The sequence below is a fragment of the Roseateles sp. P1_C6 genome (assembly GCF_056406315.1).
Map to the genome: position 1 here is coordinate 502,373 of NZ_JBFUAK010000004.1, position 55,315 is coordinate 557,687.

General features: G+C 69.5%; 55 protein-coding genes and 1 tRNA gene (2 of these 56 cut by a window edge). 39 read left to right on the forward strand and 17 right to left on the reverse strand.

The annotated features are described in order from the left end of the window. The 7 genes in view from AC1D29_RS11050 to AC1D29_RS11080 are tightly spaced (at most 9 nt apart) and all read left to right on the forward strand, a layout consistent with a single transcriptional unit that may run on beyond the window. Window positions 1-595, forward strand: partial view of a glucoamylase family protein gene (locus AC1D29_RS11050; protein ID WP_477897147.1) — the final stretch only. It extends 833 nt beyond the left edge of the window; only the last 595 of its 1,428 coding nucleotides appear in the window; its start codon lies off the left edge, out of view; it ends in the stop codon at window positions 593-595. Window positions 596-604: 9 nt separating this feature from the next. Beyond that, a complete protein-coding gene (locus tag AC1D29_RS11055; protein WP_477897149.1) occupies window positions 605-1,894 on the forward strand; it encodes an extracellular solute-binding protein in 1,290 nt (429 codons plus the stop codon). Next, window positions 1,891-2,787 (forward strand): carbohydrate ABC transporter permease, encoded by an 897-nt coding sequence (locus tag AC1D29_RS11060; RefSeq protein ID WP_477897151.1) that lies wholly within the window; start codon window positions 1,891-1,893, stop codon window positions 2,785-2,787. Before AC1D29_RS11055 ends, AC1D29_RS11060 begins: the two co-directional genes overlap by 4 nt. Then, entirely contained in the window at window positions 2,784-3,596 is an 813-nt protein-coding gene (locus tag AC1D29_RS11065) for a carbohydrate ABC transporter permease (RefSeq protein WP_477897153.1), read from the forward strand. The genes AC1D29_RS11060 and AC1D29_RS11065 overlap by 4 nt, the downstream gene beginning before the upstream one ends. Further along, window positions 3,593-6,556, forward strand: a complete 2,964-nt coding sequence (locus AC1D29_RS11070) for a glucosidase family protein (protein WP_477897155.1) — start codon at window positions 3,593-3,595, stop codon at window positions 6,554-6,556. The genes AC1D29_RS11065 and AC1D29_RS11070 overlap by 4 nt, the downstream gene beginning before the upstream one ends. Further along, window positions 6,553-7,287 (forward strand): carboxylesterase family protein, encoded by a 735-nt coding sequence (locus tag AC1D29_RS11075; protein WP_477897157.1) that lies wholly within the window; start codon window positions 6,553-6,555, stop codon window positions 7,285-7,287. The genes AC1D29_RS11070 and AC1D29_RS11075 overlap by 4 nt, the downstream gene beginning before the upstream one ends. Further along, window positions 7,284-10,568 (forward strand): GH36-type glycosyl hydrolase domain-containing protein, encoded by a 3,285-nt coding sequence (locus AC1D29_RS11080; RefSeq protein ID WP_477897159.1) that lies wholly within the window; start codon window positions 7,284-7,286, stop codon window positions 10,566-10,568. Before AC1D29_RS11075 ends, AC1D29_RS11080 begins: the two co-directional genes overlap by 4 nt. A gap of 3 nt (window positions 10,569-10,571) precedes the next feature. On the opposite strand, the gene AC1D29_RS11085 is transcribed toward AC1D29_RS11080, so the two are convergent. Genes AC1D29_RS11085 through AC1D29_RS11095 form a run of 3 tightly spaced genes read right to left on the reverse strand, consistent with a single transcriptional unit; the run spans window position 10,572 to window position 12,641 of the window. Continuing rightward, window positions 10,572-11,300, reverse strand: coding sequence for a hypothetical protein (locus tag AC1D29_RS11085; RefSeq protein WP_477897161.1), 729 nt, complete (start codon window positions 11,298-11,300; stop codon window positions 10,572-10,574). A gap of 10 nt (window positions 11,301-11,310) precedes the next feature. Beyond that, window positions 11,311-11,751 (reverse strand): D-aminoacyl-tRNA deacylase, encoded by a 441-nt coding sequence (gene dtd, locus AC1D29_RS11090; protein ID WP_477897163.1) that lies wholly within the window; start codon window positions 11,749-11,751, stop codon window positions 11,311-11,313. After that, on the reverse strand, window positions 11,748-12,641 hold the full coding sequence (locus tag AC1D29_RS11095; protein WP_477897165.1) for a cation diffusion facilitator family transporter: 894 nt from the start codon (window positions 12,639-12,641) through the stop codon (window positions 11,748-11,750). The genes dtd and AC1D29_RS11095 overlap by 4 nt, the downstream gene beginning before the upstream one ends. A 98-nt stretch (window positions 12,642-12,739) precedes the next feature. Here AC1D29_RS11095 and AC1D29_RS11100 point away from each other — a divergent pair, with 98 nt between their 5' ends. From AC1D29_RS11100 to tatC, 13 genes are all read left to right on the forward strand, one after another. Next, window positions 12,740-13,498 (forward strand): hypothetical protein, encoded by a 759-nt coding sequence (locus AC1D29_RS11100; RefSeq protein ID WP_477897167.1) that lies wholly within the window; start codon window positions 12,740-12,742, stop codon window positions 13,496-13,498. Window positions 13,499-13,572: 74 nt separating this feature from the next. Continuing rightward, window positions 13,573-14,478, forward strand: a complete 906-nt coding sequence (gene argB, locus AC1D29_RS11105; RefSeq protein ID WP_477897169.1) for an acetylglutamate kinase — start codon at window positions 13,573-13,575, stop codon at window positions 14,476-14,478. A 59-nt stretch (window positions 14,479-14,537) separates the two neighbouring features. Continuing rightward, a complete protein-coding gene (locus AC1D29_RS11110) occupies window positions 14,538-15,218 on the forward strand; it encodes a pyrimidine 5'-nucleotidase (RefSeq protein WP_477897171.1) in 681 nt (226 codons plus the stop codon). A 77-nt stretch (window positions 15,219-15,295) separates the two neighbouring features. Then, window positions 15,296-15,982: a response regulator gene (locus AC1D29_RS11115; protein ID WP_477897173.1), complete on the forward strand. Its 687-nt coding sequence runs from the start codon at window positions 15,296-15,298 to the stop codon at window positions 15,980-15,982. A gap of 9 nt (window positions 15,983-15,991) precedes the next feature. After that, on the forward strand, window positions 15,992-16,612 hold the full coding sequence (slmA, locus tag AC1D29_RS11120; protein ID WP_477897175.1) for a nucleoid occlusion factor SlmA: 621 nt from the start codon (window positions 15,992-15,994) through the stop codon (window positions 16,610-16,612). A 68-nt stretch (window positions 16,613-16,680) separates the two neighbouring features. Then, window positions 16,681-17,547: an ATP-binding protein gene (locus AC1D29_RS11125; RefSeq protein WP_477897177.1), complete on the forward strand. Its 867-nt coding sequence runs from the start codon at window positions 16,681-16,683 to the stop codon at window positions 17,545-17,547. Continuing rightward, window positions 17,544-17,969 carry an NUDIX domain-containing protein gene (locus AC1D29_RS11130; RefSeq protein WP_477897178.1) on the forward strand — a complete coding sequence of 142 codons (426 nt, stop codon included), beginning with the start codon at window positions 17,544-17,546 and terminating at the stop codon, window positions 17,967-17,969. Before AC1D29_RS11125 ends, AC1D29_RS11130 begins: the two co-directional genes overlap by 4 nt. A gap of 4 nt (window positions 17,970-17,973) precedes the next feature. Beyond that, window positions 17,974-18,369 (forward strand): phosphoribosyl-AMP cyclohydrolase, encoded by a 396-nt coding sequence (hisI, locus tag AC1D29_RS11135; protein ID WP_477897180.1) that lies wholly within the window; start codon window positions 17,974-17,976, stop codon window positions 18,367-18,369. Next, window positions 18,362-18,691, forward strand: a complete 330-nt coding sequence (locus AC1D29_RS11140; RefSeq protein WP_477897182.1) for a phosphoribosyl-ATP diphosphatase — start codon at window positions 18,362-18,364, stop codon at window positions 18,689-18,691. Before hisI ends, AC1D29_RS11140 begins: the two co-directional genes overlap by 8 nt. Beyond that, on the forward strand, window positions 18,688-19,038 hold the full coding sequence (locus tag AC1D29_RS11145; protein WP_477897184.1) for a histidine triad nucleotide-binding protein: 351 nt from the start codon (window positions 18,688-18,690) through the stop codon (window positions 19,036-19,038). Before AC1D29_RS11140 ends, AC1D29_RS11145 begins: the two co-directional genes overlap by 4 nt. 49 nt (window positions 19,039-19,087) lie before the next feature. Then, window positions 19,088-19,327 (forward strand): Sec-independent protein translocase subunit TatA, encoded by a 240-nt coding sequence (gene tatA, locus AC1D29_RS11150; protein WP_477897186.1) that lies wholly within the window; start codon window positions 19,088-19,090, stop codon window positions 19,325-19,327. A 9-nt stretch (window positions 19,328-19,336) separates the two neighbouring features. Further along, window positions 19,337-19,810 (forward strand): Sec-independent protein translocase protein TatB, encoded by a 474-nt coding sequence (gene tatB / locus AC1D29_RS11155; RefSeq protein ID WP_477897188.1) that lies wholly within the window; start codon window positions 19,337-19,339, stop codon window positions 19,808-19,810. After that, on the forward strand, window positions 19,810-20,595 hold the full coding sequence (tatC, locus tag AC1D29_RS11160; protein ID WP_477897190.1) for a twin-arginine translocase subunit TatC: 786 nt from the start codon (window positions 19,810-19,812) through the stop codon (window positions 20,593-20,595). The genes tatB and tatC overlap by 1 nt, the downstream gene beginning before the upstream one ends. Here the strand turns inward: tatC and AC1D29_RS11165 are convergent, their stop codons facing one another. Next, entirely contained in the window at window positions 20,596-21,774 is a 1,179-nt protein-coding gene (locus AC1D29_RS11165) for a S1C family serine protease (protein ID WP_477897192.1), read from the reverse strand. Between the two features lie 21 nt (window positions 21,775-21,795). On the opposite strand from AC1D29_RS11165, the gene AC1D29_RS11170 reads away from it, so the two are divergent. Continuing rightward, window positions 21,796-22,542 (forward strand): Nif3-like dinuclear metal center hexameric protein, encoded by a 747-nt coding sequence (locus tag AC1D29_RS11170; protein ID WP_477897194.1) that lies wholly within the window; start codon window positions 21,796-21,798, stop codon window positions 22,540-22,542. Here AC1D29_RS11170 and AC1D29_RS11175 read toward each other — a convergent pair. Both AC1D29_RS11175 and AC1D29_RS11180 read right to left on the reverse strand, forming a co-directional pair. Then, entirely contained in the window at window positions 22,539-23,453 is a 915-nt protein-coding gene (locus tag AC1D29_RS11175) for a M14 family metallopeptidase (RefSeq protein WP_477897196.1), read from the reverse strand. The two genes, AC1D29_RS11170 and AC1D29_RS11175, sit on opposite strands and share 4 nt — an antisense overlap. Window positions 23,454-23,475: 22 nt before the next feature. Further along, on the reverse strand, window positions 23,476-25,308 hold the full coding sequence (locus AC1D29_RS11180; protein ID WP_477897198.1) for a DUF885 domain-containing protein: 1,833 nt from the start codon (window positions 25,306-25,308) through the stop codon (window positions 23,476-23,478). Here AC1D29_RS11180 and pdxA point away from each other — a divergent pair. Continuing rightward, a complete protein-coding gene (gene pdxA, locus AC1D29_RS11185) occupies window positions 25,307-26,320 on the forward strand; it encodes a 4-hydroxythreonine-4-phosphate dehydrogenase PdxA (protein ID WP_477897200.1) in 1,014 nt (337 codons plus the stop codon). The genes AC1D29_RS11180 and pdxA overlap by 2 nt on opposite strands. Here the strand turns inward: pdxA and AC1D29_RS11190 are convergent. Next, the gene (locus AC1D29_RS11190) at window positions 26,317-28,713 is read right to left on the reverse strand and encodes a DUF1631 family protein (protein ID WP_477897202.1); all 2,397 of its coding nucleotides are present in this window, start codon (window positions 28,711-28,713) and stop codon (window positions 26,317-26,319) included. The two genes, pdxA and AC1D29_RS11190, sit on opposite strands and share 4 nt — an antisense overlap. A gap of 133 nt (window positions 28,714-28,846) precedes the next feature. Continuing rightward, window positions 28,847-29,266 (reverse strand): large conductance mechanosensitive channel protein MscL, encoded by a 420-nt coding sequence (mscL, locus tag AC1D29_RS11195; protein ID WP_477897204.1) that lies wholly within the window; start codon window positions 29,264-29,266, stop codon window positions 28,847-28,849. A gap of 175 nt (window positions 29,267-29,441) precedes the next feature. Between mscL and petA the strand changes: the two genes are divergently transcribed. The 6 genes from petA (at window position 29,442) to AC1D29_RS11225 (ending at window position 33,646) form a co-directional block, all read left to right on the forward strand. Further along, window positions 29,442-30,038: a ubiquinol-cytochrome c reductase iron-sulfur subunit gene (gene petA / locus AC1D29_RS11200; protein WP_477897206.1), complete on the forward strand. Its 597-nt coding sequence runs from the start codon at window positions 29,442-29,444 to the stop codon at window positions 30,036-30,038. 20 nt (window positions 30,039-30,058) lie between these two features. After that, window positions 30,059-31,465 carry a cytochrome b gene (locus AC1D29_RS11205; RefSeq protein WP_477897208.1) on the forward strand — a complete coding sequence of 469 codons (1,407 nt, stop codon included), beginning with the start codon at window positions 30,059-30,061 and terminating at the stop codon, window positions 31,463-31,465. A 20-nt stretch (window positions 31,466-31,485) separates the two neighbouring features. Continuing rightward, window positions 31,486-32,256, forward strand: a complete 771-nt coding sequence (locus tag AC1D29_RS11210; RefSeq protein ID WP_477897210.1) for a cytochrome c1 — start codon at window positions 31,486-31,488, stop codon at window positions 32,254-32,256. A gap of 139 nt (window positions 32,257-32,395) precedes the next feature. Continuing rightward, window positions 32,396-33,013 carry a glutathione S-transferase N-terminal domain-containing protein gene (locus AC1D29_RS11215; protein ID WP_056192820.1) on the forward strand — a complete coding sequence of 206 codons (618 nt, stop codon included), beginning with the start codon at window positions 32,396-32,398 and terminating at the stop codon, window positions 33,011-33,013. Further along, the gene (locus AC1D29_RS11220; protein WP_477897212.1) at window positions 33,013-33,531 is read left to right on the forward strand and encodes a ClpXP protease specificity-enhancing factor; all 519 of its coding nucleotides are present in this window, start codon (window positions 33,013-33,015) and stop codon (window positions 33,529-33,531) included. The genes AC1D29_RS11215 and AC1D29_RS11220 overlap by 1 nt, the downstream gene beginning before the upstream one ends. Before the next feature lie 39 nt (window positions 33,532-33,570). Next, a tRNA-Thr gene (locus tag AC1D29_RS11225) sits at window positions 33,571-33,646 on the forward strand. Window positions 33,647-33,683: 37 nt separating this feature from the next. Here AC1D29_RS11225 and AC1D29_RS11230 read toward each other — a convergent pair. Beyond that, entirely contained in the window at window positions 33,684-34,022 is a 339-nt protein-coding gene (locus AC1D29_RS11230) for a hypothetical protein (protein ID WP_477897214.1), read from the reverse strand. 174 nt (window positions 34,023-34,196) lie between these two features. On the opposite strand from AC1D29_RS11230, the gene secA reads away from it, so the two are divergent. From secA to AC1D29_RS11260, 6 genes are all read left to right on the forward strand, one after another. After that, window positions 34,197-36,941: a preprotein translocase subunit SecA gene (secA, locus tag AC1D29_RS11235; protein ID WP_477897216.1), complete on the forward strand. Its 2,745-nt coding sequence runs from the start codon at window positions 34,197-34,199 to the stop codon at window positions 36,939-36,941. 225 nt (window positions 36,942-37,166) lie between these two features. Continuing rightward, window positions 37,167-37,691, forward strand: coding sequence for a PEP-CTERM sorting domain-containing protein (locus AC1D29_RS11240; protein WP_477897218.1), 525 nt, complete (start codon window positions 37,167-37,169; stop codon window positions 37,689-37,691). A 34-nt stretch (window positions 37,692-37,725) separates the two neighbouring features. Further along, complete coding sequence (locus AC1D29_RS11245) at window positions 37,726-38,394, forward strand: hypothetical protein (protein ID WP_477897220.1); 669 nt, start codon at window positions 37,726-37,728, stop codon at window positions 38,392-38,394. 108 nt (window positions 38,395-38,502) lie between these two features. After that, window positions 38,503-39,732 carry a bifunctional glutamate N-acetyltransferase/amino-acid acetyltransferase ArgJ gene (gene argJ / locus AC1D29_RS11250; RefSeq protein WP_477897222.1) on the forward strand — a complete coding sequence of 410 codons (1,230 nt, stop codon included), beginning with the start codon at window positions 38,503-38,505 and terminating at the stop codon, window positions 39,730-39,732. Between the two features lie 117 nt (window positions 39,733-39,849). After that, a complete protein-coding gene (locus AC1D29_RS11255; RefSeq protein WP_477897224.1) occupies window positions 39,850-41,976 on the forward strand; it encodes a prolyl oligopeptidase family serine peptidase in 2,127 nt (708 codons plus the stop codon). Beyond that, window positions 41,973-42,419 (forward strand): GNAT family N-acetyltransferase, encoded by a 447-nt coding sequence (locus AC1D29_RS11260; RefSeq protein ID WP_477897226.1) that lies wholly within the window; start codon window positions 41,973-41,975, stop codon window positions 42,417-42,419. Before AC1D29_RS11255 ends, AC1D29_RS11260 begins: the two co-directional genes overlap by 4 nt. A gap of 4 nt (window positions 42,420-42,423) precedes the next feature. On the opposite strand, the gene AC1D29_RS11265 is transcribed toward AC1D29_RS11260, so the two are convergent. Continuing rightward, window positions 42,424-43,317 (reverse strand): MBL fold metallo-hydrolase, encoded by an 894-nt coding sequence (locus AC1D29_RS11265; protein WP_477897228.1) that lies wholly within the window; start codon window positions 43,315-43,317, stop codon window positions 42,424-42,426. A 103-nt stretch (window positions 43,318-43,420) separates the two neighbouring features. Between AC1D29_RS11265 and AC1D29_RS11270 the strand changes: the two genes are divergently transcribed. Next, complete coding sequence (locus tag AC1D29_RS11270) at window positions 43,421-44,308, forward strand: LysR family transcriptional regulator (RefSeq protein ID WP_477897230.1); 888 nt, start codon at window positions 43,421-43,423, stop codon at window positions 44,306-44,308. Here AC1D29_RS11270 and AC1D29_RS11275 read toward each other — a convergent pair. Genes AC1D29_RS11275 through AC1D29_RS11285 form a run of 3 tightly spaced genes read right to left on the reverse strand, consistent with a single transcriptional unit; the run spans window position 44,305 to window position 46,709 of the window. Then, window positions 44,305-45,540, reverse strand: a complete 1,236-nt coding sequence (locus AC1D29_RS11275; protein ID WP_477897232.1) for a hypothetical protein — start codon at window positions 45,538-45,540, stop codon at window positions 44,305-44,307. The two genes, AC1D29_RS11270 and AC1D29_RS11275, sit on opposite strands and share 4 nt — an antisense overlap. A gap of 58 nt (window positions 45,541-45,598) precedes the next feature. Further along, the gene (locus tag AC1D29_RS11280) at window positions 45,599-46,258 is read right to left on the reverse strand and encodes an alpha/beta hydrolase (protein WP_477897234.1); all 660 of its coding nucleotides are present in this window, start codon (window positions 46,256-46,258) and stop codon (window positions 45,599-45,601) included. Further along, window positions 46,251-46,709, reverse strand: a complete 459-nt coding sequence (locus tag AC1D29_RS11285) for a GNAT family N-acetyltransferase (RefSeq protein WP_477897236.1) — start codon at window positions 46,707-46,709, stop codon at window positions 46,251-46,253. Before AC1D29_RS11285 ends, AC1D29_RS11280 begins: the two co-directional genes overlap by 8 nt. Before the next feature lie 52 nt (window positions 46,710-46,761). On the opposite strand from AC1D29_RS11285, the gene AC1D29_RS11290 reads away from it, so the two are divergent. From AC1D29_RS11290 to AC1D29_RS11300, 3 genes are all read left to right on the forward strand, one after another. Then, window positions 46,762-47,433: a histidine phosphatase family protein gene (locus AC1D29_RS11290; RefSeq protein WP_477897238.1), complete on the forward strand. Its 672-nt coding sequence runs from the start codon at window positions 46,762-46,764 to the stop codon at window positions 47,431-47,433. Window positions 47,434-47,551: 118 nt separating this feature from the next. Beyond that, window positions 47,552-48,079: a PEP-CTERM sorting domain-containing protein gene (locus tag AC1D29_RS11295; protein ID WP_477897240.1), complete on the forward strand. Its 528-nt coding sequence runs from the start codon at window positions 47,552-47,554 to the stop codon at window positions 48,077-48,079. Window positions 48,080-48,113: 34 nt separating this feature from the next. Then, on the forward strand, window positions 48,114-49,346 hold the full coding sequence (locus AC1D29_RS11300) for a class I SAM-dependent methyltransferase (RefSeq protein WP_477897242.1): 1,233 nt from the start codon (window positions 48,114-48,116) through the stop codon (window positions 49,344-49,346). A gap of 272 nt (window positions 49,347-49,618) precedes the next feature. Here AC1D29_RS11300 and AC1D29_RS11305 read toward each other — a convergent pair whose 3' ends face one another. The 4 genes from AC1D29_RS11305 to AC1D29_RS11320 form a co-directional block, all read right to left on the reverse strand. Then, window positions 49,619-51,190: a cation:proton antiporter gene (locus AC1D29_RS11305; RefSeq protein WP_477897244.1), complete on the reverse strand. Its 1,572-nt coding sequence runs from the start codon at window positions 51,188-51,190 to the stop codon at window positions 49,619-49,621. Between the two features lie 52 nt (window positions 51,191-51,242). Continuing rightward, complete coding sequence (locus AC1D29_RS11310) at window positions 51,243-52,076, reverse strand: PEP-CTERM sorting domain-containing protein (RefSeq protein WP_477897246.1); 834 nt, start codon at window positions 52,074-52,076, stop codon at window positions 51,243-51,245. A gap of 98 nt (window positions 52,077-52,174) precedes the next feature. Further along, on the reverse strand, window positions 52,175-52,759 hold the full coding sequence (locus tag AC1D29_RS11315; RefSeq protein ID WP_477897248.1) for a DVUA0089 family protein: 585 nt from the start codon (window positions 52,757-52,759) through the stop codon (window positions 52,175-52,177). 23 nt (window positions 52,760-52,782) lie between these two features. After that, a complete protein-coding gene (locus AC1D29_RS11320; protein WP_477897249.1) occupies window positions 52,783-54,462 on the reverse strand; it encodes an alkaline phosphatase D family protein in 1,680 nt (559 codons plus the stop codon). 107 nt (window positions 54,463-54,569) lie between these two features. On the opposite strand from AC1D29_RS11320, the gene AC1D29_RS11325 reads away from it, so the two are divergent. Further along, on the forward strand, window positions 54,570-55,315 hold the start of the coding sequence (locus AC1D29_RS11325) for a winged helix-turn-helix domain-containing protein (RefSeq protein ID WP_477897251.1). The gene runs 1,891 nt beyond the window's last position; only the first 746 of its 2,637 coding nucleotides appear in the window; its start codon is at window positions 54,570-54,572; the stop codon falls past the right edge of the window.

Consider the following 55,315-nt stretch of genomic DNA (forward strand, 5'->3'; position numbering starts at 1 on the left):
CCACGACGCCTACATGCGCGACAAGGGCCTGGACTATTTCGAGAACTCGCGCCGCGCCACCTACGTTCAGCAGGCCTATGCCAAGGCCAACCCGCTGGGCTGGCAGGGCTACAGCGACGAGGTCTGGGGCGTCAGCGCCAGCGACGGGCCGGCCGACATCTCTCTGCAATACACCACCACCGCCGGCAAGACCGAGAAGCGCCGCTTCATCAGCTACGCCGGCCGTGGCATGGGGCTGTACGACGACGGCACGCTGGCGCCCTATGCGGCCGGCAGCTCCATCGCCTTCGCGCCCGAGATCGTCATCCCTGCGCTGATGGCCATCAAGGAGCGCTACCCGCACACCTGGGGCCGCTACGGCTTCTGGGACGCCTTCAACCCCAGTTTCAACTTCCCCGACGTGCGCCTCACGCATGGCCGCATCGAGCCCGGCAAGGGCTGGGTGGACACCGACATGCTGGGCATCGACCAGGGCCCGATGCTGGCCATGATGGGCAACCACCGCGGCGAGCTGGTGTGGCAGGTCATGCGCAAGAACGCCCACCTGGTGCGCGGCCTCAAGCGGGCCGGCTTCACCGGCGGCTGGCTGGGCTGATCGCTGCCGATGCGCCGTCGCCGCCTGCTCACCGCCGCCGCGGCCGCCGCCGTGGCCGGCTGCGCGCGCAACGACGGCACCACCACGCTGCGCTTCTGGGCCATGGGCCGCGAGAGCGAGGTCGCGGCCGAGCTGATCCAGGGCTTCGAGCGCGAGCACCCGGGCGTGCGCGTCAAGGTCGAGCAACTGCCCTGGACCGCCGCACACGAAAAGCTGCTGACGGCATTCGCCGGCGACGCGACGCCCGACCTGGCCCAGGTCGGCAACACCTGGCTGCCCGAGATGCAGGCGCTGGGCGCGCTGGAGCCGCTGGAGCCGTGGATCGCACGCACGCAGATGCTGCAGGCGGCCGACTACTTCGACGGCATCTGGGCCACCAACGCGCCGGCCGGCCAGCGCGTGGGCCTGCCCTGGTACGTGGACACGCGGCTGATGTTCGTGCGGCAGGACCTGCTGGCCCGCGCCGGCGTGGCGCAGATCCCGCAGGACTGGGCGCAGTGGCGCACGGCGCTGGCGCGGCTGCGCGAACACGGCATGGCCACGCCGCTGCTGCTGCCCACCAACGAGTTCGAGCCGCTGCTGGCATTGGCGCTGCAGCAACCCGGCGAGGTGCTGCGCGACGGCGGGCGCTTCGGCAACTTCTCTTCCGATGACTTCCGCCGCGCGCTGGGCTTCTACGCCGAGCGGTTCCAGCGCGGCGATGCGCCGGGACTGACCAACAACCAGGTTGCCAATGTCTGGCAGGAATTCGGCCGGGGGACGTTCGCGTTCTACATCTCCGGGCCGTGGAACATCGGCGAGTTCAAGCGCCGCCTGCCGGCCGAACTGGATGGTGCGTGGACCACCGCCGAGCTGCCGGGGCCCGTGCCCGGTCAGGGTCCGGGGGCGTCCATCGCCGGCGGCGCCAGCCTGGCGATGTTCAGGCGCTCGCGCCACAAGCCCCAGGCCTGGGCGCTGATCAGCTACCTCAGCCGGCCCGACGTGCAACTGCAGTTCTACCGCCTGACCGGCGACCTGCCACCGCGGCGCAGCGCCTGGGCCATGCCCCTGCCTGCAGCTGCGGGTGGCGCCACGCTGGCGCAGGACCGCCATGCCGCGGCCTTCCGCCGCCAGCTGGAGCACGTGCGCGCCACGCCGGCCGTGCCGGAGTGGGAGCGCATCATGCAGGAGATGCAGCTGGCGGCGGCCCGCGTCGTCGGTGGCCGCGAGAGCGTGGACGTGGCCGTGCGCGGCCTGGATGCTCGCGTCGACGGCATCCTCGAAAAGCGCCGCTGGATGCTGGAGAAGGCCAAGGCATGAGGACGACGGGCCGCGAATCCCTCGCCGCCTGGGCCTTTGCCGCCCCGGCACTGATCGTCATCGCGCTGTTCTTCGGCGTGCCCGTGTTCGCCGGCCTGGCGCTCAGCCTCACTGACTTCGACATCTACGCGCTCGCCGACCTGCGCAACCTGCGCTGGCAGGGCTGGGACAACTACGTCCATGTGCTGACGATGCCGCTGTTCTGGCAGGCGCTGGGCAACACCGCTTACTTCGTCGTGCTGGGCGTGCCGCTGTCCATCGGCCTGTCGCTGGCCGCGGCCGTGCTGCTGCAGAGCAAGCTGGTGCGCTTCAAGCCGGTGTTGCGCACGGCACTGTTCGCGCCCGTGGTGACGACGCTGGTGGCCGTGGCCGTCATCTGGCGCTACCTGTTCCACGTCAAGTACGGCCTGGTGAACTACACGCTGCAGTCGGTGGGCATCGACCCCATCGACTGGCTGGGTGACCCGCATTGGTCCATGCCCACCATCATCCTGTTCGCCGCGTGGAAGAACTTCGGCGGCAACATGATCATCTTCATCGCCGCGCTGCAAGCCGTGCCCCACGACCTCTACGAAGCCGCGCGGCTGGATGGCGCGCGCAGCTGGGCGCAGTTCCGCTACATCACGCTGGCCAGCATCGCGCCGACGATGCTGATGGTGGCCATCCTGACGACGGCGGGCTACTTCCAGCTGTTCGCCGAGCCCTATGTGATGACGCAGGGCGGCCCGCTGCAGAGCACCGTCAGCGTGCTGTACCTGATGTACGACGAAGGCTTCAAATGGTGGAACCTGGGCCTGGCCTCGGCCGTGGCCTTCGTGCTGTTCGTCGTCATCGTCGCGGTCAGCAAGGGGCTGATCCTGTTGCAGCGTCGGCTGACGGGGGTGGAGGCATGAAGCCCAGGACCCTGGTCGTCAACGGCCTGCTGTGGGCCTTCGCGGCGCTGGCCGTTTTCCCGCTGGTGTGGATGGTCTGTGTGTCGCTGATGCCGGCCGGCAGCGCGTCCAGCCTGCCGCCGCCGTTGCTCCCCAGGCACCCGACGCTGGTGCATTACCAGCAGCTGCTGGGCGACGGCGGCCTCAAGCGCGCCTTCGTCAACAGCCTGGGCCTGGCCATCGTCAGCACGCTGCTGTCGACCAGCTTCAACACGCTGGCGGGCTACGCGTTCGCCAAGCTGCGCTTTCGCCACCGCGAGCGCATCTTCGGCCTGCTCATCGCCGCGCTGGTCATCCCCGGCCAGGTGGCCATGCTGCCGCTGTTCCTGATGCTCAAGGGCATGGGGCTGGTGAACACCTGGATGGGCGTGCTCATCCCCAGCCTGGCCGGCATCTTCGGCATTTTCCTCGTGCGCCAGTACACGCGCGGCGTGCCCGACGAACTGCTGGAGGCCGCGCGGCTGGACGGCGCCGGGGAATGGCGCATCTTCTGGAACATCGTGCTGCCCACGCTCAAGCCCGTGCTGGTCACGCTGGCCGTGTTCGCCTTCCTGGGCAGCTGGAACGACTTCATGTGGCCGTTGATCGTGCTGACCGACGGCGAGATGCACACGCTGCCGGTCGCGCTGGCCGCGTTGTCGCGCGAGCATGTGCAGGACAGCGAGTTGATGATGGCCGGCGCGGTTATCACGGTGCTGCCGGTGCTGGTCTTGTTCGTCGCCTTGCAGCGCTACTACATGCAAGGGCTGCTGATGGGGAGCGTCAAGTGAAGGCGGTGCTGGCCTTGTTGCTGTTGCTGGCGGCCCAGATGGCCGGTGCGGCGGTGCTCGACGACATGAAGGATGCCAGCCTGTGGAAGGCCACCGCCTCCGACCAGGTCAAGGCCAGCCTGCGCCGCGACGCGAAGGACGACAGCCTCTGCCTGGACTACGACTTCGCCGGCGTCTCCGGCTATGCCGTGCTGCGCCGCGAACTGCCGCTGGACTGGCCTGCCGACTTTGCGCTGACCACCCAGCTCAAGGGTCACGGCGCCGCCAACGACGTGCAGATCAAGTTCGTCGATGCCAGCGGCGACAACGTCTGGTGGGTCAACCGCCCGGCGCTGGCGCTGCCTGCCACGTTGACGGACCTGAGCTTCAAGCGCCGCCACATCGGCTTCGCCTGGGGGCCGACCCAGGACCGCGCGCTGACCCGCAGCCAGTTCATCGAGTTCGTCGTCGTCGCCGGCCAGCAAGGCGGTGGCGGGGCAGGGGCCTTGTGCGTGGGCGCGCTGGGCCTGGAGCCGCGCGAGCCCGCGCCCGCCAGCTGGCCCGAGCCGCGCCGCAAGGTCGGCGGCGGCGAGCTGACGCTGGATTTGCAAACCCTGCGCGAGTTCAACGGTTTGTGGTTTCCCAGCGGCGGCGCCACGCGCATCGAGGCGTCGGACGACAACCGCCGCTGGAAGCTGCTCTCCGCCCGGCCCGGCCGCGCGCTGTTCCTCGGCGAACAGGAATGGCGCTGGCTACGCGTGCGCCATGACGGCGGCCGCAAGCCGCCCGAGGTGCAGCTGCGCGACGCGGCGCAATGGCCGGACCGCAACGCCGCCGTCGCCGAACTGGCCAAGGCCTTGCCGCGCGGCGACCTGCCACGTGCCTTCATTGGCGAGCAGAACTACTGGACCGTCGTCGGCGTGGACGGCGGCGCGCAGCGCTCCGGCCTGGTCAGCGAGGACGGCGCCATCGAGCTGACCCGCGGCGGCCCCAGCGTCGAGCCGGCCGTGCGGCTGGCCGACGGCCGCCTTGTCACCTGGGCGCAGGCGCGCACCGAGCACAGCCTGGTCGAGCAGGCGCTGCCGGTCGTGCAATGGCGGCACGCGGATGTGGAGCTGCGTGTCGAAGCCGGCGCCGACGGCCCGGCCAAGGATCCGCAGCTGCTGGCCCGCTACACGCTGCGCAACCCGACCAGCAAACCGCAGCGCTATGCGCTGCTGCTGACGCTGCGGCCTTGGCAGGTCAACCCGCCGCAGCAGTTCCTGTCGACGCCCGGCGGCATCAGCCCGCTGCCCTCGCTGGCCTGGAAGGACGGCCAGCTCACCGCGGCGGGGTTCAATCTCAAGCCACGCGAGGTGCCCGCAGAGGTGCGCGCCGCGCCCTGGCCCGCCGGCCCCGGCCTGGCTTCCCTGCTGCAAGCGCCGCCGCTGACCCAGCTGGCCAACACCGAAGGCCTGCCCTCTGCCTTGATGCGCTTCGACGTCGACCTCGCCCCCGGCGAGGCGCGCACCTTCGGCTGGGTGTCTGGCGGCGATGCCGGCGCCCTTGACACCCGCCTCGCCGTCGCCGCCGCGCGGTGGCGCGACCGGTTGGGCGTGCTGGAACTGCGCCTGCCGCCGCAGGCCCAGCCCATCGCCGACACCATGCGCAGCGCCCTCGCGCAGATGCTGATGTCGCGCGACGGCCCCGCGCTGCGGCCGGGCACCCGCTCCTACGCGCGTTCCTGGGTACGCGATGGCGCCATGATGGTGGCCGGCCTCGTGCGCATGGGCGAGGCGAAGGCCGCGCAGGCGTTCGTCGACTGGTTTGGCGGCTACATCTTCGAGTCCGGCAAGGTGCCCTGCTGCGTGGACCAGCGCGGCGCCGACCCCGTGGTCGAGAACGACAGCCATGGCCAGTACCTGTTCGCGGTGGCCGAGCTGTGGCGGCACACGCAGGACCGCGCGCTGCTGGCGCGCCACTGGCCCAAGGTGCAGCGTGTCGTCGCTTGGATGGAGAACCTGCGCCAGAGCGAACGCCAGCCTGGTGCCGATGCGCGGTTCAAGGGGCTGATGCCGCCGTCCATCAGCCACGAGGGCTACAGCGACAAGGCCGCCTACTCGTACTGGGACGACTTCTGGGCGCTGCGCGGCTACAAGGATGCCGTGCAAATCGCGCAGGCGCTGGGCGACGGCGCCCACGCCAGCCGCTGGGCCGCCTGGCGGGACGAGTTCGAGGCCGACCTCGGTGCGTCCATCGCCGCGACCGCCCGGCACTACAAGCTGGACCACATCGCCGGCGCCGCCGACCGCGGCGACTTCGACGCCACGTCCACCACGATGGCCCTGAACCCCGCCCAGGCCGACAAGCTGGATCCTGAGCTGCTGCGTGGCACCTTCGACCGCTACGTGGCCGAGGCCGATGTCCGCATCACCGGCAGCAAGCCCTGGAAGGACTACACGCCCTACGAGCTGCGCAACGTCAGCGCGCTGGTGCGGCTGGGCCGCGTGGACGACGCGCACCGGTTGCTGGCCTGGTTCTTCACGCACCAGCGCCCGGCGGGCTGGAACCAGTGGGCCGAGGTCGTGCTGCCCGACGCACGCACGGTGCAGTTCCTGGGCGACATGCCGCACGCGTGGATATCGTCGGACTACCTGCGCGCGGCGCTGGACCTGCTGGCCTACGAGCGTGAATCCGCAGGCAGCGTCGTGCTCGCTGCCGGCGTGCCCGCCGCCTGGCGCCTGGCCGGTGACATCGGTGTGGCCGGCCTGTCCACCGCCTGGGGACGCCTGGACTATCGCCTGCTGCGCCGCGCCGACGGCGGCTGGACGCTGCACATCGACCGCCGCCCCGAGCGCCTGCCAGGTGAATTGCGCCTGGCCTGGCCCGGTACGGCGCAGTTACCGCGCGCTAACGTCGAAACTCAAGGCCTCGCCTGGCAGGGCCGAGAACTGCCGCTGCCCGCCAACGCCACCACCATCCAACTGGAGCCCACGCCATGACCCTCAACCGCCGCCAGCTGTTGTTGACGATGCCCGTCGTCTCGTCGACGGTCTTGAGCGCCTGCGCCGCGCTGCCGCCCACGCCGCCCGAAGGCCTGGCCGCCGGCGAGCAGCGGCCCTGGCAGCTGGCGGGCGAGCGCATGTGGGTGTCGCTGCCGCGTGAGTACACGGCGCGCAGCGAGCGCTGGCCGCTGCTGGTCTTCCTGCACGGCTCCGGCGAGCGCGGTACGGACCTGGAGAAGGTCAAGATGCATGGCCCGCCGATGTGGGCCGCCCGCGGCACCGCCTTCCCGCTCATCCTGGTCAGCCCGCAGCTGGAAGAGGGCGCCCGCTGGGAGCCCGAGCGGCTGCACCGGCTGCTGCAGGCGCTGCAGGCGCGGCTGCACGTGGACCGCAAGCGCAGCCTGGCCACGGGCTTGAGCCTGGGTGGCCACGGCGTGTGGAACTGGGCCAGCGACTACCCGCGCGACCTGGCGGCCATCGCGCCGGTCTGCGGCTTCGGCGACCCGGTCTCCGTCGAGGCCATGCGCGAGGTGCCCGTGCGGGCCTACCACGGCGCGGTGGATGCCGTCGTGCCGTTGGCGCGCCAGCAGGCCTGCGTCGACGCGTTGCTGGCGGCCGGCGGCCGGGCCACGCTGACCGTCTACCCCGGCGTGGGCCACGACTCGTGGACGCCGGCCTACCAAGATCCCGAACTGCTGCCCTGGCTGTTGGCGCAGCGACAAACATGACCGCCCATTCCCTTCGCAACAAGGCCGGCCTCGAGGCCGAGCTGCTGTCCCATGGCGCGCTGCGCCGCCTGCTCGCGCCGGGGTTGATGCTCAACCTCTTCCCGGGCAACGAGCTGGAAGGCGGGCCCGCCAATGTCTGGCTGCGTCGCCGTGATGCCGGCGGCGACTGGCGCGTCGTGCCGCTGCTGGGGCCGCTGTCGCCGCTGCATGTCCATGCCACCGACGGCGCCTTCGAGATGCGCGGCGACTGGGACGGCCTGGCGCTGCGGCTGCAGCTGCGCCTGGCGGCCGACGAGCCGACGCTGTTCTGGCATCTGTCGGCCGAGAACCAGTCGGCGGCGCCCTGCGAGATCGCGCCCGTGCTGGTGCAGGACGTGGGCCTGGCCGACTACGCCGCCGTGCGCACCAACGAGTTCTACGTCAGCCACTACATCGACCTGCAGCCGCTGGCGCATGCGCAGCACGGCACGCTGCTGGCCGCCCGGCAGAACCAGGCCCAGCGCGGCCGTCACCCCTGGCTGCTGGCCGGCTCGCTGCGCCGTGCCGAACGGTTCGCGACCGATGCGCTGCAGGTCTGGGGCGTCGCGGCCCGCGAGGGGGCGCTGCCGCCCGGGCTGCTGGCGGGGCTGCCTGACCAGCGGCTGCAGCACGAACATGCCGTCGTCGCCCTGCAGGACGAGGCCCAGACCCTCGCGCCCTGGGGGCGGGCGACGGCCGGCTTCTTCCTGACACTGCAGGCCGACCATGCGGCCGCCAGCGGCGACGCCGATCTGGGCCGCCTGCCGGCGCTGCTCGCTTTACCCGAGGCGCAGCCCTCCGAGCCGCTGGACGTGCCTGGCCATGCGCCGGCGCCCAGCCTGTTCGCCAGCGCGCCGCTGCTCACCAGCCTGGACCTTGGCGCCGAGGCGCGCCACCAGCTGTTCGCCGGCGAACGGCGCCACGAGGAGTGGCAAGGTGGCCAGCTGCTGAGCTTCTTCACCGCTGACGCCAGCCACGTCGTGCTGCGCGCCAAGGAGCTGCTGGTGCAGCGCCCGCACGGCCACATCCTGCGCAGCGGCGAGCACCTGGTGCCCGACGAGGGCGCGCTGACGTCCACCTGCTGGATGGGCGGCGTCTTCCATTCCATGCTGACGCAAGGCCACGTCAGCATCAACCGCCTGTTGTCCACGCAGCGCAGCTTGCTCGGGCTGTTCCGCACGGCCGGGCTGCGGCTGTTCGTGCGGGCTGAGGGCGGGGACTGGGCGCTGCTGGGCCTGCCGTCGGCCTTCGAGATGCGGCCGCAGCGCTGCCGCTGGCTGTACGCCCATGCCGGCGGCCTCGTCGAGGTGGTGGCCGAGGCCGGTGCGGTGCCCGACGCGATGAGCCTCGTGCTGCGCGTGCTGCAGGGCGACGCGGTGCATGTCCGCGCCAGCCTCAACCTTGCCCTGGCCGGCGACGACGGTGCCGTGGCGCTGCGCCCGGGCTGGGCCCACAGTGGCGACCGGCTGCGCCTGACGGCGCCCGACGGCAGCGAGCTGGCCGCCCGCTTCCCTGGCGGTGGCTTCGACATCGACGCGCCGGGCCTGGCCATCGTCGGCGACGACGGGCGCCTGTTCGACGACGGCGTCAGCCGCGGCGAGCCGCTGTTGTGCCTGGATTTCCTCCCCGCCACCACCGTCTCGCTGACGCTGCGCGGCGCGCTGATCGAGGCCACGTCCCCCGCGCCGCAGGTGCTGGTGCTGCCGCAATGGCAGCTGGCGCATCCGGCGCTGGCGCAACTGCGCGACATCCTGCCCTGGTACGCCCACAACGCCCTCGTGCACTACCTGTCGCCGCGTGGCCTGGAGCAGTACTCGGGCGGCGGCTGGGGCACGCGCGACGTCTGCCAGGGGCCGCTGGAGATGCTGTTGGCGCTGGGCCAGACCGCGCCCGTGCGCGACCTGCTGCTGCGCGTCTTCACCGCGCAGAACCCCGACGGCGACTGGCCGCAGTGGTTCATGTTCTTCGAGCGCGAGAGCGCCATCCGCGCCGGCGACTCGCACGGCGACATCGTCTTCTGGCCGCTGCTGGGCCTGGCGCAATACCTGATCGCCAGCGGCGACGCGACGCTGCTGGATGAGGTGCTGCCCTTCCACGGGGGCGAGGCCGCGACGCTGTCGGCCCACGTGGCGCGCGCGCTGGCCTTGATCCGCCAACGCGTGGTGCACGGCACGGGCCTGGCGGCCTACTGGCATGGCGACTGGAACGACTCGCTGCAGCCCGGCGACCCGGCGCTGCGCGAACGCCTGTGCAGCGCCTGGACCGTCACGCTGCACCACCAGATGCTGCACACGCTGGCGACGGCCCTGGGCCACATCGGCCGCGCCGACGAGGCCGCGGCGCTGGTGGCCGAGGCCGTGGGCGTGCGCGCCGAGTTCCAGCGCCTGCTGGTGCAGGACGACGTCGTCGCCGGCTATGCGCTCTTCCCCGAGCAGGGCGAGCGCGAGCTGTGGATACACCCGCGCGACACGCGCACCGGCCTGCGCTACAGCCTGCTGCCGATGATGCATGCCGTCATCGACGACCTCTTCACGCCCGAGCAGGCGCACCTGCAGGCGGCGCTGATCGAGCAGCACCTGAAGGGCCCCGACGGCGCGCGCCTGTTCGACGCACCGCTGCCCTACCGCGGCGGGCCGTCGCAGCTGTTCCAGCGCGCCGAGACCAGCACCTTCTTCGGTCGCGAGATCGGCATCATGTACATGCACGCCCACCTGCGCTATGCGCAGATGCTGGCCCACCTGGGCCGCGCCGAGGCCTTCCTGCAGGCGCTGACGCTTGCCCACCCGATCGCGCTGACCGAGCGTGTGCCCAGCGCCAGCCGGCGCCAGGCCAACTGCTACTACTCCAGCTCCGACGCGGCCTTTGCCGACCGCTACGAGGCGCAAGCCCACTACGGCCGTGCGCTGGCCGGCGAGGTCGCGCTGGACGGTGGCTGGCGCATCTATTCCAGCGGCCCCGGTATCGCGCTGGGCCTGGTCGTCACGTCGCTGCTGGGTCTGCGGCTGGAGCAGGGCGTGCTGGTCGTCGACCCCGTCATGCCGCCCGTGCTGGATGGCCTGACGGTGCAGCTGACGCTGGCCGACCTGCGCCTGGAGCTGACCTACCGGGTCGGGCCGCGCGGCCATGGCGTCGAGCGCGTGCGCGACGAGGCGGGGCAGGAGCTGGCCGCACAGCGGCGACCGCATGCCTATCGCATGGGTGCGCTGGCGCTGGCGCGGCCTGCGCCAGGCAGCGTGTGCCGTTGGCTCATCGAACTGGGCTGATGGCTACTGCTTCGTGTCCAGGTCGATGGTCCTGGCCGGCTGGCCCTGGTCGTCCAGCAATTGGATGCTGGGTTTGCCGTCCGGTGTCACCATCAACGTCAGGCGCGGCCGGCCCTGCGCGTCGCTGAGCGTCAGCGCGGCGGCTTTGCCTTTCGTGGTGCCCAGGCGCACCCGGTTCGCCGAGTGCAGGCCTTCATCCCGCAGCTGCTGCATCGCAGCCTGGCGATCGGCCGGCGGCAGTCGCCGGATCGCCGTCAAGCGCTCCATGCGCTGCAACACGTCCGACCGCATGCCGTCGGGCTCGTCGTTGATCGCCAGCGTGCTTGTGGCATGGCCGCCTTGCTCGTCATGCAGCAGCTGGATCACCTGGTCCTGCCGGAAACGGTCGAACGTCAGGCTGAGGCCTGCGTTGGGCTTGCCATCGCTGCCGACCTGGCCGTTCTGGATGAAACCGCCGTTCTCGGTGCCCTCGTCGTTGACGAAGATCATGCCGGCGTAGGCCGTGCGGTCGGGGCGGGCCAGCTCGCTGCCCTTCCAGGGCAGACCAGGAAACTGCGCCCGGTTGGAGATCACCAGGCGCAGGGTGCCGTCCGGTTCGCGCACGTTGATGCGGCCCACGTCGATCTCGTCAAAGCGGGTCGGCGGCGCCTTCGCGCCCGTCAGCAGCGAAACCGCAATGATGGCCGTGGCGCTGGCCGCGCAGCCGCTCAGGAAGGCCGTGATCTTGCTCATGTCTGTCCCTTCAATTCATCCGCATGGGGATGGTGACCGGCCCGTCGTTGACGAGGTGCACCTGCATGTCGGCGCCAAACTCGCCGTTCGCCACGACGGTGTGCTGGCGGCGCGCAAACGCCAGCGTGTGTTCGTAGAGCCGCCGTCCAGCCTCCGCCGGCGCGGCGCCGGTGAAGCTGGGGCGGTTGCCGCCGCTCACGTCCGCCGCCAGCGTGAACTGGCTGACGATGAGCAGCCCGCCGGCGACGTCCTGCACGCTGCGGTTCATCTTGCCGGCATCGTCGCTGAAGATGCGCAGCTTCAACACCTTGGCGACCAGCTTCTCGGCGGTGGCCTCGGTGTCGGCGGGCTCGGCGCAGACCAGAATCAACAAGCCCGGCCCGATGGCGCCGACGACCGCGCCGCCCACTTCCACGCGCGCCTCGCGCACCCGTTGCAGCACGGCGATCAAACCAGGTCCTCCTGGTCGATGGTGTGCGCTTCCACATCCAGCGGCAGCAACTGGATGCTGACGCGCAGGCCCGGCACGGCCTTCATCAGCGCCATCTCGACATCGCCGCGCAGCGCCGCGGCGCGGCCCAGCGTCCAACTGGAAGGCATGTGCATGTGCAGGTCGATGAAACGGCGCTGCCCGGCCACGCGGCTGACGATGTGGTCGAAGCGGATGGCCGGCGGCTGGCGAAAGCCCTCCAGCACGGCCTGCACCTGGGCCAGCGATTCGGCGTCCAGCGCCTCGTCCATCAGGCCACGCGTGGACTCGTGCATCAGGTGCACGCCTTCGCGCAGGATGTTCAGCGCCACGATGATGGCCAGCAGCGGGTCCAGCCAGTGCCAGCCCGTCGCCATGACGCCCAGCAGGCCGGCCACGACGCCGGCCGAGGTCCAGACGTCGGTGATCAGGTGCCGGGCGTCGCCCGCCAGCGCGACGGAGCGCACCTCGCGCGCCTTGCGCAGCATCGCCCACGCCATCAGGCCGTTCAGCGCGGAGCTGACGACGGCCAGTGCCACGCCGATGCCGATGGCCTCCAGCGGCTGCGGGTGGCGCCAGCGGTCGACCGCGCCCCAGCAGATGCCCAGTGCCGCGGCGATGATTAGGATGCCCTCGAAGCCGCTGGAGAAGTACTCGGCCTTGTGATGGCCGTAGGGGTGCTCGGCGTCCGGCGGCTGCGCGGCCAGCGTGACCATCGCCAGCGCGAACACGGCGCCGGCCAGGTTCACCAGCGACTCCAGCGCATCCGCGGCCAGGCTGACCGAGCCCGTCGCCCACCAGGCGGCGGTCTTCAGCGCGATCGTCACGACAGCGGTCGCGACGGAGAGCTTGAGGTAGGCGCTGGCTTGCATGCCGGCATTGTGAATTGCACGGCGCGAGTGAGGATTCACGGCGGTCGGCGTGGCGCACTGCGCTAACCTTCGGCGCCCCTCAACCGTGGAGTCATGTGATGCGAACCCTCTTGCGCGCGCGCTGCGTTTGCGTGCTGCTGATGCTGGCTGCCACCGCTGCCAGCGCCGCGGAAATCACCAAGGTCGGCGTGATGTCGGTCCTGGGCGGCGAAGTGCAGCTCGTCATCCGCGCGCCGACCACGGGCACCCGCGTCGATCGCAATGCGAAGGAAGCGCTCAAGGTCAGCGGGTTCGAGAAGTTCGTGCTGCTGGAGGTCGTGCAGAGCGCCCGTCGCGCAGGCCTGCCCGAGCCGCTGGTGCTGGCCCGGCCCGCCAATGGCAGCACGCCCTGGCAGCGCGACCGCCAGGCGGTGCTGGTCACGCGGCCGCTGCTGGAGGCCGCGCAGGCGGCCAAGTTGTCGCACCTCGTGCTGATCCAGCCCGCGCGCGCCGAGGCCAAGCTGCAGATGTTCAGGACCGCGACCGGCGCCGGCCAACTCGAGGGCCTCGGCTTTTACGTCGACACGGCGCTGGAGGTGCAGCGCGTCGACAACAACCAGTGGAGCGTCGGTTTCCTGGCGCCCTACGCCTATTTCGACATGTTCCTCGTCGACGTCGCGACGCTGGACCTGCAGGCCGAGTACCGGGCCCGCGCCAGCACATCTGCCGTCGATCCCGATCGCCAGGGCAACGACCCCTGGGAGGCGCTGTCGAACGAACGCAAGGTCGAGATCTTGCAATGGTTGATCCGCGAGGAGGTCGACAAGGCCTTGCAGGGCTGGGTGAAGCCGGGCGCGGCATCGGCGCCGGGCAGGTGATGCCGCGCGTCTGACGGGCCTGTCAGGCGCCGGCCGCTGCCTGCCTAGAATCGGCGCGATCTCCGGAGTCCCGCATGACCAGCCCCCACACCACCGACGTCTCCCACATCGCTCCGCGCGAGAAGGCCGAGATCCTTTCGCAGGCCCTGCCTTACATCCGCCGGTTCCACGGCAAGACCATCGTCATCAAGTACGGCGGCAATGCAATGACCGACCCGGCGTTGCAGCAGGACTTCGCCGAGGACGTCGTGCTGCTCAAGCTCGTCGGCTTGAACCCGGTCGTCGTGCACGGCGGCGGCCCGCAGATCGAAGGCGCGCTGAGCCGCCTGGGCAAGAAGGGCGAGTTCATCCAGGGCATGCGTGTCACCGACGAGGAGACGATGGAAGTCGTCGAATGGGTGCTGGCCGGCCAGGTGCAGCAGGACATCGTGGGCCTCATCAACGCCGCCGGTGGCAAGGCCGTGGGCCTGACCGGCCGTGACGGCGGCATGATCCGCGCGAAGAAGCTCAAGATGCTGGACAAGGACGACCCGGCCAAGGAACACGACGTGGGCCAGGTCGGCGACATCGTCTCCATCGACCCCAGCGTCGTGAAGGCGCTGCAGGACGACCAGTTCATCCCCGTCGTCAGCCCCATCGGCTTTGGCGAGCACAACGAGAGCTACAACATCAATGCCGACGTCGTGGCCGCCAAGCTGGCCACGGTGCTGCAGGCCGAGAAGCTGTTGATGCTGACCAACATCCGCGGCGTGCTGGACAAGAACGGCGAGCTGATGACGGAGCTGACGCCGCGCCGCATCGACGAACTGGTGGCCGACGGCACGATCAGCGGCGGCATGATCCCCAAGATCGCCGGCGCCATCGATGCGGCCAAGAGCGGCGTCAACGCCGTGCACATCATCGACGGCCGCGTGCCGCATTCCATGCTGCTGGAGGTGCTGACCGACCAGGCCTACGGAACGATGATTTCGTCTCGATGAGACGACATGCTCGTTCGGCGTCGGAGCCGAAGGCGAGGACTGGCGATGGTCAGCTCACGGTGAAGTCGCGCGAGCGCGTTTGGCTTTTCGATCTCGACGACACGCTGCACAACGCCTCGCATCGCGCCTTCCCGGCGCTGAATGCGTCCATGACGGCCTACATCGAGACCCACCTGGGTCTGCCGACCGAAGCGGCCGTGGCGTTGCGCCATGGCTACTTTGCGCGCTACGGCGCAACGCTGACGGGGCTGCAGCGCCACCACGGCGTCAAGGCCGCGCACTTCCTGCACGAGACGCATCTGCTGCCGGGGCTGGACGCTCACCTGCATGGCCACGCCCACGACCTGGCCGCGCTGCGCCGCCTGCCGGGCCGCAAGTTCCTGATGACCAACGCGCCGCTGGCCTATGCGCAGCGCGTGCTGGCTGCCGTGGGGCTGCGCGATGTCTTCGAGGGCCTGGTGTGCGTCGAGGACATGCGCTGCTTCGGCCAGTCCCGCCCCAAGCCGGACGCGCGCATGTTCCGCATCGTGCTGGCGCGGCTGAGACTGCGGCCCGAGCAATGCGTGCTGGTCGAGGACACGCTCATCCATCAAAAGAGCGCCCGCGGCCTTGGCATGGCCACCGTCTGGATGCAGCGCTGGCTGAAACGCGCGGGCGCGGCGCGCCTGCACCGGCGGCCGGTCTACGTGAGCCGTCGGGTGCGCTCGTTGGTGGCGTTGGCACGGTCCCCCCACTTCTGAAGGAAGACGCGAATGGCCGACGGGGTATCCTCCCCCGAGAATCCAGCATCCGCGCATTTGAAGAGCCCACAGAGTCAATGACCCCGTTCTCGGTCCTGATCGTCGAAGACCAAGCCCGCTTCCGCGAGGCTTTCACGCATGCGCTCGGCAGCGTGCCCGACATCGAACTGCTCGGCATCGCACCGGACCTGCCCCAGGGCCGACGCATGTTCGACCAGCTGCAGCCCGACGTGCTCCTCGTCGACCTGGACCTGCCCGGCGGCAGCGGCATCGAGCTGATCCGCCATGCGGCGCAGACGCGGCCGCAGTGCGAGGTCATGGTCATCTCCGTGTTCGGCGACGAGCAACACGTGGTGGCCAGCATCGAGGCGGGCGCCACCGGCTACCTGCTGAAGGACAGCCTGGCGCTGGACCTGCCCGGCCAGCTGCGCTCGCTGCGCGCCGGCGGCAGCCCGATCAGCCCCATCATTGCCCGCCGCCTGCTGGTGCGCCTGGCGCCCGGCGCGCAAGGGGCGACCGGCCCGTCGCCCGAGGCCATGGCGGCCACGCTGGCCGACGAAGAGGTCGTCGCGCTGTCCGAGCAGGAGTCGCGCGTGCTGCACCTGGCGGCCAAGGGCTTCACGTTCGACGAGATCGCGCAGTTCATGCAGGTGTCGCCGCACACGGTGATGACCTACGTGAAGCGGGTCTACCGCAAGCTGCACGTGCGTTCCAAGGTTGAGGCCATCTACGAAGCCCGTCGCCTGGGCTGGCTCAGGGACTAGCATCCCCGCATGGACGCCGCCCAGCCCGCCGACAGCCCGCCCCCAGGTACGACCCCGAGGAAGCGCCCCAAGCCCGGCGAGCGCCGCACACAGATCCTGCAGGTGCTGGCCGGCATGCTGGAGCAGCCGGGCGCCGACCGCATCACGACGGCGGCGCTGGCCGCCAAGCTGGACGTCAGCGAAGCGGCGCTGTACCGCCACTTCGCCAGCAAGGCGCAGATGTTCGAGGCGCTGATCGACTTCATCGAGAGCAGCGTGTTCGGCATGGTCAACCAGATTGTCGAGACGCCGCTGCCCGGCCAGGCCGCCCGCATCGCCAGCGTGCTGCTGCAGTTCGGCGAGAAGAACCCGGGCATGACGCGCGTGATGGTCGGCGACGCGCTGGTCTACGAGAACGAGCGGCTGACGGCGCGCATCAACCAGTTCTTCGACCGCATCGAGTCCTCGCTGCGCCAGGTGCTGCGCGCCACGGCCGAGGCGCAGGGCGCCCTGACGCCCACCGTGCAGGCCAACGCGCAGGCCTCGGTCTGGGTCAGCTTCATCGTCGGCCGGCTGCAACGCTATGCGCGCTCGGGCTTCAAGCGCCTGCCCACCGAACAGCTGGAAGCTTCGCTGAAGAGCATCGGCTAGGCAACGTCGGATGGGCCGGGGCGCGTACCGCTGGCGACCCACTCGACGTCGCCTTCTACACTGGCGGCATGTCCGCCGCTCTTGAGTCCCTGATCGCCCGCGCCGAGGGTCTGCTGACCCGCCTGGAAGCGGTTCTGCCCCACGCCGCCACGCCGCCCGACTGGGCTTCGTCCACCGCCTTTCGCGCCCGCCGGCGGCACGGTTCGCTGTGCCTGGAGCCGGTGCGTGCCATCAGCCGCATCCGCCTGTCTGACTTGCAGGAAGTGGAGCCGCAGAAGGAACGCCTGCTGCGCAACACGGCCCAGTTCGTCGTCGGCCGGCCGGCCAACAACGTGCTGCTGACGGGCGCCAAGGGCACCGGCAAGAGTTCGCTGATCAAGGCCGTGCTGAACGAGTTTTCGGACCAGGGCCTGCGCCTCATCGAGGTCGACAAGGCCGACCTCGTGGACCTGCCGGACCTCGTCGAGCAGGTCGCCCAGCGCCCGGAGCGCTTCGTGGTTTTCTGCGACGACCTCAGCTTTGACGAAGGCGAGGCCAGCTACAAGGCACTGAAGAGCGTGCTCGACGGCTCCGTCGCCGCGGCTGGCGACAACGTGCTGATCTACGCGACCAGCAACCGCCGCCACCTGCTGCCCGAGAAGATGGTCGACAACCTGGCCGGTACCCACGGTGAGCATGGCGAGATCCATCCGGGCGAGGCGGTCGAAGAGAAGATTTCGCTGTCCGAGCGCTTCGGCCTGTGGATCAGTTTCTATCCCTTCAGCCAGAACGAATACCTGGCCATCGTGGCGCAGTGGCTGCGTCACTTCGGCCTGGACGACGCGGCCATCGCCGGCGCGCGCCAGCAGGCGCTGATCTGGGCGCTGGAGCGCGGCTCGCGCTCGGGCCGTGTGGCCTACCAGTTCGCGCGCGACATGGCAGGGCGGGCGCCATGAGCGAAAGAGAGATCACCGAGGTCGCGGTGGGCGTGCTGGTTGCGCCGGACGGCCAGTTCCTGCTGACCTCGCGCCCCGAAGGCAAGGTCTACGCCGGCTACTGGGAATTCCCGGGCGGCAAGGTCGAGGCCGGCGAGAGCGTCGAGCAGGCGCTGGCGCGCGAGCTGCGCGAGGAGCTGGGCATCCAGATCGGCGCTGCCCACCCGTGGCAGATGCTGGTCATGGACTACCCCCATGCCCGCGTACGGCTGAACTTTTGCAAGGTGTACGACTGGCAGGGCGAGTTCCAGATGCTGGAAGGCCAGCAGATGGCTTGGGCCAGCCTGCCGGTGCAGGTCAAACCGGTGCTGCCCGGCACGATTCCCGTCCTGAAGTGGTTTGCCGAGGAGCGCCAACATGCCGGCGCCACTCACCTAGACTGAAGTCATGAGCAGCAGTTGGTTGAATTCGGTGAAGTGGGATGACCACGGCCTGGTGCCCGTCATCGCCCAGGAGCAGGGCACGGGCGACGTGCTGATGTTCGCGTGGATGAACCGCGAGGCGCTGTCGCTGACGGCCGAGCGCGGCCAGGCGGTCTACTGGAGCCGCTCGCGCCGCAAGCTCTGGCACAAGGGCGAGGAGAGCGGCCACTTCCAGCAGGTGCACGCCATCCGCCTGGACTGCGACAACGACGTCGTGCTGTTGACCGTGACGCAACTGGGCCACGAGCCCGGCATCGCCTGCCACACGGGCCGGCACAGCTGTTTTTTCCAGAAACTGGAGAACGGCGTCTGGACCGCCACCGAGCCGGTGTTGAAAGACCCCGCCAAGATCTATGAGTGACGACATCCTCGCGCGCGTCGGCGCGGTCATCGAATCGCGCAAGGGGGCCGACCCCGGCACCAGCTACGTCGCCAAGCTCTTCGACAAGGGCCTGGACGCCATCCTGAAGAAGGTCGGCGAGGAAGCCACCGAGACGGTCATGGCCGCGAAGGACGGCGATGCGCAGAAAGTCGTCTACGAGGTGGCCGACCTGTGGTTCCACAGCATGGTCGCGCTGGCGCATTTCGGCTTGAAGCCTGAGGATGTGCTGAATGAACTGGCCCGGCGTGAAGGACTGTCCGGTCTGACCGAATTCGCCCAACGAGGACAGCAGCAGCCATGAGCCACTCCGACCCCAACTGCCTCTTCTGCAAGATCGTCGCCGGCCAGATCCCGAGCAAGAAGGCCTACGAGGACGAAGACGTCCTCGCCTTCCATGACATCCACCCCTGGGCGCCGGTCCATGTGCTCATCATCCCCAAGCGCCACATCGCGTCCATGGCCGACGTGACCGAGGCCGAAAGCCAGCTGCTGGGCAAGATGGTGGCGCTGGGCCCGAGGCTGATGAAGGAACTGGGTGTGACCAATGGTTTCCGCCACGTCATCAACACCGGCCCGGACGGCGGCCAGGAGGTTTATCACCTGCATTTGCACGTGATGGGCGGCCCCCGGCCCTGGTTGAAAGGTTAGGGGTTGGCCCTCACCTAGAATTTGAGCCAGTCCTCAAGGAGTAAGCATCATGGGTTCATTCAGTATTTGGCACTGGCTGATCGTTCTTGTCGTCGTCATCGCGATCTTCGGCACGAAGAAGCTGCGCAATGTCGGCTCCGACCTGGGCGCGGCCGTCAAGGGGTTCAAGGACGGTGTGAAGGACGGCGGCAGCGACGCGCCGGCCGCCGGCACGCCGGCGCAGCAGGTCACCGCGAACAAGGTCAACGACCCCAACACGGTCGACGTCGACGCCAAGACCAAGTCCTGAGCCTGACGAGTGCTTGATTTCGGCTTTGACAAGCTCGCGCTGATCGGCGCGGTGGCCTTGATCGTCATCGGCCCCGAGAAGCTGCCGCGCGTGGCGCGCACGGTGGGCACCTTGCTGGGCAAGGCGCAGCGCTATGTGGCGGACGTGAAGGCCGAGGTCAACCGCTCCATCGAGCTGGAGGAGCTTCAGAAGATGAAGTCCCAGTTCGAGACGGCGGCGCGCGATGTCGAGCAGAGCGTGCGGCAGGAGGTGGACTCGGCCACGCAGGCGCTGGATCAGACCTGGCGCGACGTGACCAGCGATTCGTCGTACGAGACGTCGTCCATCGCGCCGCCGTCGCCCGCGTACCGTCACCCGAAGAAGAACTGGCGCCTCAAGCGCGGAGCGACGCCGATGTGGTTCAAGCAGAAGGCCGGCGTGAAGCGCCACACCCAGTCCGGCGCCGCCCGCGTGGCGCGCTTCCGGCCTCCCGGCATCCGTTGATGAGCTCCTTCCAGAAACCCGACCACGACGAGCTCGCCGGTACCGAACAGCCCTTCGTCTCCCACCTGATGGAGTTGCGCGACCGGCTGTTGCGGGCCGTGCTCGCCATTGCCGTCTGCTTTGGCGTGCTGTGCCTCTACCCCGGTCCCAGCCAGTTGTATGACTGGCTGGCTGCGCCGCTCGTCGCCAACCTGCCCGAAGGCACCAAGATGATCGCGACCAATGTCATCGCGCCCTTCTTCGTGCCGATCAAGATCACGATGCTGGCCGGCTTCATGCTGGCGCTGCCCATCGTGCTCTACCAGGCCTGGGCCTTCATCGCGCCGGGCCTGTACTCGCACGAGAAGCGGCTGGTGATGCCGCTGGTCGTGTCCAGCACACTGCTGTTCTTCAGCGGCGTGGCCTTCTGCTACTTCTTCGTCTTCAAGAAGGTCTTCGCCTTCATCCAGAGCTTTGCGCCCAAGAGCATCACGGCGGCGCCCGACATCGAGGCCTATCTGGGCTTCGTGATGAACATGTTCATCGCCTTCGGTGCGGCCTTCGAGGTGCCGGTCGTCGTCGTCGTGCTGGTGCGCATGGGCATCGTGTCGGTGGAGAAGCTGCGCGAATGGCGCGGCTACTTCATCGTCGTCGCCTTCATCGTCGCGGCTGTCATCACGCCGCCCGACATCGTCTCGCAGCTGGCGCTGGCCATCCCGATGTGCCTGCTGTACGAGGTGGGCCTGTTCGCGGCCACCCATTTCGTGCGCCACACCAAGGCACCGGAAGACCCCGCCGAGAGCTGATCAGTCCTCTTCGCCGGCCCGTTGCGGTTTGGGCCGCTGTGCGACGGCGAGCTGGAAGCTCAAGGCCTTGCCGCCGCGCTGCACGCCCACGTCGACCTTGCTCAGCGGCTTCAGCGCCGCGACGCTGGCCAGCAGCTCGGCGGGCGACGCGACGGCATGCTCGCCGATGCGGGTCAGCACATCGCCCGGCCGGATGCCGGCCTTGGCGGCGGGTGCGTCGTTGACGACGCCGCCGATCAGCACGCCCTTGGCATCGCCCAGCTTCAGCGCCTCGGCCAGCTCGGGCGTCAGCTCGCGCGTCTGCACGCCGATCCAGCCGCGCGCGACGACGCCGTCCTTCAGGATGGCCGCCGCCACTTGGCGGGCCACGTCGACGGGAATGGCGAAGCCGATGCCCAGCGACCCGCCGCTGCGCGAGAAGATGGCTGTGTTGATGCCGATCAGCCGGCCGTCGGCATCCACCAGCGCGCCGCCCGAGTTGCCGGGGTTGATGGCCGCATCGGTCTGGATGAAGTTCTCGAAGGTGTTGATGCCCAGCTGGTTGCGGCCCAGCGCCGAGACGATGCCGGACGTGACCGTCTGGCCGACGTTGAAGGGGTTGCCGATGGCCAGCACCACGTCGCCGACCTGAAGGCTGGCCGCATCGCCGAGCCGGATGGCGGGCAGGTCGGGCAGCTCGATCTTCAGCACCGCGATGTCGGTCTCGGGGTCGGTGCCCAGCAGCCTGGCCTGGGCCTGGCGGCCGTCGCTGAGCTGCACCTCGATGTCGGACGCGCCCTCGACGACATGGTTGTTGGTCAGCAGCACGCCGTCGGCCGAGATGATGACGCCGGAGCCCAGGCCGAGCTGCGGGCCGCCGCGCGGCTGGCGCGGGCCGAAGGGGAAGCCGAACAGCGGGTCACGCGCGCGGCCCGCCGCACGCGGCGGTGCCTTGCTGGCCGTGATGCTGACGACGGCCGGCGCGGCGGCGCGGGCCGCCAGCGCGAAGCCCGCGCGCACGACGGAGGCGGCGGGAGAGGGCGGTGAGGCGGGCAGAGCGATCTCGCGCGCCGTCGCGGCGACGGGGGCATCACGCCAGCGCGCCGCCTGCAGCCAGTGCGGCTTCAAGGTCGTGAGGACGAAGACCACGCCCAGGGCCACCGTGACCGCCTGCGCGAAAATCAGCCAAAGCCGCTTCAACACCCTCATCCTTCACAAGCCATGACCGACCGCGCCGCGCTGGAACTCCGACTGAACCAGTTGCTGGAGCCGGGACGCTTCAAGGATTATGGGCCGAACGGTCTGCAGGTCGAGGGCCGTGCAGAGGTGCGCCACATGGTGTGCGGGGTCACCGCCAGCCTGGCGCTGATCGATGCGGCCATCGCCGCCAAGGCCGATGCCATCCTGGTCCACCACGGCCTGTTCTGGCGTGGCCAGGACGGTCGCGTGACCGGGTGGATGAAGCAGCGCCTGGCGCGGCTGATCCAGCATGACATCAACCTGTTCGCCTATCACCTGCCGCTGGACGCGCACCCGACGCTGGGCAACAACGCCCAGCTCGGTGCGCGCTTGGGCTGGACGGCCGATGCGCGCTTTGGCGAGCAGGACCTGGGCTTCAGCGCGGCCGTGGCACCGACCGATCTGGACGCGCTGACGGCGCAGTTGCGCGACGTGCTGGGCCGCGACGTGACCAGCGTGCCGGGCGACGGCCGCCCGCTGCGCCGCGTCGCCTGGTGCACGGGCGGGGCGCAGGGCTATTTCGAGGGGGCCATCGCGGCCGGCGCCGACGTTTTCATCACCGGCGAGATCTCCGAACCCCAGGCGCACTACGCGCGTGAGACCGGCGTGGCCTTCATCGCCGCCGGCCACCACGCCACGGAGCGCTACGGCGTGCAGGGCGTGGGCGCCCAGGTGGCCCAGGACCTGGGCCTGAGCTGGCAGTTCATCGACGTCGCCAACCCCGCCTAGCCGGCGTGGGCCAGCGCGTAGGCGATGGCCGCGCGCACCGCGGCCACCTGGGCCTGGACGCATTCTTGCGGCGTCGTGCGCGGGCTGTCGGGATAGACCTCGGTCGTCGTGCTGAAGCGCGCGCCGGTGATGGCGGCGCACAGGCCGCGCCGGCTGACCGCAAAGCTGATGACGCCCGGCGACTGCAACGGTGAGCCGATGATCAGGCCGTTGGCGTCTGCCGGGGCGATGTGGGTGACCTGGGCGACCGCATCGATGACGGCACGCTGGAACGCGGGCTGCGGTTGGTCGATGTCGTCGACGAGGTAGAAGCCATCGGGCACCGTGTCGGGCGTGAAGGCTTCGCCATCGCGCGACGCCAGCGCCGGCCGGAACTCCGACTCGTCCGTGTCGGTCGTCTCGTGCAGGTCGATGTGCATCAGCACACGCCCGCGCAGCGGCGCCAGCAGCGCCACCAGCGCGGTCGACTCGCCCACGGGGCTGCCCGGGCGGAAGTTGCGGTTGGGGTCCAGCGCGTCGCGGTTCCAGCGCTGGATGCGCTCGTAGGCCCAGGGGCTGACGCAGGGCACGACCAGCAGGTTGGCGCGGCCGGTCGTCTCCAGCCCATGCTGCCGGACGAACTCGAGCGCGCCATGCACGCCGCTGGTCTCGTAGCCATGCACGCCGCCGGTCACGACGAGGACGGGCAGGTCGTCGCGCCAATCGCGGCTGCTGATGGCCAGCAGCGGGAACTGCGCGCCGTCGTAGTTCAGCGCGCCGTACTCGTTGACGTCGAAGGCCTGCCGCAGCGGGTCGATGGCGCTGAGCACGTCGTCGGCATAGCTGCGTTGCCGCACGACCTGGGCCCGCCAGGCGGCGACGTCGGCCGCGCCCCACGGTTGTCCCGGCGTACCGATGGAATAGAAGTGCATGTCGGTCCTCGTTGAGATGCGGTCAGGGGCGAGTCTTCTCGCTGGCGATCCACGCGGTGATGCGCTGCTCCAGCATCGCCAGCGGCATGGCGCCCTGGTCGATGACGGCCATGTGGAAGCGGCGCTGGTCGAACCTGGCGCCCAGCTGGGCCTCGGCACGCGCACGCAGCTCCTGGATCTTGAGCTTGCCCATCATGTACGACAGCGCCTGGCCCGGCTGGGCCAGGTAGCGGTCGACCTCGGCCGTCATGAAGGTCGCGTCATGGCCGGTCTGCTCGATCATGTAAGCGATGGCCTTGTCGCGTGGCCAGCCCTGGGCATGCAGGCCGGTGTCGACGACCAGGCGTGCGGCGCGGAACATCTGCGCCTGCAGGTGGCCGAAGCGCGTGTAGGGGTCGCGGAACAGGCCGATCTGCGGCCCCAGCGTCTCGGCGTACAGCGCCCAGCCCTCGCTGAACACCGAGTACTGCGATTGGCGGCGGAAGTTGGGCAGCTCGGCAAGCTCGACCTGGCGCGAGATCTGCAGGTGGTGGCCGGGCACGGTCTCGTGCGCCACCAGCGTCTCCATCGCCCATTTGGGCCGGCGCTTGAAGGCGACCGCGTTGGCGTTGAACCAGCCGGCCGTCGTGCCGTCCAGCGCCGGGCCGTTGTAGTTGTCGGCGGCGCCTTCGCCGGTGTACGCCGGCATGCCGCGTATGCCATAGGGCGAGCGCGGCAGCTGCGTGAAGAGCTTGGGCAGCTCCGGGTCGATGCGCTTGGCGATCTCGCGGTAGCCGGCCAGCAACTCCTCGCCGCTGTGGTTGAAGAACCTGGGGTCGCTGTAGAGGAATTTCTTGAAGGCGGCCAGGTCGCCGTCAAAGCCTGCCTCGGCCTTGACCTTCTCCATGTCGGCGCGCAGGCGCGCGACCTCGCGCAGGCCCGTCGCATGGATGTCGGCGGCCGCCAGCGGCAGCGTCACGTGGCGCAGGATCAGTGCTTCGTAGGCCTTGTCGCCGCCCGGGTAGCTGCCCAGCGAGCCGCTGTCGGGCGCCTTCGCGGCCAACTCGTCCTTCAGCACGGCCAGCAGCCGCCGCTGGGCCGCGTAGAAGTGCTCGCGCAGCGCTGCCTGGCCCTGGGCCTGCAGCGAAGCCTTGGCGGCAGCGTCCACCGTCATGCGGGTGAAGGGCTCGTAGGCCGGGCTCTTGGTGACGTCCTCGGGCAGCTGGCCCTCGATCTGCGCGATGGCCCGCGCCAGCACGGACTTGGGCGTGACCCAGCCCAGCGCCACGCCGCGGCGCAGGATGGCGATCTCCTGCTCGACCCGCGTCGGGTAGGCGGCCAGCCGCGCCAGCCACTGCCTGACCTGGGCCTCGTTGTTGACCGGCACGTTGCGCGCCAAGCCCGCCAGCGCCGACTGCGCGCCGCCCAGCGTGCCCAGTGTCAGCGTGCGCCAGCCGGGGTGGGCCTGCAGCGCGACGTCCTGCTGGTAGCGGTGCGCGAACAAGGCCAGCGAGATGCGGTCGGTGTCGTTCAATGAGCTCGCGTCGACGGCCCGCGCGCGGGCCAGCATGTCGCGGGCGAAGTCGTCGCGCGCGGCCAGGCCGCCCTCGCTGCGGTCCGCGAGCCTGTCGTTGAAGCGCAGGTCGCCGCGCAGGCTGGCCAGTTCCGGCGCGGCGCGGGCCTCGGCCTCCCAGGCCTCGTCGAACAACGCCTGCAAGGCCTGGTGGGCCTTGGTGTCGGCCGCGCGGACCGGTGCGGGCAGGTGCAAGGCGATGACGACGGCGACGAGCAGCAGGCGCAAGGGCATCTCCAGGGCGGGCAGGGTGGGCGCGCAGTCTGCCAGCGCGGCCGCGGGGGTGATGAAAGAATGCCGCATGACCCCGGATAACTCCCTAGAGCCGCCCCTCCTCGTCAGCATGGGCGACGCCTGCGGCATCGGCCCCGAGATCATCGCCAGCCTGTGGCGGCGAGATGCGGCGCAGGGTGCCGTCGTCGTCGGCGATGTCGCCGTGCTGCGGCAGGCCGTTGCGGCGACCGGCGGCGGCCTGGCGGTCGCACAACTGCACGCGCCCGACGAACTGCACCGCGTGCCGCCGCACTGCCTGCCGGTGTGGCAGCCCCAGGGCCTGCCGGCGGACCTCGTCGACGTGCCGCTGGGCCGCGTCGATGCCCGCGCCGGCGCGGCGGCGGCGCTGTGCATAGAAGCGGCCGTGGGCCTCATCCAGGCCGGCCAGGCGCGCGCCCTCGTCACCGCGCCCATCCACAAGGAGGCGCTGCATGCCGCTGGTTCGCCCTATCCGGGCCACACCGAGATGCTGCAGGCGCTGGCGGGCGGCGTGCCGGTGCGCATGATGCTGGCCAACGAGGAGCTGCGCACGGTGCTGGTCACCATCCACTGCTCGCTGCGCGATGCGATCGCGCGCGTCACCCGGGCTTCCGTGCTGGAGACGCTGCGCATCACCGGCGTGGCGTTGCAACGCATGGGCATCGCGGCGCCGCGCATCGCCGTGGCCGGGCTCAATCCGCATGCGGGGGAAGGGGGCCTGTTTGGTGACGAGGAGATCCAGCACATTGCGCCGGCCATTGCCGATGCCCGCGCCGAGGGCTGGGATGCCAGCGGCCCGTTCGCGCCGGACACCGTCTTCATGCGCGCGCGCCGCGGCGAGTTCGATGTCGTCGTTGCGATGACGCATGACCACGGGCTGATCCCCGTCAAGTACCTGGGCGTGGAGCAGGGCGTCAACGTGACGCTGGGCCTGCCGTTCGTGCGCACCAGTCCCGACCACGGCACGGCCTTCGACATCGCCGGGCGCGGCATCGCCGACCCGTCCAGCCTGAGCGCAGCGCTGGCGATGGCGCGGCGCCTCAGCGCCGCAGTGGTGGCCTAGCGGCCGCCCAATGCGGCCAGCTGCGCGCGCGTCCGCGCCGTCGCGCGCTCCAGCAGGTGGGCGTGCTCGAAGGCGCGCATGCGGCCGGCCTCGCAAAGCTTCTTCAGCATGCGGGCCGTCATCGTCACCGTCTCCTGATGGCGGTTGCCGTGCGTGAAGATGAAGAAGCTGCGGCCCGCGCTGATGTGGGCCAGGCGCATCTTCTGCCACTCGTCGCCGGTGTGCATCTGGTAAGCGAAACCGAGCTCCATGTTGTCGACCAGCAGCGCGCCGCTGCTGGGCTCGGGCGCGCTCTCTGCCGCCGGCAGGCCTTCGATGGAGATGTCGACGGCTTCCAGCGGCGCGGTGGCCGCGTCGTTGCCTGACAGGTCCAGGTCCAGTTCGCCATTCCAGTCGACACCGGACTCCTCGACCAGGCCCAGGCTCTTGGCCTCGGCCGGCGTCAGGCGCTGGCTGGCGTCCAGGTCGCCGGGGAGGGTCTCGCCGGCCATGGGCTTGGCGAGGTCGGCCTCGGCCGGCGGCGGGACACCGAAGATCTGGTCGAGCTGGCGCACGAGCAGGTTGGTGTCCAGCGCGCTCGGCGCCTGGCCCTTCAGCGACTCGGCGTGAGCCGGCAGCAGTGCGCCGAAGAAGTCCTTGCGCGGCCCGTCCGGCCAGCGGATCAGATCCAGCCCCTCGTTGAGGGTGCGCATCAGGTTGGGCAACTCGCGCAGGAAGTCGGCGCGCGCGGCGGTGCCGCCCTTGGGCTGCACGCTCATGACCAGGCCGCGGCCCAGCGTGCGCAGGCGCAGCGCGCGCTCGGGTGCGCCTTCGCGCGAGGCCAGCACGATGGCCTGGCTCCAGACCTGGGCCAGGAAGTTGCGCAGGAAATCCTGCATCGGCACCTTGGCCAGCGCCTGCTGCAGTTGCAGCGCATAGCGCTGCTGCAGGCGCAGGTCGGTCTCGCGGCGCTCAACGACGGCGGCGGCATCGCCGGCAGCCTTCAGCGTGTTGCGTGTCTGGTCGGCGATGAAGCTTTCCAGCGCATCGAGCTTGGCCGTGTAGACGTCCATGCGATCGAAGTCGCCGCTGGCCACGTCCTGCACCAGGTCGCGCACATGGGCCAGGAAGGAGCGGCCGGGGTCGTCGCTGAAGTCGTCGAAGGCGCAGGCCAGCGAACCCATGCGGTTGACGAATTGACGCACCGGATGGCGGCGCGACGAGAAGAAGGTTTCGTCGCCCAGCGCGACGCGCAACACCGGCAGCTGCAGCCGCGCGAGCAGGCGCGCCATCTGCGGCGGCACCTTGGGGTCGGACAGGATCTGGTCGAACAGGCTGCTGACGACGTCGATGACCATGTGGTCCAGCCGGCCCGTGGAGGCCTGGCGCAACTCGTCACGGTGCTGGTGGATCAGGTTCGTCGGCAGGGGCAGCTGGCCCCAGGCGCTGGGCTCGCCGCTCAGCGTGTCCAGGCCCATGCGGCTGGAATAGCCGTCGTGGCCCGATTCATAACCCACGGGCGCCTGCGCGAGGCGGCGCAGCAAATCCATCATCTGCGGGTCGACGCGGCCCATGCCGCCGCCACCGCCACGGGCGCCGTATCCGCCGCGCCCGCCGCCGTGGCCCAGGCCGCCGTGGCCCGAGCCGCCGTGACCGGTGTTGCCGTAGCCCGAGCCGCCGCCGTAGCCGCCGCCGCGGGTCGACATGCCGCCGTGGCCGGAATCCAGCTCCGCCGGCTGGCTGGCGGCACCCAGGCCACCGTGGCGCGACATGCTGCCGTCCGGCGTGGCGCGCACGCGCAGGTCCTGCGGGCGCAACCCCCGTGAGCGCAGCAGTTCGGCGATGTCGGCGTAGCAGCCGCGCATTTCCTGCGCCAGCGCGCGCGTCAGCTCGTCCGTCAGCGTCTGGCGGGTGACCGGGTCGTCGGTGATGGCCTGGACGGCGTCCAGCAGCGCCTGGCCTATCAGTTCCGGCCGCAGCGGGTTGCGGTCGCCGACCTGGATGCCGGACACATAGGACTCGACCTCGCGCAGCTCCCACTCGCTGTGGTGGCCCAGCGCCAGGCCGATGCGGTCGGCCGCGACCAGGTTGTTGACCTGGTCGTCGTCCATCAGCGACAACTCGCCCCAATCCTTCTTCTTGGTCACCGGAGCGACATCCGGTTTGGTATCGGTCTGTTCGGCAGCTACCTGCTTGCGCAGGCTTTGCACGAAGCGCTGCGAGAACACGCCTTGTTGCTGGCGGAACACGAATTGAGCCGCGAGCAGCGTGTCGCGCCGTTTGACCTGGCCGGCGGACAAGGCCGACAGGCCCAGGCCTTCCGCGCAGCGCTCCGCAGCCTGCTCGCCCGCAAGGCGGATGCGGGTCAGGGAGGCTTCAAGGTGCGGATTCAGGCGTATCTCGGGCGCGTTCATCAACAAAATGGCACAAGCTGCGCCGAAAGTATCGCGCCTGCAACAAGCTGGGGTTTTCAGCGAGTTGCCAAATTCGTGGCAAAAAAAAGCCCGGTAACCATTGCTTACCGGGCTGGCGCGTTGGGAACAGCGGTCAGCGCTTCAGCGAATCGCGGATTTCGCGCAGCAACTGGATGTCTTCGGGCGTGGCCGCCGGCTCGGCGGGCGCGGCTGCCGGCTCGTCGCGCTTGAGGCGGTTGATCTGCTTGATCATCAGGAAGATGACGAAGGCCAGGATGATGAAGTTCAGCGAGACGGTGATGAAGCTGCCGTAGGCCAGCACGGCGCCTTCCTTCTTCGCGTCGGCGAGCGTCGCGGCCGTCTGACCGGCCAGCGGGATGAAGTAGTTGCTGAAATCCAGGCCGCCGAAGATCTTGCTGACCACCGGCATGATGACGTCTCCGACCAGGGAGTCGACGATCTTGCCGAAGGCGCCGCCGATGATCACGCCGACCGCCAGGTCGACGACATTGCCCTTGACGGCGAACTCCCGGAATTCGGAGAAGAAACTCATGTTTGGCTCCCGCTGACAGCGTTTGAAGTGGTTGGGCGCCGATGTTGGCGCCAAGTCGGTGGACCCAGAAGCCGGGTAAACCTGCGGTCGGCAGGCGCCGCTCCTCGCTGGGCGCGAGTGAGCGTCCGCTAGAATCCTGGGCTGCCCCGATCAGAAGTCTCTTTAGAGGACCCTCATGAGTGACCAGCAAGTGGACCAAGGCAAGCGTACCTGGTTGATTGCAACCGGCTGTGCCGGCGCCGTTGGTGGCGTTGCAACCGCCGTGCCCTTCGTCAGCACTTTCGCGCCGAGCGAGCGCGCCAAGGCCGCCGGTGCCCCCGTCGAGGTCGACATCTCAGCCATCAAGCCGGGCGAGAAGCTGACGGTCGAATGGCGCGGCAAGCCGGTCTGGATCGTGCGCCGCACGCCCGAGCAGGTCGAGGCCCTGAAGAAGAACGATGGCCAGCTGGCCGACCCCAATTCCGACCGCAAGGCGTTCCCGACGCCTGAGTACGCGAAGAACGAGTACCGCTCGATCAAGCCCGAGTACTTCGTCGCCGTGGGCATTTGCTCGCACCTGGGCTGCTCGCCCAGCGACAAGTTCACGACCGGCGCCCAGCCCTCGCTGCCGGACGACTGGACCGGTGGTTTCCTGTGCCCCTGCCACGGCTCCACCTTCGACATGGCCGGCCGCGTCTACAAGAACAAGCCCGCGCCCGACAACCTCGAGGTGCCGCCCTACATGTTCCTCACTGACAGCCGTCTGCTGATCGGTGAAGACAAGAAGGCCTAACAGGAAACACGGGACGAGACATGGCTGAATTCAAGGATGCTCCCGCAGGCGCCTCGGTAGGTGTGAAGACCATGACCTGGCTGGAGAACCGGTTCCCGACCGCGTTCGACGCCTACAAGGTCCACATGTCGGAGTACTACGCGCCGAAGAACTTCAACTGGTGGTATATCTTCGGCTCGCTGGCACTGCTGGTGCTGGTGATCCAGATCGTCACCGGCATCTTCCTGGTGATGCACTACAAACCGGATGCGGGCCTAGCCTTCGCGTCGGTCGAGTACATCATGCGCGACGTGCCTTGGGGCTGGCTGATCCGCTACATGCACAGCACCGGCGCGTCGGCCTTCTTCGTGGTCGTCTACCTGCACATGTTCCGTGGCCTGATCTACGGCAGCTACCGCAAGCCGCGCGAGCTGGTCTGGATCTTCGGCTGCGCGATCTTCCTGTGCCTGATGGCCGAAGCCTTCATGGGCTATCTGCTGCCCTGGGGCCAGATGTCCTACTGGGGCGCGCAGGTCATCGTGAACCTGTTCGCCGCCGTGCCCTTCGTCGGCCCGGACCTGGCGCTGATGATCCGCGGCGACTACGTCGTCGGCGACGCCACGCTGAACCGCTTCTTCAGCTTCCACGTGATCGCCGTGCCGCTGGTGCTGCTGGGCCTGGTCGTGGCTCACTTGCTGGCCCTGCATGACGTCGGTTCCAACAACCCGGACGGCGTCGAGATCAAGAAGGGTCCCAAGGATGCGCAAGGCCGCCCGCTGGACGGCGTGCCCTTCCACCCGTTCTACACGGTGCACGACCTCTACGGCGTCTGCCTGTTCCTGATGGCCTTCACTGCCATCATCTTCTTCGCACCGGAACTGGGCGGCTACTTCCTGGAGTACAACAACTTCATCCCGGCCGACCCGCTGAAGACGCCGGCGCACATCGCCCCGGTCTGGTACTTCACGCCGTTCTACTCGATGCTGCGCGCGACGACCGACACCATGGTCAACGTGCTGTGCGGCGTCGTGGCCGTCGCGGCTGTCGTGAGCTTCCTGAAAGGCAAGTTCGGCGGCGCGGCCAAGGTGGCGCTGCTGGTGGTGGCTGCCATCGCGATCTTCCTGCTCAAGGGCCTCGACGCGAAGTTCTGGGGTGTGGTCGTCATGGGCGGCGCGGTCATCATCCTGTTCTTCCTGCCCTGGCTGGACCACAGCCCGGTCAAGTCCATCCGCTACCGTCCCGACTGGCACAAGTACATGTACGCCGTCTTCGTCGTGCTGTTCCTGATCCTGGGCTACCTGGGTATCCAGCCGCCGAGCGAGATCGGCACGCTGGTCGCCCAGGCGGGCACGCTGTTCTACTTCGGCTTCTTCCTGCTGATGCCGTGGTGGAGCCGCATCGGCGAACCCAAGCCGGTGCCGGAACGTGTGACCTTCCACGCCCACTGAGCCGCGGAGCAACAACACAAATGAAAAAGCTGATCGCTATCCTGCTGGCCACCCTGGGCCTGGCCGGCGCCGCGCAAGCCTCCAGTGGCGGCATCGAGTGGGACAAGTTCCCCAAGGAAAAGATGTCGGACATGGCAGCGCTGCAGAACGGCGCCAAGCTGTTCGTCAACTACTGCCTGAACTGCCATGCCGCCGCCTACATGCGCTACAACCGCATGCGCGACATCGGCCTGAGCGAAGCCGACATCAAGAACAACCTTCTGTTCGCCGCCGACAAGGTCGGCGAGACGATGAAGGTCAGCCTGGATGCCAAGGACGCCAAGGCCTTCTTCGGTGCCAACCCGCCCGACCTGACCGTCATCGCGCGCTCGCGTGCCGACGGTGCCAAAGGCTCCGGTGCGGACTACCTCTACACCTACATGCGGAACTTCTACCGCGACGACACGAAGGCGACGGGCTGGAACAACCTGGCCTTCCCCAGCGTCGCGATGCCGCATGTGATGTGGGAGCTGCAAGGCCAGCGCGCCGCCAAGTTCGAGGAAGTGGCAGACCCGCACGACCACGCCAAGAAGACGCATGTCTTCGCCGGCTACCAGCAGCTGACGCCCGGCACGCTGACCGAGCGCCAGTACAACGAGGCGGTGGCCGACCTGGTCGCCTACCTGCAGTGGATGGGCGAGCCGGCACAAGGCCAGCGCTTCCAGCTCGGCGTCATCGTGCTGATCTTCCTCGGCTTCCTGACCGTGTTCGCGTGGCGTCTGAACGCCTCGTATTGGAAGGACGTGAAGTAAGCCCGTCCATCCCGGCGCCGCCTCAAAGCGGTGCCGAACCACGCAGTGGGGCGCGCTTCGGCCACCCACTGCGTTTGCTTTTTCAGCGTGGCCTTACCGCCGCGCGTTTTGATTGACTGACCCCTCGGGAGCCCAAGCCATGATGGTCCTTTACTCCGGTACCACCGACCCCTACTCGCACCGCTGCCGCTTCGTGCTGTTCGAGAAAGGCATGGACTTCGAAATCCGTGACGTTGACCTGTTCGCGAAGCCCGAAGACATCGCCCTGATGAACCCGTACAACGAGGTGCCCATCCTCGTCGAGCGCGACCTCATCCTGTACGAATCGCACATCATCAACGAGTACATCGACGAGCGCTTCCCGCACCCGCAGCTGATGCCCGGCGACCCGGTCGCCCGCGCCCGCGTGCGCCTGTTCCTGCTGAACTTCGAGAAGGAGTTGTTCGCCCACGTGAACATCCTCGAAGGCCGCGGCACGACGACCAAGGCGACCGACAAGCAGCTCGAGAAGGCCCGCTCGCAGATCCGCGACCGCCTGACCCAGCTCGCGCCGATCTTCCTGAAGAACAAGTACATGCTGGGCGACGACTTCTCGATGCTCGACGTGGCCATCGCCCCGCTGCTGTGGCGCCTGGACTACTACGGCATCGACATGTCCAAGAACGCGCTGCCGCTGCTGAAGTACGCCGAGCGCATCTTCAGCCGCCCGGCTTACATCGAGGCGCTGACGCCCTCGGAAAAGGTCATGCGCCGCTGATGGACCAGACCCCGGCCCCCGGCGGGGCGGGCAATGGCACGTCCACCCGCCCGTACCTGATCCGCGCACTGCACGACTGGTGCACGGACAACGGCTTCACGCCCTACATCGCGGTGCACGTCGACCGCTCGGTGCAGGTCCCCATGGAGTACGTGTCCAACAACGAGATCGTGCTGAACGTCGGCTTCGATGCGACCAGCGGACTGGACCTCGGCAACGAGTTCATCCAGTTCAAGGCGCGCTTCGGCGGCGTAGCGCGCGAAATCGTTGTGCCGGTGGACCATGTCGTGGCCATCTACGCTCGTGAGAACGGCCAGGGCATGGCCTTCCCCGCGCCCGAGGCATTGGCCGAAGGCGCGACGGCGCCCATCCCCAGCCCCGTGGCAACCGCACCTGCAGAGCCGCGCCGCAGCGGCCTGCGTCTGGCGAGCGAAACGAGCGACGACGACGGCGATGACACGCCGCCGCCGGACGCGCCCAGCGGTGGCCCGCGGCCTTCGCTCAAGCGCGTGAAGTAGGCCAGCCCGCCAAACGCCTAGAATCCAGCCCAGTTTTTCGCCGGCTTAGCTCAGTTGGTAGAGCAACCGCCTTGTAAGCGGTAGGTCATCAGTTCGAATCCGATAGCCGGCACCACCACAAAGAACCCACTGCCCCCGCGGCAGTGGGTTTTTCATTTCTGCAGCAGCTTGATGCGGATGTGCGCGGGCAGCCCGGCCTGGGCGAGCAGCGCCTCCAGCCGTGGCAGCAGATGACGCAGCTTGGCGGCGACGGCCGCGTTGGCCACCAGCAGGCTCCAACCGTCCTCGTCCAGCGGACCGGACTGCACGCTGGCCAGCAGGTTGCCGGGCAGGGCGGGCGCGATGACGCGCAGCCGCCGCCGCGACGCTTCCAGCCGCTCGCCCAGCCGGGCCAGGCCCTCATGCTGGCGCAGCGCCTGCGCCACCGGCATCGGGTCGGGCACGCTGGCGCGCTGACCTTTGGGGGCGAGGTAGCGGGGCGCGGACGACATGGCGGCAGTGTAGTCAGCCTGCCGGCCCGGCAGGCTCGGGCCCGAGGGGCCGCTGCTAAACTGCGCCGTTTTGCGCGGCCAGGCAAACCCGCCTTGCATTGCTTCGCCGCGCCCTCAGATTCGCGCGTCCCGCTGGCTCAGCCGGCGCCCGCTCAGCCCCACACCTTTCGCAGCATGTTGCCCAAGCTTCTCACCTCGATTTTCGGTAGCCGCAACGAGCGCCTGCTCAAAGGCTATCGCCGCACCGTGCAGCAGATCAACGCGCTGGAGCCGAAGTACGAGGCACTGAGCGACGACGAGTTGCGTGCGCAGACGGCCGAGTTCAAGCAGCGCATCGCCGCCGGCGAGACCGTCGACGACATCCTGCCCGAGGCCTTCGCCGTCTGCCGCGAAGGCAGCAAGCGCGCGCTGAAGATGCGCCACTTCGACGTGCAGCTGATCGGCGGCATGGTGCTGAACGCCGGCAAGGTCGCCGAAATGCGCACCGGCGAAGGCAAGACGCTGATGGCCACGCTGCCGGTCTACCTGAACGCGCTGACGGGCAAGGGCGTCCACGTCGTCACGGTGAACGACTACCTCGCGCGCCGCGACGCCGAGTGGATGGGCAAGCTGTACACCTTCCTGGGCTTGTCGGTCGGTATCAACCTGCCGCAGATGCCGCGCGAGCAGAAGCAGGCGGCCTACGCCGCCGACGTGACCTACGGCACCAACAACGAATACGGCTTCGACTACCTGCGCGACAACATGGTCTACGAGACGGCCGACCGCGTGCAGCGCGGCACGTCCTACGCCATCGTCGACGAGGTGGACTCCATCCTCATCGACGAGGCGCGCACGCCGCTGATCATCTCGGGCCAGGCCGACGACCATACCGACGTCTACCTGAAGATCAACGCCATCGTCCCCGGCCTGAAGAAGCAGATCGGCGAGCTGGACCCGCGCACCGGCGAGGGCGTCATCGAGCCGGGCGACTTCACGGTGGATGAGAAGTCCCACCAGATCCACCTGACCGAAGACGGCCACGAGAACGCCGAGCGCCTGTTGGCCCAGGCCGGTCTGATCGCCGAAGGCGGCAGCCTGTACGACGCGGCCAACATCACGCTGATGCATCACCTGAATGCGGCGCTGCGGGCCCACCACGTCTATCACAAGGACCAGAGCTACGTCGTGCAGAACGGCGAGGTCATCATCGTCGACGAGTTCACCGGCCGCCTGATGTCGGGGCGCCGCTGGAGCGATGGCCTGCACCAGGCCGTCGAGGCCAAGGAAGGCGTGCAGATCCAGGCCGAGAACCAGACGCTGGCGTCCATCACTTTCCAGAACTACTTCCGCATGTACGGCAAGCTGTCCGGCATGACGGGCACGGCCGACACCGAGGCCTACGAGTTCCAGGAAATCTACGGCCTCGAGACCGTCGTCATCCCGCCGAACCGCCCGACCATCCGCAAGGACGAACTGGACCTGGTCTACAAGACCGACAAGGAAAAGTACGCCGCCGTCATCGAAGACATCCGCGCCTGCCACACGCGCGGCCAGCCGGTGCTGGTGGGCACGACGTCCATCGAGAACTCGGAGCTGATCTCCGGCCTGCTGAACCAGGCCAAGCTGCCGCACAACGTGCTGAACGCCAAGCAGCACGAGAAGGAGGCGCAGATCGTCGCCCAGGCCGGCCGCCCGGGCGTCATCACCATCGCCACCAACATGGCGGGCCGCGGCACCGACATCGTGCTGGGTGGCAACGTCGAGAACCAGGTCAAGTTCATCGAGGCCGACGACACCATCCCGGCCGACGAGAAGGCACGCCGCATCCAGCAACTGCACGATGAGTGGCAAGGCCTGCACGACAAGGTCAAGACCGAGGGCGGCCTGCGCATCATCGCCACCGAGCGCCACGAGAGCCGCCGCATCGACAACCAGCTGCGTGGCCGCGCCGGCCRCCAGGGCGACCCGGGCTCCTCGCGCTTCTACCTGTCGCTGGACGACCAGCTGATGCGCATCTTTGCCGGTGAGCGCGTGCGCGCCATCATGGACCGGCTGAAGATGCCCGAGGGCGAGGCCATCGAGGCGGGCATCGTCACGCGCTCCATCGAAGGCGCCCAGCGCAAGGTCGAGGCGCGCAACTTCGACATCCGCAAGCAGCTGCTGGAATACGACGACGTGTCGAACGACCAGCGCAAGGTCATCTACCAGCAGCGCAACGACATCCTGGAGGCCGACAGCCTGGTCGCCCAGATCGAGTCGCTGCGCGGCGCCACGCTGACCGACGTCGTGCGCACCTTCGTGCCCGTCGAGAGCGTGGAAGAGCAGTGGGACCTGCCCGCGCTGGAGCAGGTGCTGCGCGACGAGTGGCAGATCGAGCTGTCGCTGACCGAGCTGGTCAAGAAGAGCGACTCCATCACCGATGAGGACCTCGTCGAGGCCGTCATCAAGGCCGGCGACGAGCTGTTCCAGAGCAAGGTCGACCGCGTCAGCATCGAGCAGTTCAACCCCTTCATGCGCATGGTGCTGCTGCAGAGCATCGACCAGCGCTGGCGCGAGCACCTGGCCGCGCTGGACTATCTGCGCCAGGGCATCCACCTGCGCGGCTACGCCCAGAAGAACCCCAAGCAGGAATACAAGCGCGAGGCCTTCGAGCTGTTCTCGCAACTGCTGGACCTCGTGAAGATGGAAGTCACCCGCACGCTGCTGAACGTGCGCATCCAGAGCCAGGAGGAGGCCAGCGAGGCCGCCGAGGCCATGGAGCGCCGCGCCGAAGCCGTGTCCAACGTGACCTACCAGCACCCCAACGAGGATGGCTCCATCAGCCAGGACGTCGACCCGGCGACGCTGCTGGAGCAGTACGGCCATGTCGGCCGCAATGACCCCTGCCCCTGCGGCAGCGGCAAGAAGTTCAAGCTCTGCCACGGCAAGCTGGCCTGATCCAGCCGTTTCATGTGCCTCACGGGCCGGCTTTGCCGGCCCGTTTTCATTGAGGCGCAGGCCTCGCAGCCCCACCCATCTGGGGGGAAAACCGTGCGTTTGGGCACATATGCCACCCCACGCCACGCGCATGAGGGGTGCTCGGGCCGCCGTCGCCCCCCTAGAGTCCAGCCCATGCCTCGGAAAAGCCCGGGTAGACCCTGATAGAGAACCAGAAAGCACGTCATGAAATCGTTGTCTGCAGCCCTCACCGCCTTGAGCCTGGCCTTCGCCGCTGCCACCGCCGCAGCCGCCCCGGTGTCGTTCAGCTTCAGCAATGACACCGTCATGTCGGACGGCAACGACCCCGCTTTCTTCAACGACACCTACGACTTCGTGCTGAACGCGCAGACCCTGCTCAGCGGCGTCGTCAACACCATCACCCCCGAGCCGGTCGGCCCCTACGTGAACATCACGTCGGCCTTCATCCAGGCTTCGTCTGGCGGCCCCATCTACACGCTGACCGAAACCAAGAGCGTCAACTGGGACGCCGACGAGTTCGGCCTGGAGACCTGGACCTTCAACCCGCAATGGCTGGCCGCCGGCAACTGGCAGCTGCACGTCATCGGCGAAGGCTACGGCGTGAAGTCGCCCGAAGGCTATGACGCCGACCTGGCCGGCCGCAGCAACGACCTGCCCGAACCCGCGGCGCTGGCCCTGGTGGCCGTCGCGCTGGCCGGCCTGAGCCTGGCCCGCCGCCGCGCCCGCTGAGCCCTGCCCACCCAATTCACCGAGCCTCAACATCATGTTCAAGCCTCTTGCCCTCGCTGCCGCCCTGCTGGCCAGCACCTCGGCCTTCGCCGACGTCAGCATCAAGTTCACCGGCAAAGACGCCAACGATCCGGTGCTGAGCACGTCGATGACGACCAACTACGCCACCGGCGGCCTGCACTACGACGACTTCGCCGGCGGCAGCTTCCTGGCCTATTGCATTGAGCCGGCGCAGCCCTATGCGCTGACGTCCAAGGGCTTCAAGACCTACACGGTCGGCAGCTTCTCGGGCAGCCAGGCCACGCTGCTGCAAGGCCTGTACGCCAGCAGCTTTGACTCGGTCCACTCGGGCAACCAGCAGGCCGCCTTCCAGCTGGCCATCTGGGAAATCATGAGCGACGCCGGCGGCACGCTGAGCATCGCCCAGGGCAGCGGCAGCTTCTTCCTGAAGACCGCCGGTGTGCCGGCCAACCAGCTGGCCTCCGCCAACTCGGTGCACGCGCTGGCCGCCAACTACCTGTCCGCCGCGCAGAGCTACAACGGCCCGGCCACCTACAGCCTGGCCAAGCTCAGCAACGCGACCTACCAGGACCTGGTCGTCGCGACGGCCGTCTCCGCCGTGCCGGAGCCGCAAAACTACGCGCTGTTCCTGAGCGGCCTGGGCATCATGGGCCTGCTGGCCCGCCGCCGCCTGCCGCGCTGATCGCGCGCCCGGCAGACGCAAAAAGGCTCCTTCGGGAGCCTTTTGCTTTTGGTTTCGCCGGGCGTTCCTACAATCCGCGCGCTTTCCCTGACTCCCACCGAGCGCGCCATGCCCGTCAATCTCTCCGCCCCCGATCCCGCCTCCCTGTTGCCCGTGCCGGGCGTGCGCCTTGGCGTGACGATGGCCGGCGTGCGCAAGGCCAACCGGCGTGACCTCAGCGTCATCGCGCTGGACGAGGGTGCGGCCGTGGCCGGCGTGTTCACGACCAACCGCTTCTGCGCCGCGCCGGTGCAGGTCTGCCGCGAGCATCTGGCCGGCGGCTCGGCCATCCGCGCGCTGCTGATCAACACCGGCAATGCCAACGCCGGCACCGGTGCCGACGGGCTGGCCCGTGCCCGCGCCACATGCCAGGCACTGGCCGACCTGATCGGCTGCGCGCCGGAGCAGGTGCTGCCGTTCTCCACCGGCGTCATCATGGAGACGCTGCCGGTGGACCGCATCACGGCCGGCTTGCCCGGTGCGCTGGCGGCGCTGCGCGACGACGGCTGGGCGGAAGGCGCAGCCGGCATCATGACGACGGACACGCTGCCCAAGGCCGCGTCGCGCCGCATCGAGATCGGGGGCGTGCCAGTCACGCTGACCGGCATCTCCAAGGGCGCCGGCATGATCCGGCCCAACATGGCGACCATGCTGGGCTTCGTCGCGACCGACGCCAACATCGCGCCGGCGCTGCTGCAGCCGCTGGTCAAGGAGGCCGCCGACGCGTCGTTCAACCGCATCACCATCGACGGCGACACGTCGACCAACGACTGCTTCATGCTGATTGCCAGCCGCAAGGCCCGGCACGCCGAGATCACGTCGCTGGACAGCGCCGACGCCAGGACGCTGCGCGACGCGCTGATCGCGCTGGCACAGGAACTGGCCCAGGCCATCGTGCGCGACGGCGAGGGCGCGACCAAGTTCATCGCCGTGACCGTCGAGGGCGGCCGCGACGAGGCCGAGTGCAAGCTGGCCGCCTACGCCATCGCCCACTCGCCGCTGGTCAAGACGGCGTTCTTTGCCAGCGATCCCAACCTGGGCCGCATCCTGGCGGCGGTCGGCTATGCGGGCATCACCGACCTCGACCAGGGCCTCATCGACCTGCACCTGGACGACGTGCACGTCGTCACGCGCGGCGGGCGCCGCCCCGAGTACCGCGAGGAAGACGGCCAGCGTGTCATGAAGCAGAGCGAAATCACCATCCGCGTGAACCTGAACCGCGGCGCGGCGACCACGACGGTCTGGACCTGCGACCTCAGCCACGACTACGTGACCATCAACGCGGACTACCGGAGCTGAGGGCGGCCAGCAGAAACCCTTTGGGGTTATTGCTGTCAGGGCTTCATCGCATGACGACCGGCGCCGGCGGGGCGGGCACCGAGAATCGGCGGCTTCTCGAATCCAGGATCACGCCTGATGAAGCTCACCCTGTCTGCCGTCACCCTCGCAGCCGTTCTCGCCACCAGCGCTCAGGCACAGTCGTTGACCTACCCGGCCACCCGCAAGGTTGACCAGGTCGACGCCTATCACGACACCGCCGTCGCCGACCCCTACCGCTGGCTGGAAGACGACAACAGCGCCGAGACCAAGGCTTGGGTCATCGCCCAGAACCAGGTCACTGACAAGTTCCTCGAAGCGATGCCGCAGCGCCTGCCGGCCCGCCGCATCTACACCGAGCTGTACAACTTCGAGCGCTTCGGCATCCCCTTCCAGGAGGGCGGCCGCTACTTCTGGAGCCGCAACGACGGGCTGCAGCAGCAGAACGTCATCTACACCGCCAAGTCGCTGAAGGACAGCCCGCAAGTCGCGCTGGACCCCAACACGTTGTCCAAGGACGGTACCGTGGCGCTGTCCGGCCTCGTGCCGTCGCGTGACGGCAAGCTGCTGGCCTACGGCATCGCCGGCGCCGGCTCCGACTGGCAGGTCTGGAAGGTGCGCGATCTGGCCACTGGCCAGGACCTCGCCGACAAGATCGACTGGGTCAAGTTCAGCAGCGCATCCTGGACGGCCGATGGCAAGGGCTTTTTCTACTCGCGCTACGACGCGCCCAAGGAAGGTGCCAAGCTGACCGGCGCCAACTACTTCCAGAAGCTCTACTACCACCGCCTGGGCACGGCGCAGGCCGAGGACGTGCTGGTCGCCGAGAACCGCGACGACAAGGAATGGGGCTTCGGCACCGAGGTGTCGGACGACGGCGAGACGCTGATCATCAGCGTCTGGAAGAGCGCGGGCAGCAAGAACGGCCTGATGGTGCTGCCGCTGCCCAAGGGCGCGTTCGCGGGCGGCAAGCCGCAGCCCATCGCGCTGGACTTCGATGCCCAATACAGCCCGGTGGCCGTGACCGGCGGCAAGCTGATCGTCAAGACCGACAAGGGCGCCCCGCGCGGCCGCCTCGTCGCCATCGACCTGAAGAACCCCGCCGCCGCGGGCTGGAAGACGCTGGTGGCCGAAGGCCCGGACGCGATGACCGGCGCCTCCGCGGTCGGTGGCCGCTTCCTGCTGAGCTATCTGCATGACGCCGCGACGCTGGTGCGCGTGCACAGCGCCGACGGCAAGCCGCTGACCGAGGTCAAGCTGCCCGGCGTCGGCACGGCCAGCGGCTTCGGCGGCCGCTGGACGGACAAGGAAACCTTCTTCAGCTACACCAGCCTGACCACGCCGGCCGAGATCCATCGCTACGACGTCAAGACCGGCAAGATCGAGCTGTTCAAGAAGCCCAAGACCGCCTTCAATGCCGACGACTACGAGACCCGCCGCGAGTTCGTCACCAGCAAGGACGGCACGCGCTTCCCCATCTTCATCGCCGCCAAGAAGGGCGTGAAGTTCGACGGCAGCAACCCGACGCTGCTGTACGGCTACGGCGGCTTCGACATCGCCATCACGCCGGCCTACGGCGTCACCGCGGCCACCTGGCTGAAGATGGGTGGTGTCTACGTCATCGCGTCCATCCGTGGTGGCGGCGAGTACGGCTCGGCCTGGCATGACGCCGGCACCAAGCTGAACAAGCAGAACGTGTTCGACGACTTCATCGCCGCCGGCGAATGGCTGGTGAAGAACAAGGTCGCCAGCCCCGCGACGCTGGCCATCAACGGCGGCTCCAACGGCGGCCTGCTGGTCGGTGCCGTCGCCAACCAGCGCCCGGACCTGTTCGCCGCCGCTGTGCCACAGGTGGGCGTGATGGACATGCTGCGCTACCAGAACTTCACCATCGGCTGGGCCTGGGCGACGGACTACGGCACCAGCGACGACGCCGCGATCTTCAAGGCGCTTTACGCCTACTCGCCGCTGCACAACATCAAGAGCGGCACCAAGTACCCGGCCGTGCTGGTGACCACGGGCGACCACGACGACCGCGTCGTGCCGGCGCACAGCTTCAAGTACGCCGCCACGCTGCAGGCCGCCGACACGGGCGTGGCGCCCAAGCTGATCCGCATCGAGGTCAACGCCGGCCATGGCGCCGGCAAGCCGACGTCCAAGATCATCGAGGAGCGCAGCGACATCCTGGCCTTCATCGCCAACACGATGAAGCTCGAAGTCAAGTGACGGCGGGGGTCGCGATCCGCGACCTGGGCGTCGCCGATGTCGACGCCTTGCTGGGTCTTTACCAGCACCTGAATGCCGGCGACGCGCCGCCTTCGCAAGAGGCGGTGCGCGCCGTGTTCGCGCACCCGGGGCTGCGCCACTTCGGCCTGTTCGTCGATGGGGCGCTGACGGCGAGTTGCAACCTCGCCGTCATTCCCAACCTGACGCGCGGCGGCCGCAGCTACGGCGTCATCGAGAACGTCGTGACGCGCGCCGATCACCGCGGCCAGGGCCATGGCCAGGCCGTCATCCGGCACGCCATCGCGCAAGCCTGGGCCGCTGGCTGCTACAAGGTCGTGCTGACCACGAGCCGCAAGGACCCCGCCGTGTGGGCCTTCTACGAACGCTGCGGCTTCGCCAGCGGCGACAAGCGCGCCTTCGTCGTCCGCCAGCCCGCGGCCTGACGCCTCACCACTTCATCTCGCCCTTGTTGACCTTGGCGCCGATGTCCAGCGCAATGGCCAGGCCCGCGTCCGGGTAGGCCTGCTGCATCGCGCCAACCAGCGCCGCGGCATTGGCCGCCTTGCCCAGCTCGGTCTCGAAGTGGGCCAGGTAGTCCTGCGTCCAGCGCAGTTGCGCGGCGTCCTGCGGCGCGCCGGCCCGGCTGTGGCCGGGGATGACGCGCAGCGGCTGCAGCGCGGCCATCGCGCCCAGCTTGGCGCGCCAGTCGGCGCGCTCCTGCGCGGTCTGCGAGTCGGCCGTCCACACATGCAGGCCGGCGAACACGTTGACGCCCCCGGCGATGGTGCGCAGCGATGGGATCCAGACATAGCTGCGCCCCGGCAGCGCGTCTTCCAGGCCGCGTACCTCCAGCGTCTCGCCTTCCAGTTCGATGACCGGCGTGGCCAGCGCCTCGGGCAGCGGCACGGCCTGCGGCGCGTTGGCGCCCAGGCGCGGGCCCCAGACCTGCAGCTTGGTCGGCAGCGTGGCCGCCATCTTTTTCAGCGTCGGAGCCGTCGCGACGACACGGGCCTGCGGGAAGAACTGCTTCAACAGCCCGACGCCGAAATAGAAGTCCGGGTCGGCCTGGCTGATGTAGATGGTCTTCAACGTCTTCTTGCTGTCCAGCACCATGCCGGCGATGCGCAGCGCGTCCGCGCGGGTGAAACCGGTGTCCAGCAGCACGGCGTCGGTCTTGCCGCTCACGAGCACGGCGTTGACGTGGAAGCTGCCGGCGTCGGCGTTGTAGACCTGCAGGCTCAGCGGCGCCGGGGTGGCCGCCTGGGCGTTGGCGTCGGTGACGTGCAGGCCGAGGGCCGCGAGCGGCAGGGCGAGACGGCGCAGGGTCTTGAGGCTGTTCATGGTGATTCCTGGATGGGTGGCCGAAGCGCCTCACTCTATTTGCGTCGAATAAATAGATAAATGCCGATAGAGTCGATGGTTTGTCAACTCAATCGCGCAAATCATGGACCGCTTGATCGCGATGCAAGTCTTCGTCGAGGTCGCCGAGCGGGGCAGCCTGACCCAGGCGGCCGACGTGCTGGACATGTCCCGCGCCATGGTCTCGCGCTACCTGGAGAGCGTGGAGCGCTGGCTGGGCGCGCGGCTGCTGCAGCGCACGACGCGGCGCGTCAGCCTGACCGAGGCGGGCGCCGGCGCGCTGCTGCGCTGCCGGCAGATGCTGGAGCTGGCCCGCGAGGCCGAGGCGGCCGCCGGCGAGCAGCGCCTGGCGCCGCGCGGCCGGCTGCGCGTGACGGCCAGCGCCTCGCTCGCGCAGGCCCGCCTGGCCGCGGCGATGGCCGACTTCCTTGCGCTGCACCCCGACTGCGAAGTGGAACTCGTCGCGCTGGAGCGCGCGGTCAACCTCGTCGAAGAGCGCATCGACCTGGCCGTGCGCATCAGCAACCAGCTGGACCCCAGCCTGGTCGCCCGGCCGCTGGGGCGTTTCAGCTCCGTGCTGTGCGCGGCGCCGGCCTATCTCGCGGCCGCTGCGCCGCTGGCCACGCCCGAGGACTTGCGCCAGCACCGCTGCGTGACCCATGCCTACGTCAACCGCAACGACTACGCGCTGCAGCACGACGGCCAATGGCTGCGCGTGCCGGTGCGCTCGGTGCTGCAGAGCAATGATGCCGGCGTCATGCACCGCGCCGTGCTGGCCGGCGCGGGCCTGGGCATCCTGCCGGGCTATCTCGTCGATGAGGACCTGGCCGCTGGCCGGCTGCAGCGCCTGCTGCCAGGCTACGAGCCCGAGTCGCACGCCATCCACGGCGTCTACCTGTCGCGCCAGTACCAGCCGCTGGCGCTGCGCCTGCTGCTGGACTTCCTGGCCGAGCGCTTCGCGGCCGGCGTCTAGAAGTTGACGGCCTTGGTCTTGAGGCCGCGCGCTACCAGCGTCGCGTTGATCAATTGCGCCTGCTCGCGGCTCGGGAAGGGCCAGACCGTGGCGCGCCAGCCCTCGGGGGTCTGGATGACGTCGGCCTGCAGTGCGTCCGGGTTGCTGTGGACGCCGACCAGGCCGGCTTTCATCTTGGTCAGCAGCACCTCGGCATCGGCCTTGCTGCCGGGCGGGCCAACCAGCGCGACGGCCGTCTTGCCCGGCGTCTCGGCCAGGCGCACCAGGCGCGGGTCCGGCGGCTCGGCCTTGCTGGCTGCGGCTGCGGGCTTGGGCGCTTCGGCGGAGGGCGGCGCGGTCTTTTCTGCCGGTGATTCCTCGGCCTGGGCGGGCTTGCTGGAGCGCAGCGGCGGCCGCTTGATGCCGTCAGTACGCTCGACCAGGCGCGGCCGGATGTCGGGCGGCGGGCCCTCGCCGGCCGGCTCGCTGGCGCTGGGTTCAACCCCGGACGCCGCCGAGGCTGCTACGGCGGCGGCGTCCGGCCGCGAGGCGGGTGCGGATGCCGGCTCCGCGACCGCGGAGGCAGGCGCCGACGCAGCCGGCACCGGCACGGTCACCTTGGGTTCGGCCGCGTGCTTGGGCCACAGCGCCCAGGCCGCCATGGCCAGCAACGGCACCAGCACGGCGGCGGCAATGCCGACACGAATGGGGTCCCACAGCCGCCTTCCGGCGATCTGTGACGGGATGCCGCGGCCGCTCAACACGCGCGTGCGGCTGCTGTCGACATCGATGCCGGCCGTCATCAGATAGAGCTCGAAGGGCCAGCCGCTGTGGGCGGCGGCCAGCCGCTCGTCGATGACGATGACGCGCCAGGGCTTGCTTTCCGGCGTGGCGGGCGGCTCGGCAAAGCCATGCGCGAGCGCAAAGCGCTCCACGCGCGCGGGGCTCAGCCCAGGCAGGAATTTCTCGTTGAAGGCGCGCCACTGCGTGCGCGGGCGCCGGCTCAGCAGGCGCGCCAACCCTTGCAGGCGCTGCGACCAGACAGCGAAGCGCGAAATCGGCGGCGTGCCCGCCAGTTCGTCGAAGCTGACGGCATCGGTCAGCACGGGCTCCACCAGGCCGCCGGCCTGCGCGGACGCGCGCACAAAGGGCAGGGCCACCACACCGATGGTGTGCACATCGCCCACGGCGATGCGACGCGCGAGCGGGTGGCGGTTGTGCCAGGCAACGATCTGTTCGGCTAGGCGCTCCATGACTCATGGATCATCGCCCAGCGCTGCGCGCGGCAGCCCGCCGAACAGCGCCGCGAACTCAGCCCAGTTGCTTCAGCAGCCAGGCGTTCAAGTCCGCGATCTCCTCGGCGCAGACCGAATGCGGCATCGGGTAGTCATGCCATTCGACGTCGTGGCCCAGCGCCTTCAGCGCGTCGCGGCTGGTGGTGCCGCGGGCCAGCGCAACGATGGGGTCTTGCGTGCCGTGGGCCAGGAAGATGGGCAGGTCGGCATTGGCCGTCGACCGCTCGGCGGCCGTCGTGGCGGCCAGTGGCACATAGCCTGACAAGCCGACGGCGCCACCCAGCCGCTGCGGGTAGCGCAGCGCCGTCATCAGTGCCATCGCGCAGCCCTGCGAGAAACCCATGACGATGATGCGCTCGGCCGCCACGCCGCGTTCGCGTTCGCGGTCGATCAGCTCGGCGATCTGCTGCTGCGACTCGCGCAGGCCGGCTTCGTCCTCCTGGCGCACCAGGTCGGTGACGAGGATGTCGTACCAGGCCCGCATGCGGTAGCCGCCGTTGATGGTGACGGGCCGCTCCAGCGCGTGCGGGAACACGTAGCGGATCGCGCCCAGCGTCTGCAGGCGCAGCTCGCCGCAGATGGGCACGAAGTCAAAGCCGTCGGCGCCCAGGCCGTGCAGCACGATGATGGTCGTGCGCGGGTGGGAGCCGGTCTCGATCTCATGGGTTTCAAGCATGGGGTTTCCAGTTGTCGCGGGTCAGTTCGAAGCGTTTGTCGCCGTGGGCGTCCAGCGCTTCATCGGTCGGCCGCCAGCCGGCGCGGCGGTAGAAGGCCTCGGCGCGCGAGTCGGGCTGCGTGCCCAGGTTCAGGCGTGTCAGGCCTTGCGCGAACAGCCAGTCCACCATGACGTCGTGCAGCACCCGGCCATGGCCCTGGCCGTGCAGCGCCGGGTCGACAAACATCGCCCAGATGTTGCCGTCGCGCGCGTCGCCGATGGAGAAGCCGGCAATCCTGAGGTTCGGGGCCGGTTCGAGCTCGACGACCCAGCCGCGGCCGTACTCCTCCAGGTAGGGGTACAGCAGCGCGTGGTCCAGCCGGCCCGGCGTGAGGCGGTTTTCGGTGACCAGGTAGCGCACGCGCCAGATCTCGTCGGCGTCGTCGCGGGTGGCTTGTCTAAGGCGTGACATGACGTCATTGTCGCGACAGTCGCGGCCACGCTCGCGGGCCATGATGGCGGCCATGGGAAGCCTCTACCTCGTCCGCCACGGCCAGGCCAGCTTTGGCGCGGCCGACTACGACCAGCTCAGCGCCAAGGGCCACGAGCAGTGCCGCCACCTCGGCGCCTACTGGCGCGAGCGCGGCCAGCGCTTCGACGCCGTGTTCACCGGCACGCTGCGGCGGCACCGGCAGTCGCTGGCCGGCATCGTCGAAGGCTATGGCGAGGACTTGCCCGCCACCGCGCTGCCCGGCCTGAACGAGTACGACAGCGAGGCCGTCGTGCGCGCCATCCACCCCGAGCCACTGGGCGCGCCGACCGACCCCGAGATGGTCAAGCAGCATTTCCGGCTGCTGCGCCAGGGCTTGCTGGCCTGGATGCGCGGCGAGACGGCGCCGGCGGGCATGCCCGCGCATGCCGACTTTGCCGCCGGCGTGGCCGACGCGCTGGCCCGCGTGCTGGCGCTGGGCGTGGGCAAGCAGGTGCTCATCGTCTCCAGCGGCGGCCCCATCGCGACGGCCGTCAGCCAGGTGCTGTCCACGCCGCCCGAGACCTTTGTCGAGCTGAACCTGCGCATCCGCAACTCGGCCGTCACCGAGTTCGCGTTCAACCCGAAGCGGCATCACCTGGTGACGTTCAACACGCTGCCGCACCTGGACACGGCCGAGACGCGGCTGCACATCACGCACGCCTGACGCCGGCCTGGCCCGCATGGGCCATTGCCGCAGGTGCCGCGCTGGCTCTTCTGGGCGAAGCGGCGCGGGCCGCGGATCGGCAGCATGAGGGCTCCTCAACTGCTGCCGCAAAACCGTCATGTCCGCACCTCGTCTGCACCTTCTCACCACCGCCATCGCCCTGGTCGCCGCGCTCGCGCAGCCGGCGCAGGCGCAAGGCTTCCAGTTCAGCCAGGGCGGCTATGCCGACGGCGCGACGCTGACCGGCCATTTCGCCGGCAGCGACCTCGACGGCGACGGCTGGCTGTACGGCTACGAACTGACCGAGTTCCAGCTGAACTGGTCCGGCAACCGCGCCGTGCAGGCCTTCAGCCTGGGCTATGACGAACGCGCCGGGCTCGAATTCGAGCTGGGCAACGGCACGCTGTGGCATATGGCCGCCTTCAGCCAGAACGACGAGGGCGTGCGCTTCTTCAGCTTCGACAGCAAGGGCTGGCCGAGCTACATGATCCCGGGCGTCGTCACCGACGAGCGCCTGGGCCTGGTGTCGCTGAGCTGGGAACCGCTGCAGGTCACGGCCGCCGTGCCGGAGCCGCAGAGCGTGGCCTTGCTGCTCGGCGGGCTGGGCGTCATCGGCCTGTGGAGTCAGCGCCGCCGCGCTCGCTGAGCGTCCTCGACAATGGGCGGCTATGGCCGCGCCGTTGTTCACCTCCCTCGTCACGCCGCCGCCCGCGGCCACCGCCCCCGCGCACGAGCGCTTCCTGCACCTCGCCCGCCTGGCGCTGGCCGGCGGCCAGTTCGGCAAGCTGCTGCTGTCCGGCCCGGTCAGCGATGACGAGGACGTGGAGCGCCTGACCGTGCGCCTGGTGGAACTGCGCGGCGAGCCGGCGTTGAGCTTCCTGTGGCGGCACCGCACCAAGGACGTCACCAAGAACCACTCGCCTGAGGCGGGCCTGGCCGCGATCGCCACGCTGCTGGGGGCGCGCTTTCGCAATGCCCATCTGCACACCGCGACCGAGGAGGTGCAGTTCGCCGTCAGCCGCAAGGGGCGCGAGACGCTGCGGGTGACGCGCGTGGATGGCGCCGAGGCGGTCGCGCCGGCCGCGCATGACAAGGCCAAGCACCGCCCGCTGGACATCGCCCACCCGGTCTGGTCGGCGCTGGGGCTGACCCATCTCGTCAAGGGCGAGCCTGCGCTGGTGCCGGCGATGGCGCGCAAGTGGAAGCAGATCAACCGCTTCGTCGAGATCCTGTCCTCGGCGGTCGAGGAGGCCGGCCTGCAAGGCCAGGCGCCTGTCCGCGTGGCCGACTTCGGCTCCGGCAAGGGCTATCTGACCTTTGCCGTGCACGACTGGCTGCAATCGCAGCACATGCAGCCGCGCGTGACCGGCATCGAGCTGCGCGACGACATGGTCAAGCTGTGCGGCGCCATCATCGACAACGAGGGCCTGACCGGCCTGCGCTTCGACCAGGGCGACGTGCGCACGCAGGCCGTGCAGCCGCTGGACGTGATGATCGCGCTGCATGCCTGCGACATCGCCACCGATCACGCGCTGCACGTGGGCCTGCAGTCGGGGGCGAAGGTCATCATGAGTTCGCCCTGCTGCCACAAGGAGCTGCGCCCGCAGATGACGCTGCCGGCCGTGCTGCGGCCGATGCTGCAGCATGGCATCCACCTGGGCCAGGAGGCCGAGATGGTGACCGACTCGCTGCGCGCGCTGCTGCTGGAGAGCCAGGGCTACCGCACCCAGGTGTTCGAGTTCATCGCGCTGGAGCACACCAGCAAGAACAAGATGATCCTGGCCGTGAAGGCGCAAGGCGCCGCGGCCGAGGCGCTGGCGGCGCGCCGGCCCGAGTTGCTGGCGCAGATCGCCGAGATCAAGCGCTTCTACGGGCTGCGCGAGCAGCGGCTGGAGCAGTTGCTGGCGGCTTAGGCCGCATCAGCCCGGCAGGAAGTCGAGCGCGTTCGCCAGCTCGAAGCTGCGCGAGTCGACGGCGGCTGCCTGTAGCTTTCTTGAGCATGGGCGAGCAACGCGGCAGTTCGGATGCCGCGCAGTCTTGGCGTGCCGCCAAGCCCCTCGCCAGCCCGTGGCGACGAATTGCGGACGGCGAGGCGCGAGATGTCGCATGCGCCGCTTGGCAGGTGGCTAACGGCCCAAGGCCATGCAGCCCGAGTGGATCGCCAGCATGTCTGGATGAGGCGGCGTTACGCCGTCGCGTCCGCGTTTGCCGCCCGCAGCGGGTCCGACACTTCCAGCCAGTCCAGGTCGTTCTCCAGCGTGTGGAAGGCGTCGTCGCCGATGTCGCCGGCGTCGCGCATGGCCAGCAGCACCTGGCGGGCGGATTGCAGCGCGGCGCGGTAGCGGTCGTCGTACTCGGCGCCGAAAGAGGCGAACGCGCTGCCGCTTTCGTGCAGTGGCCGGCCCAGGTGCATCTTCAGGTTCTTGCGCACCAGGCTCACGGCGGCGGATCCATCAACGGGCAGCTGCGCAAAGGCGGCTTCCAGCATGCGCTGGCGCGCGGCATGCTCCTCGTGCGCGACGGGGTCGCCGTCCTGCAGGTTCAGCGCGCGCAGCAGCGCCTTCAGCGTGAGCCCCTGGATCAGCAGCGTGCCCAGCACGACGAGGAAGGCTGTCAGCACGATCAGGTCGCGTGCCGGGAAGCCCTCGGGCAGCGCGAGCGCCGCCGCCAGCGTGACGATGCCGCGCATGCCCGCCCAGGAGATCACCAACCCGCTGCCCACCGTGGGCCGCAGCATGGGCCGCGGCGGGTTGAAGCCGTGGCGGCGGTCGCGCCAGCGCACCACCGCGTTGAAGGCCATGTGCCAGACGATGCGCACCCCGATGACCGTCGCCAGCACGGCGGCCGCCACGCCCAGGTATTGCTCCCGCGCGGGCGGCGCGAGGCCGATCAGGATGGGGCGCACCTGCAGGCCGATGAAGATGAAGGCGAAGATGTTCAGCGCGAACACCACCGTGGCCCACACCGCGTTGGTGGGGATGCGGATGCGCGCCGGGATGCGCGCCGGCGCCATGCGCCCCAGCGTCATGGCGAAGCAGACGGTGGTCAACACGCCCGACAGACCCACGTGCTCGGCCAGCTGCCACACGGTGATGGTGCCGATGAACTGCAGGATGATGGCCGTGGGGATGTGCTGCACGCGCTCGAACAGCCGTTGCGCGAGCAGGCCCAGCGCCGGCCCGGCAACCAGGCTGCCCAGCACGGCCAGCAGGAAGGTGGGCGCCACCGCCTGTACCGAGAAGCCGCCGGCCGCGACCGCCCCGACGGCGAGCCGGTAGATCAGCAGCGCACTGGCGTCGTTCAGCAGGCTCTCGCCCTCGAGGATGCCCAGGATGCGCTGCGGCGGGCGCAGGGGCCGCAGCACCGCGGTGGCCGCCACGGCGTCGGGCGGGGCGACGATGGCGCCCAGCGCGATCGCGGCGGCCCAGGGCAGACCCGGCACCAGTGTGTGGGCCACGACGGCCACGGCCGCCGTCGTGAGGCCGACCGCCACGATGACCAGGCCGACCAGCGGTGCCCAGTTGTCGCGCAGGTCCCGCAGCGAGGCGTCGTAGCCGGCGTCCACCAGGATGGGCGCCACGAACAGGGCCAGCACCAGGTCGGGGGGCAGGCTGGGGCTGGGTGCGCCGGGCACCAGGGCCAGCAAGGCGCCGCCGATGGCCAGGAACACGGGGTAGGGCGCACCCACGCGCCGCGCGGTCGCGGCCAGGACCACGGCGGCCACGAAGAGGATCAGGATCTGTTCGAGCGCCGACACCGGCTGGAGTATGGCGACCTCGCCGCGGCAAGGGAAGGCGGGCCGCCCCGTTTCAGCGGCTGTGGCGCCGCCGGGCGATCAGCCCCAGGCAGCCCAGGCCGGCCAGGATCATGGCCCAGCTGCCCGGCTCCGGCACGGCCATCGCGCTGGTGACGAAGTGGCCGTCGGTGGCCGCGCCGTTGGCGGCCGTGAAGCCGTAGAACACCGGCGTGCCGACCAGGCCCAGCTGGTCGAAGTCGACCTGCGCGCTGACGCTGAAGCTGCCCTGGTTGAGATGCTCGATCGTGCCCATCAGCGTGCCCGTGTTGTCGTTGTTGCCGGACGGCGTGTAGCGCACCGCGGCATACCACTGGTAGTCGGGGTCGCGGATGGCGTCGCCCAGGCCCGTCTCGGTGGCGGCCAGCGGCGTTGCCGAGCCGCCCGCCAGGATCTGCAGGCTGGGCGAGACGGGTTCGCCGTCGAAGTGGAAGGTGTCGATCGCGAATGCGACGCTGGCGCTGCTGATGCCGTCATAGCCCAGGCCGGAGCCGGTGCCGCCCACGCCGGTCGCGCTGGTCAGCGTGAAGGTCAGGCCGTCGCCGCGCAGGTCGGTGCTGACGGGGATGAAGAAGTGGAAGTCGAACGTGAAGGCCTGGTTGAAGTCCAGCGCCAGCGCGTCCGGCGCGAAGCCGGCGCCGGCCTGGCCGCCGCTGGCGGGCGGCGTCAGCACGAGGTCGCTGTAGATGAAGCCGTTGCCCGGCGCCTGGTTGTGCGCCGTGGCGCTGCCGAACAGGTGCCAGGTCGTGAAGTCGCGGTAGCTCCAGGCCATGCTGACGCCCTGGTCGGCATGGGCGCAGGCGGCGGTGGCGAGCAGGGCGGCGGCAAGCAGGTGGCGGGCGGTCTTCATCGTGGCGACTCCTCGGGTTGGGAGCCCCAGTCTTGATGCCGCCCGTTAGGCAAACGTTAGCGGCGAGGGCCTGCCGGCCCCCGCGGTCCGGGGGGCTCTTACGGCCGGCGCTGCCGCTGGCGCACGATGAGGGCGATGCCCAGCAGGCCGGCCAGCATCAGCGCGAGACTGCCCGGCTCGGGCACCACGGCGGCCTGCTGGACGCCGCTGAGGTTCAGGCGCCAGAAGCCGCCTTTCTGGTCGTTGGCGTTGATGTCGTAGCCGGGCTGGTTCCAGTCCACCAGCTTGATCGGCGCATCAGCGTCGTAGCTGAAGCCCTGAGGCAGCGTGGTGCCCAGCGCGTCGTTGGAGCTGGCGTTCAGCACCAGGCGGTAGCTGCCGGCGGTGGCGGCCGTGAACTGCAGGCCGGCGTCGTAGTAGCCCGCGCCGGCATGGACGAGGCTGCCGCTGTCGTTGTCGGCGTTGACGAGGGTGCCGGCGCTGGCGAGATACAGCTGCGGGTCGAAGTTCAGGCCCGACTGCCAGGAGTCGGTCCACAGGCTGACCTGCGCGCCCGCGGCGACCTGGAAGTCGATGACGATCTTGTCGTTGTGGTTGACGGCCTGGCCGGAGAAGCTCAGGTCGGCGGCCTGGGCGCTCAGCGACAGCGCGGCGGCGGCGAGAAAGGCGAGGGCGTGCTTCATGTCGGTTCCTTGGTGAGCAGTCATCAGGGCGCCAGGGCCGGCGGGGCGGGGCGCGGCGTCGTCTGGACGGACGCACGCAGGTGGTTCTCGCCGTGCCGCACTTCCCAGGCGGTGGCGAAGGTCTCGATGTTGCTGGGGCTGGCGACGGTGTCCACGTACCACCACTCGCCGACGACGCGCTCGCGGTTCACGTCGACCAGCATGTAGCCGCGCCGCGTCAGCTGCACGTACTTGAAGTGCGGGTTGTAGAACTTGATCGCGCCGGCGATCGCGCCCGTCGTGTCGGTGTCGATGCCGGGCGACGTGACCGAGGTGCCGACGAACTCGACGCCCAGCGAGCCGGCGCCGGTCGTCTTGTCATAGGCCGCCGGGTTGTAAGGGTTGGGGTGCAGGTCGGCGGCCCAGCTGCTGTGGATGTCGCCGGTCAGCACAACGAGGTTGTCGACCTGCGCGTGGCTGGCGTCGCCCTTCAGCGCCGCGTACAAGCGGTTGCGGGCCGGCTCGTAGCCGTCCCACTGGTCGCTGTTGATGAAGTACAGGCCGGGGTCGGTGGCCTGGTTGCTGCCGGGGGCCTTGAGCTGCGCAAACATGACGCCCTGGCCCAGCAGCTTCCAGCGCGCCGGCGTGCTGCGCAGGCGGCCGACCAGCCAGCTTTCCTGGGCGTCGCCCAGCAGCGTGCGGCTGGCGTCGCCGTAGCCCGGGTCGCTCGTCGCGAAGCCGGCGCCGAAGGCGGTGGCATGCGTGGCCGTCGTCAGCTGTTCGGAGCGCGCGCTGATGCGTTCCTCCAGCATCAGCAGGTCGGCCAGGTCGCCGTAGGCAAAGCCGCGGTGGTTGTCGCGCAGCCTGTTGACGTCGACCGGGCGCACCGGCATCCACTCGTAATAGGCCTGCATGGCGGCGGCCACGCGCGCGCTCCAGTCGCCTTCGCTGCCGGGCTGGTGGTTCTCGGCGCCGTCCTTGAACGCGTTGTTGGCGGTCTCGTGGTCGTCCCAGATGGCGATCAGCGGGTGCTGGCGGTGCATGGCTTGCGAGTCGGCGTCGCGCTTGTACTGCGCATGGCGCAGCCGGTAGTCCGTGAGCGTGACGATCTCGTGGGCCGGCTCGGTCGCGCGCACATTGCCGTACTGGGCGGTGCCGTACTCGTAGAGGTAGTCGCCCAGGTGCATGACCAGGTCGAGGTCCGCCCGCGCGGCGATGCGGGCGTAGGCGTTGAAATAGCCGTAGGCGTGGTTGGAGCAGCTGACCACGGCCATGCGCAGGCTGCTGGCGCCGGTGGTGGGCAGCGTCTTCGTGCGGCCGACCGGGCTGGCTGCGCCCTCGGCGCTGAACTGGTAGTAGTAGGTCGTCGCCGGCTTCAGGCCGGCGGCGTCCACCTTGACCGTGTAGTCGCGGCCCGGGTTGGTCTTGGCGCTGCCGCGCTGCACGACCTGGCTCAGTGCCGGGTCGGTGGCGATGACGTAGCTGACGGTCACGGCCGGCTTGGCGGCGGGTGGCGTCACGCGTGTCCACAGGATGACGCGATCGGCGAGCGGGTCGCCGCTGGCCACGCCGTGCTGGAACACCGTGCTGCCGGCCGCCTCGGCGGTGAGCGGCAGCAGCGCGGGCGCGGCCACCAGCGCCACGGTGCCGGCGCCGGAGCGCTTGAAGAAATCGCGGCGGCTGCTGCCGGTGCGTGCGGGCTGGACTTTGGTGGGGCGACCCATGGCTGACCTCGGTGGTTTGGCCGCGACTATCGCGACGGCGTTTGACGGCACTGAGTCAGCAAAACCATGAGCCGGACCATGACCTGCGCCACCTATCATTTCGCGCCATGGCTCTCGCCCACACCAAGACCCGCGCACCCCGCCCCCGCGAAGGCCTGCTGCTGCCGCGGCCGGCGCTGCTGCACGCGGTGCGCCAGGCGCTGGACGAGCAGCGCGTGCTGCTGATCTGCGCGCCGGCCGGCTACGGCAAGACGGCGCTGCTGACGCAGGCCCTGGCCGCGCAGGCCGACGCCACCGCCATCGCCTGGGTGGCGCTGGACGAAGGCGACGACCTGGGCCGCCTGCTGGACTGCCTGTTCGCCGCCTTCGAGCCCTATGACCCGCCCTGGCGCACGGCGCCCGAAGGCCTGCGCGACGCGGCGCTGCGCGGCGGCACCGAGGTCGTCACGGTGGCCGACGCGATGCTCAATGCGCTCGAGGCCTGCGAGGTCGAGCGCGGCCTCATCGTGCTGGACGACGCCCACCACCTGGTCGATGCGGCCTCGCTGCAGTTCCTGGACCGCTGGCTGGCGCGCATGGGCTGGCGCTGGCGGCTGGTGCTGGCGGCCCGCCACGAGCCGCAGCTGCGGCTGGCGCGGCTGCGCGCCGCGGGCGAGCTGGCCGACCTGGGCCCGGGCGAACTGGCGCTGGCGCGTGACGAGGTGGGGCAGCTGGCCCAGGCCGCCGGCCTGGATGAGGCCGCGGCGGGCGAACTCTTCGAGCGCAGCCAGGGCTGGCCCGCCGGCCTGCGGCTGGCGCTGGGCATGAACCCCGGCGGCCAGCGTCTGCCCGCGGCCATCGACCGCGCCACCTT

Coding starts and splice junctions, on each gene's coding strand:
- AC1D29_RS11055 (WP_477897149.1), top strand. CDS start 605: ATGCGCCGTCGCCGCCTGCTCACCGCCGCCGCGGCCGCCGCCGTGGCC.
- AC1D29_RS11060 (WP_477897151.1), top strand. CDS start 1,891: ATGAGGACGACGGGCCGCGAATCCCTCGCCGCCTGGGCCTTTGCCGCC.
- AC1D29_RS11065 (WP_477897153.1), top strand. CDS start 2,784: ATGAAGCCCAGGACCCTGGTCGTCAACGGCCTGCTGTGGGCCTTCGCG.
- AC1D29_RS11075 (WP_477897157.1), top strand. CDS start 6,553: ATGACCCTCAACCGCCGCCAGCTGTTGTTGACGATGCCCGTCGTCTCG.
- AC1D29_RS11080 (WP_477897159.1), top strand. CDS start 7,284: ATGACCGCCCATTCCCTTCGCAACAAGGCCGGCCTCGAGGCCGAGCTG.
- AC1D29_RS11085 (WP_477897161.1), bottom strand. CDS start 11,300: ATGAGCAAGATCACGGCCTTCCTGAGCGGCTGCGCGGCCAGCGCCACG.
- AC1D29_RS11095 (WP_477897165.1), bottom strand. CDS start 12,641: ATGCAAGCCAGCGCCTACCTCAAGCTCTCCGTCGCGACCGCTGTCGTG.
- AC1D29_RS11100 (WP_477897167.1), top strand. CDS start 12,740: ATGCGAACCCTCTTGCGCGCGCGCTGCGTTTGCGTGCTGCTGATGCTG.
- argB (WP_477897169.1), top strand. CDS start 13,573: ATGACCAGCCCCCACACCACCGACGTCTCCCACATCGCTCCGCGCGAG.
- AC1D29_RS11115 (WP_477897173.1), top strand. CDS start 15,296: ATGACCCCGTTCTCGGTCCTGATCGTCGAAGACCAAGCCCGCTTCCGC.
- slmA (WP_477897175.1), top strand. CDS start 15,992: ATGGACGCCGCCCAGCCCGCCGACAGCCCGCCCCCAGGTACGACCCCG.
- AC1D29_RS11125 (WP_477897177.1), top strand. CDS start 16,681: ATGTCCGCCGCTCTTGAGTCCCTGATCGCCCGCGCCGAGGGTCTGCTG.
- AC1D29_RS11130 (WP_477897178.1), top strand. CDS start 17,544: ATGAGCGAAAGAGAGATCACCGAGGTCGCGGTGGGCGTGCTGGTTGCG.
- hisI (WP_477897180.1), top strand. CDS start 17,974: ATGAGCAGCAGTTGGTTGAATTCGGTGAAGTGGGATGACCACGGCCTG.
- AC1D29_RS11140 (WP_477897182.1), top strand. CDS start 18,362: ATGAGTGACGACATCCTCGCGCGCGTCGGCGCGGTCATCGAATCGCGC.
- AC1D29_RS11145 (WP_477897184.1), top strand. CDS start 18,688: ATGAGCCACTCCGACCCCAACTGCCTCTTCTGCAAGATCGTCGCCGGC.
- tatA (WP_477897186.1), top strand. CDS start 19,088: ATGGGTTCATTCAGTATTTGGCACTGGCTGATCGTTCTTGTCGTCGTC.
- tatC (WP_477897190.1), top strand. CDS start 19,810: ATGAGCTCCTTCCAGAAACCCGACCACGACGAGCTCGCCGGTACCGAA.
- AC1D29_RS11170 (WP_477897194.1), top strand. CDS start 21,796: ATGACCGACCGCGCCGCGCTGGAACTCCGACTGAACCAGTTGCTGGAG.
- AC1D29_RS11175 (WP_477897196.1), bottom strand. CDS start 23,453: ATGCACTTCTATTCCATCGGTACGCCGGGACAACCGTGGGGCGCGGCC.
- pdxA (WP_477897200.1), top strand. CDS start 25,307: ATGACCCCGGATAACTCCCTAGAGCCGCCCCTCCTCGTCAGCATGGGC.
- AC1D29_RS11180 (WP_477897198.1), bottom strand. CDS start 25,308: ATGCGGCATTCTTTCATCACCCCCGCGGCCGCGCTGGCAGACTGCGCG.
- AC1D29_RS11190 (WP_477897202.1), bottom strand. CDS start 28,713: ATGAACGCGCCCGAGATACGCCTGAATCCGCACCTTGAAGCCTCCCTG.
- mscL (WP_477897204.1), bottom strand. CDS start 29,266: ATGAGTTTCTTCTCCGAATTCCGGGAGTTCGCCGTCAAGGGCAATGTC.
- petA (WP_477897206.1), top strand. CDS start 29,442: ATGAGTGACCAGCAAGTGGACCAAGGCAAGCGTACCTGGTTGATTGCA.
- AC1D29_RS11205 (WP_477897208.1), top strand. CDS start 30,059: ATGGCTGAATTCAAGGATGCTCCCGCAGGCGCCTCGGTAGGTGTGAAG.
- AC1D29_RS11210 (WP_477897210.1), top strand. CDS start 31,486: ATGAAAAAGCTGATCGCTATCCTGCTGGCCACCCTGGGCCTGGCCGGC.
- AC1D29_RS11215 (WP_056192820.1), top strand. CDS start 32,396: ATGATGGTCCTTTACTCCGGTACCACCGACCCCTACTCGCACCGCTGC.
- AC1D29_RS11220 (WP_477897212.1), top strand. CDS start 33,013: ATGGACCAGACCCCGGCCCCCGGCGGGGCGGGCAATGGCACGTCCACC.
- AC1D29_RS11230 (WP_477897214.1), bottom strand. CDS start 34,022: ATGTCGTCCGCGCCCCGCTACCTCGCCCCCAAAGGTCAGCGCGCCAGC.
- AC1D29_RS11240 (WP_477897218.1), top strand. CDS start 37,167: ATGAAATCGTTGTCTGCAGCCCTCACCGCCTTGAGCCTGGCCTTCGCC.
- AC1D29_RS11245 (WP_477897220.1), top strand. CDS start 37,726: ATGTTCAAGCCTCTTGCCCTCGCTGCCGCCCTGCTGGCCAGCACCTCG.
- argJ (WP_477897222.1), top strand. CDS start 38,503: ATGCCCGTCAATCTCTCCGCCCCCGATCCCGCCTCCCTGTTGCCCGTG.
- AC1D29_RS11255 (WP_477897224.1), top strand. CDS start 39,850: ATGAAGCTCACCCTGTCTGCCGTCACCCTCGCAGCCGTTCTCGCCACC.
- AC1D29_RS11265 (WP_477897228.1), bottom strand. CDS start 43,317: ATGAACAGCCTCAAGACCCTGCGCCGTCTCGCCCTGCCGCTCGCGGCC.
- AC1D29_RS11270 (WP_477897230.1), top strand. CDS start 43,421: ATGGACCGCTTGATCGCGATGCAAGTCTTCGTCGAGGTCGCCGAGCGG.
- AC1D29_RS11275 (WP_477897232.1), bottom strand. CDS start 45,540: ATGGAGCGCCTAGCCGAACAGATCGTTGCCTGGCACAACCGCCACCCG.
- AC1D29_RS11280 (WP_477897234.1), bottom strand. CDS start 46,258: ATGCTTGAAACCCATGAGATCGAGACCGGCTCCCACCCGCGCACGACC.
- AC1D29_RS11285 (WP_477897236.1), bottom strand. CDS start 46,709: ATGTCACGCCTTAGACAAGCCACCCGCGACGACGCCGACGAGATCTGG.
- AC1D29_RS11290 (WP_477897238.1), top strand. CDS start 46,762: ATGGGAAGCCTCTACCTCGTCCGCCACGGCCAGGCCAGCTTTGGCGCG.
- AC1D29_RS11295 (WP_477897240.1), top strand. CDS start 47,552: ATGTCCGCACCTCGTCTGCACCTTCTCACCACCGCCATCGCCCTGGTC.
- AC1D29_RS11310 (WP_477897246.1), bottom strand. CDS start 52,076: ATGAAGACCGCCCGCCACCTGCTTGCCGCCGCCCTGCTCGCCACCGCC.
- AC1D29_RS11315 (WP_477897248.1), bottom strand. CDS start 52,759: ATGAAGCACGCCCTCGCCTTTCTCGCCGCCGCCGCGCTGTCGCTGAGC.
- AC1D29_RS11320 (WP_477897249.1), bottom strand. CDS start 54,462: ATGGGTCGCCCCACCAAAGTCCAGCCCGCACGCACCGGCAGCAGCCGC.